This window comes from Methanohalobium sp., from assembly GCF_018609725.1.
In the GTDB taxonomy this organism is placed as follows: Archaea; Halobacteriota; Methanosarcinia; order Methanosarcinales; family Methanosarcinaceae; genus Methanohalobium.
The window spans coordinates 1-47255 of record NZ_JAHENT010000022.1; the positions used below are offsets into that span (position 1 = coordinate 1).

Sequence of the window (47255 nt, forward strand, 5' to 3'; positions counted from 1 at the left end):
AAGTTCAACGAGGCCTGCAACTATGCTTCTGAAGCTGCATGGCACAACAAGAAATTTGGTAAAACCGGGATTCAGAAATTGACTTATTATGACATCAGGCAGGAATTTGGTCTGTCTGCCCAATTGACTGTCAGGGCAATCGCTAAAGTAGCTGAAAGCTACAGCAACGACAGAAAAACCATACACAAATTCGATAGAAGAGGTGCAGTGGTCTACGACCAGAGGGTACTGTCGTTCAAGGAAATGATACTGTGTCCATACTTACTCTGGATGGTCGTGAAAAAACCAGTATATCTTACGGTGATTACAGACCTTTTGACATAAGTAAAATCCGAGGTCAGGCAGACCTGATTTACGAAGATAATAATTTTTACCTGATGCTTGTGATGGAAGTAGCTGAAAACGAAGTCAGGTACAACGATGATGTTCTGGGTGTAGATCTTGATGTAGTTAATATAACAACCACCTCTGATGGAGAAGTCTATAAAGATTCAAAAGCTGATAAGGTTAGAGAACGATACACCAGTCTGAAGTCGAGATTACAATCCAAAGGCACGTGGTTAGCCAAGAAGCACCTCAAGAAATTATCCAGGAAAGAACGCCGGTTCAAACGCGACCTGAACCACCGGGTTGCCAAACAGCTGGTCAAACGCGCTAAAGACACGTCCCGGGCTATAGCACTTGAGAACCTCAACGGTTTTCGTCCGGAAGCCACGGTTACTAAAGCGCAGAGAGATAGGTTGGGTAAATGGGCGTTCTCTGAACTGACCGAGTTCATCTTATACAAAGCTAAACTTGAAGGAGTGCCTGTAGTCATCATCAATCCGATGTATACATCTCAACAATGTTCTGAGTGCGGATATATCAACAAGAACAACCGTCAGAAACAGGCTAACTTCAGGTGTAAAAGCTGCGGTCATCAAGACAACGCCGACTACAATGCTTCGAAGAACATTGCACACAGGGGAGCTGTCAGACTTCCTAATGTCCTCCGCTTAGCTTCTATTAGTTAAGAGATGGAAGGACAAGCTAACAGCTTCAGCGGTTAGTAGCTGACGTTAAATGAGTCATTTACAGGGATAAATTTGATATAATAACGAATATTATTGTTTTCAAAGGTTCAGATAACTGTTATATTAAAATCTGAATGTTTTTGTAAGGGGAATATTATATAAAGGAGTAAAATCTTAGAATTATAATATAGGTTTTGTATAAACCAAAGAATTAATATCGACTATAATACAATTACTTTGTATATTATAGAACTAAACCACATGAGTGTTACTCTATGACAGATAAAAGACGAAGGCGAAATTGGTTTGAAGAGTTCTTTGGGTCAGAATCATTTGAAAACATAGAAGATATGATCGAGCATATGATTGATAAACTGGGTGTAAATATGGATGACCCATCAGAACAGCCATATGTCTATGGATTTTCTATCACTCGAAAACCAGGTGAAGACCCGGAAATCCGCAGTTTTGGTAATTTCTCTACTGAAGATTTTAATGAAGATTACACTGAATATGAAAATGAAACCACTGATGTAAAACCGGTAAGCATTGATGAAAGAAAACCACTTATTGATGTCATGGAATCTGATGACCATGTATACGTGGTTGCGGAAATGCCAGGGGTTGAAAAAGAGGACATTAACCTTCACTCAACTGAATGGACAGTTGAAATTACAGCAACAAAAGGTGAATCCAATTATTCAGAAACAGTTGAATTTCCTGTAAAGGTTGATCCAAATAGTGCCAGTGCTACATTCAAAAATGGTGTCCTTGAGATTATATTTGATAAAACAGACACCGATCAGAAAGTATCTATTGATATTAACTGATTAATATACAGTGGGCGTAGTTATCTATAGCCCACCTATCTTTTAGATAAATATATTATTGATATTTCTTTTTAAATAAACCTATTTTTAGCTATTTTTTAACTTTTTAATGATAGAATTATCGTGTATATCTATATATTAATTCTTAATTAAAAACAGTTATATATTTGAAAATGTATCTGGATGTGCATGAATTCATTTACGGTAATCGCGCTTGCAATCTTTTTGCCCTTTTTATCTGCAGCAACAGTCCCTTTAGCACAAAAAATCCTGAGACATAGGGTGGGATGGTTCGCATCAGCAATGGCGTTTGTAAGCTTTTTGCTGATTGCATATGTAGCTCCTGTTGTAATTCATGGTGATACATTCACAGGCGCGGTTTCCTGGCTGCCTTCTGTAGGAGTAGAATTCAGTGTCTATATAGATGGATTAAGTCTTTTGATTGGATTGATAGCATCAGGAATAGGCATAATCATAATGTCATATTCCAATGGGTATATGTCCCATAAAGAAGACCTTTCAAGATACTATCAATACCTTCTTTTGTTTATGGGTTCCATGATAGGAATGGTTTTTTCTGCCAATACCATCCAGCTTTTTATTTTCTGGGAACTTACAAGTATCACATCTTTTTTGTTGATAGGATACTGGAGGCACAGGCCTCTATCTATATATGGTGCAACAAAGTCACTGGTTATTACTGCTGCCGGTGGACTTGTGATGTTTATCGGTTTTTTAATACTACATTCAATCACCGGTACTTTTGACATCCCAACTATTCTTCATGATTCATCAATGATAGAAAACATAAAAAACCATGATTTATTCCTTGTGACTCTAATTTTTATATTTATAGGAGCTGCTGCCAAATCGGCACAGGGTCCTTTTTATATCTGGCTGCCAAACGCTATGGAAGCACCTACGCCAGTAAGTGCTTTTCTTCACTCGGCTACAATGGTTAAGGCGGGTGTATTCCTCATTGCTCGTATCCATCCGATATTTTCTGGAACTGAAGCATGGTTTATACTGGTTTCAGGTACTGGTATGGCTACTATGGTGCTTGCAGGTTTTCTGGCATTTCGACAAAACGACATTAAAGGGATACTTGCATTTTCTACCATTAGCCAGCTCGCTTACCTTGTAACCATGTATGGTTATACGACCTATCATGAACCTGGTATAGGAGTAGCTGCAGCGACATTTCATCTGTTAAATCATGCTACATTTAAAGCCTGCCTGTTTCTTGTAGCAGGTATAGTAGCACATGAGGCTGCAACAAGAGACATCCGAAAACTGGGAGGTTTAAGACATGAAATGCCGTTAACCTTTATTGTTGCTTCTATCGGAGCACTGGCAATGGCGGGTATTCCTCCATTGAATGGGTTTTTGAGCAAGGAAATGTTTTATGAATCTTCTGTAGAAATGGGTGCAGCACTTGGATTCCCTTTCGGTATAATCGTTCCTGCAATTGCGGTTATAGGTGGGGTGTTGACATTTGCCTATTCTATAAAACTGATAGATGGGATATTTCTTGGAAAACGTAAGGATGAATTCCTTCCTCATCATATCCATGAAGCACCCTATGTGATGTTGATACCGGCGGGTTTGCTTTCAGTTCTTGTTATCTTGTTCGGACTGGTTCCTTCAATACCGGTGCATAATATAATAGAACCAGTAACCTCGGGAATACTCCTTGAAACAGTGCATCTACATGTAACCCACTGGCATGGATTTACTCCTGCTTTTATGATGACAATAATCACTTTTGTACTCGGTTTGCTTATATACACAAAATACGATTCACTTGCATCATGGCAAGATAGGTTAAATGCATCGTATCCTTGGATAAGTGTCAATTATTACTATGATGCGATAGTAAATAATGCAAGGACGAATGCTTACAGGGTATCCTCATTTGTACAACCGGGTTTTGTCAAAACATACATCAATGCGCTTTTAATTTTAACGATAGTCCTGATTATGATTCCTATGATAGCTCTCTCAGGAGACTTGATACCTCAGACCCTGAGTTTTGATATAAATCCTTATGAAGCATTGCTGATGTTGTTAATGGTGGTTGCGGCAATTGCAGCGACGGTTTTGCCAAAATATATCCCTGCAATAATAGCACTATCTTCTCTGGGTTATATGGTAAGCCTTCTATTTATCTATCTAAAGGCACCAGACTTGGCATTAACCCAGATACTTGTAGAAACATTGACTACTATTATATTCCTGCTTGTGATTGTAAGGATACCGCAAACATTCAGGGAAAAGCTTTCTAAAGCAAACCTGACAAGAGACGTTTTTATTTCAGGATTAGTATCAGTAGGGGTGTTTATTGTACTGATAAATGCTACACAGGGAATAGTGCCTCCATTTGAATCACTGTCACATTATTTCATTGAAAAAAGCGTTTCACTTACCGGAGGACACAATTTGGTTAACGTGATACTGGTTGATTTCAGGGGTTATGATACACTGGGTGAAATATCGGTACTTTGCCTGGCAGCACTTGGTGTTTATAATTTGATTCATAGCAGAGGTGAAAGATGAATGACAACACTGATCACTAAAACCATATCTAAAGCCAGTGTACCCTTGATTATATTATTCTCGATATCTCTCCTTATTGCAGGACATAACAGTCCAGGTGGAGGTTTCATCGGGGGCGTTATGTTTGCAGCATCTCTATCTCTGCTTTATGTTGTTTTTGGCCTTGATTATATCAAATCCGTTTTAAATCCAGATTGGGGAAAATGGTTTGGATTTGGTTTGCTGCTTTCGGTATTAACAGCTTTTGGAGCAATATTTTTTGGTTATAACTTTTTCAGGAGTTCTATAAAGTTTATACATCTTCCTTTTATTGGTGAAATCGAGCTTGTATCATCCACACTGTTTGATATAGGTGTATATTTTGTTGTAATCGGGTCATTGCTGTATATTTTCAGAAAAGTAGGTGATGATAAATGAATAACGTTTTTCTTTCACTCACCATTGCTATACTTTTTGGTTTGGGAACTTTTTTAATCTTAAGAAAGGATGTCATAAAAGTAATAATTGGTCTTAGTATAATCTCTCATGCAGTTAACGTTCTTATTGTATCCTCTGGAGTGTTTAATGGAGATAATGCACCTATAATAAATGGACATGTGTCTGATAGTTCATCAAACATTATTTTTAACGATGTATTGGATAATGGTGTACTGGCACCAGTTGTTGCAAATACAGAAGAGGTTGCGTATGTAGACCCACTGGTACAGGCACTTGTGTTAACAGCTATTGTTATTGGTTTTTCAATAACTGCATTTATATTAATACTTGCTTATCGAATCTATGAAGAATACGGTACCACTGATATAAATGAACTCAAGAGGTTATGGGGATGAATATAGCGGCAATTACAGACCATCTACCAATTTTGATGGTGGCAATACCGATACTGTTTTCAGCGCTCATGATGTTTCTGCGATCAGCACCATCTGTACAAAAAGTAATTAATCTGACAGTATCATTTGGGTTGCTTATTTTAAGTATTCTGCTTTTAATTAATGTGTTAAACAACGGTATAGTTGTATACGAAATTGGTGAATGGGGTAAATATGGTATAGTACTTGTGGCCGACCTTTTAAGTGCTGGTATGGTGCTTTTAAGCAGTGGTATATCATTCCTGGCTTTGTTATATTCAATGGATTATATGGAAGAAGAGTCGCTGGGTTCAACCTATCATTCACTCTTTAATTTACTTGTTGCAGGTATTAACGGGACTTTCCTTACAGGAGATATATTCAATCTTTTTGTGTTCTTTGAAATACTTCTCCTCTCGTCCTGTGGTCTTGTTGTAGCATATGGTAAAGGAGGATTTACCAAAAGTGACCACAAAATGGAAGCGACTTTCAAATACCTTGTTTTGAATATGATCAGTTCATTCATCATGTTAGTAGCCATAGCTTCATTGTATGCAACAGTGGGTACACTGAACATGGCAGATATGGCTGCAAAAATAAATGTAATGAGTGAAACCGGTAATCTTCCATGGCATATATTTCCTGCAGCTTTGCTTTTTATAGTTGTATTTGGTAATAAAGCGGCTATATTCCCTCTACATTACTGGCTTCCAGATGTACACCCCTCGGCACCTTCGCCCATAAGTGCAATGCTTAGTGGTGTGCTTATAAAAGTTGGTGCTTATGGAGTACTCCGGATATTTTTCCTGATATTTGACGGAACGCTTTATATGTTCCAGCCGATAATCATTTTCTTGGCGCTTGTTACGATAATTCTTGGATCAATCTCTGCTGTAGGTCAGAATGATATCAAACGTTTGCTTGCTTATTCCAGTATCAGTCAAATTGGATATGTATTCCTTGGGATTGGTATGGGAACTGTAACTACAATAGCAGCTTCTTTGGTGTATCTTGTAAACCATGCAGTTGCAAAATCAATGCTTTTTATGGCTTCCGGGAGCATTATCCATGAAGCTGGTACAAGGGATATGAGAAAAATGGGAGGAATGGTGAATAGTGCACCGTTTTTAAGTGGAATGTTTCTAATAGGGGCAATGTCGGTTGCAGGAATTCCTCCAATGGGTGGATTTATTGCCAAATTTGTACTGTTTGATTCTGGTATAACCAGTAAGTATTATATTCCGATACTAATCGCACTGGTATTTGCAGTATTTACAGTATTTTATATGATAAGAGCATGGCAGAGAATTTTCTGGGGAGAGGTGAGAAGTGAAAAATATGATGAATATCATTCTCACGGATTATCATGGAAGATGTCAGTACCTATACTGGTCTTGTCAGTTGTAGTAGTTGTATTCGGGGTATATGCAGAACCCCTTTTATCAATCGCACAATCAACCGCCAGTCAGATAATAGACCCACAGGCATATATTGATGCAGTTTTGATGAGGGAAATACGATGAAGCAATATATTGTTTATTCCATTCCTCTTGCGATTTTATGGTGTTTTGTAAACGGAGATATAAGTATAGTGAATTTTACGTTCGGACTGGTTATGAGCCCTGTTGTTATAAAACCCTTTAAATCCCTTTATAATTTTGAAGCAGAGGTAAGTATTAGAAATGATATTCGACGAATCCCCAAACAATTGAGATATTTGGCAGTACTTGCTATTGAAATAACCAAAGCCAATATCATGGTGGCAAAAATAGTTCTCCGGCCAAGAATCAATATAAATCCCGGGATTATAACAGTACCAATAAGAGCAAAAACCGATGTTGGAATTACTGCAATCGCAAATACTATTTCCCTGACACCGGGAACGCTTACAATTGATGTGGCGGATGATAAATCGGTATTGTATGTACACTTGATTGATATACATGACCGAGAAGAAATACGTGCATCCATAAGAGATGATTTGGAAGAATATGTACTGGAGGCATTAGAATAAATACGATACTATTTGATTTTGTACTGACATTTTTGGTATTTTCGATAATACCCTGTGTTTATAGAATTATAAAAGGACCTACTATACCCGACCGAGTAGTGGCACTTGATGCAATGACACTGGTTATAGTAGCTACACTGGGTGTTTATTCCTTTATACAGGAATCGGTGTTTTTTATGGATGTAGCACTTGTACTGTCAATAATTGCTTTTGTGGGCACTGTGACAATATCCAAATATCTTGATGAAGGGGTGGTATTTTGATAGGAATCGGTTTTGTTCTTGACATTTTAAGTAATATATTCCTCATTGTCGGTTTGTTTTTTGTATTTCTCGGTATGCTTGGACTTATACGTTTACCTGATGTCTATAACCGGCTACACACTACTACAAAAATAGGTACACTTGGTGCTTTTGGTGTTATGTTGAGTATATTGCTAAAGGTTGGATTCAGTGCCATGGGCCTTAAGGCGATAACTATTGGTTTGTTCCTGTTGTTAACCGCACCAGTTGCAGCACACATGATAGCCCGTGCAGCTCACAGGCATGGCGTAGATCTTTGTGATGAATCTATTATTGATGAATATTGTGATTCCTACGATAAATAAAAATTATATCGATAATCGAAAGTTATAAGTAACAATTTTTAATACTTTTTCCTGATACAGGTTATAGATTGTAGTAAGGTGACAGTTGGTATGCTGGAGACCCAGTATATTTTGAGTATGGTAATGCTTCCTCTGCTGACATTGATGATATGGGCTGGTTATTATGTTTTTGTTCCAGATAATTTCAGAGGGTCGCATGTAAGCTCGAGGATGCATGAACTTCTTATAGCTACTCTCATGTATATCTTTCCGTTAGGCTTTATATACTTGCTGGTTGATATACAGGATGCAATTGCCAATATGTTTGGTATGGGTTCCTATCTTAATTACGCCGAATATCTGATAATGATAGAAGGTAACATAGTTAGCTATTTTCAAAATATTACTACACCTTTGCTGACCTATGTTAATAGTGTAATCTATTTGTTCGGATTTCCCTTTCTACTGGTATTTACTTTTTTTATACTGGTTTATACCCGTAAATTCAAGGCTCTTCAAGAATATACAATCGCCTTCGTTCTTGTTTATATAATAGCATATCCTTTTTTCGTGTTTTTTCCAGTAGAAGTAACAGGATATACACTTCATAGTGTAGACCCTCTTTTGTATAACTTAAGTCCCATAATAGTTGAGGGTATTAAACTCAGTGACCCTGGGCTTGATAACTGTCTGCCCAGTTTGCATACAGCATTGTCTATAACAGCAATGCTAATTGTGGTATTTAGAACAAATTTTATACGTTTTAAGATGTTTTCCATAGGAATTACTACCTCGATATTGTTTACTATATTATATCTTGGAATACACTGGATAACGGATATGTTTACAGGTATTGTACTTGCGCTTGCTGCTTACTTTATTACTACCAAATACCGTGAAACCATAACTAAATTGTCTGCAGGGATAATGTTATTTATTAAAAACAGGATTGGTATGGTGGATAAATCAATTACAGTTTTGTGTATAAACTGTTTATGTGAAATCACTGTCAACCCGTCAACATCCAGTTCTGTAGGTTCTGTCCAGTGTCCTCATTGTGATACAATCCAGGAATATCATCTGCTTACCCATCTATTGGAACAACAGGTAAAAGCAAAATTCAATACAAAATCCCGGCTATAAAACTTTTAGAAAAATAATTGTATATAGTGGATAATAATGAAATCCAGAGAATTTAGTATAATACCTGTCAGGATGGGTAATTCAAACGCCTATTTAGTTATTGGGGCTGATATAACGTTTCTTGTTGATGCCGGTGTTCATGGTCATATTCATAATCTAGAAACAACTCTTTTTAACAATGGGCTTGACTTTCAGGATATCGACTTTATTATTATAACACATTCACATTATGACCATGTGGGTAATCTTGGTGAGATAAAAAAGAGAAGCTTTGCAAGAATTCTTGCACATGTAAATGAATCTGAGTTCTTAAAAGAAGGATATATGCCGATACCTAAAGGGACGTCACCATTTTCAAATGTAATATCATGGATGGCGAACAGCTTTTCATCCAGCAGAATACGGTATAACCCAGTGACACCGGACATCCTTGTGGGTGGAAATTGTGAGCTTTTAACGGGAGGAGAAGTAAAAATACTTACTGCACCGGGGCATACATCAGGTTCGATATGTGTTATTGTAAATAATATATACGCAATTGTTGGAGATACACTTTTTAATATATTTAAAAATTGTTTCTATCCTCTATTTGTTGATGATGAAAAAACACTGATAAAAACATGGGACAAACTCCTGTGTACAGGATGCGAAACATTTTATCCGGGACATGGCAAACCGGTGCTATTAGAAGAGTTCCATGAATGCTTTTGTAAAATAAGTAAACATCATTATAGGTATTAATCTTTAAATTAAATATCGGAACTTTTATATTGTCTTAATTTTTATTTTTTGTACCATGTTGGACAAGATTATTGATTATATTGGTAATGTGCTGGAAATCGCTTTATATGGAGCTGTACTGGCGTTTATTTTGATTATAATTTACACGGCTGTTACTGCAATGGGTTTTGTTTGATTTAATGGCTATAACACCTTTAACTTGTACAGTAGAACCCTTCTTTAAGTTAGGTGTATTGGATACATTATTTGATATCAGATTTATCGATACAATAGGCATATATTTTTGAATTTAAACTTTAATATCCATGGTGTATTAAGATTGTGGGCTTATCCAATTATCTGTAAATGAAGCTATAAAATGGTTGTATATTATGCGGGAAGATTATATAGAAACTGGGTACAAACCAAAACTCGATGAGCTGGTTTGTGAATATTATATGGAACCAGCGGATGGTGTAAGTTTTGAAAAGGCATGTAACCACATGGCTGGCGAAAGTTCAATAGATACATGGAGTGATATATCCACGTTAAGTCCTGAAAGAGCACAGGAATTAAAACCTCATGTTTTTTTTATTGATAAAGAAAGGGGAACTGTAAAGGTAGCGTACAAGCAGGACCTTTTTGAAATCGATTCAGTTCCCCAGATTCTCAGTGCCATTGCCGGCAACATAATGAGTATGAAACTTGTGAAAAACCTGCGTCTTGAGGATATAGAATTTCCAAAAGATGTTCTTAACAGTTTCAGGGGTCCCAAATACGGGCTTGATGGATTACGTGATTTGTTCGGTGTTTATGACAGACCGCTTATTGGAACAATTGTAAAACCAAAAGTAGGATTATCCTCTGAAAAACATGCAGATGTAGCCTATAAATCCTTTGTAGGCGGATGTGATGTTGTAAAGGATGATGAGAATCTTACAAACCAGAAATTCAATGCTTTTGATAAAAGGGCGGAAATAACACTGGATGCTAAAGAAAAAGCAGAAAAGGAAACAGAGGAGCGAAAAATGTATCTTTGCAATATAACCGCTCCCACATGTGAAGAAATGCTTCGAAGAGCAGAGGTTATCAACGACCTTGGTGGTAAATATGTCATGATTGATATAATTACAGCAGGATGGACTGCCCTGCAGTCTCTTCGAGAAGCAACCGAAGATATGGATCTTGCCATCCATGCCCATCGATGTATGCATTCTGTAATGACAAGAAACCCCAGACATGGAGTGAATATGGTTGCACTTGCAAAGCTCACACGCCTTATTGGACATGACCAACTGCATATCGGTACAGTGGTTGGTAAAATGCATGGAGATAAGGATGAAGTACTGTCTTTAAGAGATGAGTGTGTACTTGATTATATACCTACAAATGACCAGCTCCACATACTGGAACAGGATTGGGGTAATATAAAACCAATGATGCCGGTAGCATCAGGTGGTCTTGAACCGGGAATGGTTCCTGACCTGTATAATATGTTTGGCAAAGATGTAATCATGCAGTTTGGGGCAGGTATCCATGCTCATCCAATGGGTACTGAAGCGGGAGCGACAGCCTGCCGACAATCAGTAGAAGCGGCTCTTGAAAATTTTACACTGGAAGAATATGCCAGCAATCATAAAGAACTGCAATCCGCTCTTGAAAAATGGGGATAAAATAGTTTAAAATAATAGTATAATATAAGTTCTGTAATCATATGGTTAGAAAAACAGAAATATTAAGAATAAACAGCAGTAATTTCAGTGAATCCATTTCCAAAGCGGCTGAAATCCTCAAAAACAGAGGAACAGTCGCTTTTCCCACTGAAACAGTTTATGGTCTCGGTGCCAATGCACTGGATTCTATTTCAGTGCATAAAATATTTAGTGCAAAGGGTCGACCTCCGGATAATCCTCTAATTGTCCATATAGCATCTAAAGAACAGGTCAGGGATATTTCAGAGGACATACCTGATAATACTTTTTTACTGATGGATGCTTTTTGGCCAGGACCTCTGACATTAATCCTGAAACGGAAAAACTTTGTTCCAGATGTTACAACTGGAGGGCTGAATACTGTAGCAATACGTATGCCTGATAATGCAACAGCTATAGAACTGATAAAAAAAGCAGGTGTCCCTATTGCTGCACCGAGTGCCAATATTTCTGGAAAACCGAGCCCTACAACTGCAGAACATGTGATATCTGATTTATACGGTAAAATCGATGCAATTGTCGATGGCGGAGCAGTAGATATTGGAGTTGAATCCACAGTGGTGGATATGACATCTAATAAACCAATCCTGCTTCGACCGGGTGGTATTGGTGTTGAAGATTTAAAGAAATATATACCTGATATAGAAACCGGCTACAATAGTGAAAAACTGACAGATAAAAAAGTAAAATCACCGGGTATGAAATATATCCATTATTCACCATCCTCAAAAGTTGTTCTGGTCGAGGGTTTCTACAGGGTATCAGATAAAATCAATCAGGTTATATCTGATTATCATAAAAATGGTTTATATGTTGGGCTACTGGTGACCAATGAAACTGCTGACCAAATTACTGATAAAAATGTTAATATATTTCTGCTTGGAAACAGAGATAATATAAAAAAAGTTGCAAATAATTTGTTTAAAGGATTGAGAACACTGGATAACCTAAATCTGGATGTGATTATTGTAGACGGGTCAATAAAACATGAAGGTATAGGGTCAGCGGTAATCAATAGATTACAGAAAGCGGCTAACGAGATAATAGTTCTGGAAGAAGGTGAGTACATTGAAACCTGAAAAAAAGGAGCAAATGGTTAAAAAACAAAAAAGTTCAGAAATTATAAGAAGGAACAAAAAAATAAATCTGATAAATATAGGTGTAATAAGCATCGGTTTAATCCTTATGTTACTGGATTACAGAAACATGGCTGAACATTTTATATGGCTTGGATTTATAATATTTTTATATACTGCTGGGACTACTTTTATAGCAAGGAGAGAAGCCAGAAAATAAAAAAACAATATTCATTTTTTATTTTTCTGTTTCATAACCTGCATTGTTCCATGCAGTCATACTTCCAACCACGTTGTAGACATTATCAAATCCATTCTTTTTAAGAATACTTGTTGCCAGGCTGGCTCTGCGGCCTACATTACATATTACAGCAATAGGTTTGCCATCAGGCACTTCATCAATTCGGTTTTCAAGTTCTCCGACATATATGTGAACGGCATTTTTTATATGTCCGTTATTCCATTCATCATTACGCCTTACATCAAGCACATTTAGATTGTTGTTTTTAATCTCTTCTCTAAGTTTGTGGACCTCCATTAACCCTGATTTTTCAATTTTAAAACTTTCATTGTACCATGATTCTATTCCACCTCTTAGATAACCAGCGATGTTATCAAATCCCAGTCTCAAAAGATAGCGCAAAATAGTGTCAAGGTGTTTTTTTTCTTCCATAACCAGTAATATAGGTTTTTTATACGACAATACCCATCCTGCATAAACGGGAACTCCATCAAGCCAGATATTATACGAATCCTTTATATGGCATCCGGCAAAAGACACGGGTTCTCTGGTGTCCAGTATCAGAGCACCGTTATTTAGTTGTTTTCTAAATTCCTGAGGTGGAAGGGAAGGAGGATATTTTGAATCCAAAAGTGGTGCTCCTTTGAGGTTGTATTCTTCCATTTTTTTAAAATACGGTGGAATAAAATGCTTTTCAGATGTCTTTAATTTCACAAATTCATCCCTGTTTTTCACCTGCAGAGAAGAATTCTGTAACCTTTCTATGCCAACAGTGCTTTCTTCCCTTTCACTGATAAACCCACCACATACAGATCCAGACCCGTGAGCAGGACAGAGGATTACATGGTCGCCAAGTGGAACAATCTTTTCAAAAATACTTTCATACATGTTATCCGCTAACCGAGGAGCATCATCAGGTCCATATAGGTCGGTTCTTCCGGTATCTCCCACGAATAAGGTATCGCCAGTAAAGACCATTATATTTTCTTTTCCGGTATAAGTATCAGATAAAAGATATGACACGCTTTCATCGGTATGCCCTGGTGTATGGATGGCGGTTAGTTTAAGTGACCCAAAATAAAATTCACTCCCATCTTCTACAGCATTTCCGTATTTAAAATCCAGATATTTGCCGTGATAGGTTTCTGCCCCAGTTAGGTTTGCCAGTTCAACAGAACCGATAACATAATCTTCATTCCTATGAGTCTCAAAAATATACTTGATATTCATATCCTGTTCAAACGCAATATCGGTATATATCCGACAATCTCTTCTGGGGTCTATAACAATTGCTTCATTCTCTGAACCTATAAAATAGGAAAGATGCGCCAATCCTTCTGATTTTATTTTCTTGAAATACATTTACACTCCCCTTGAGTGGAATTAGATGATTTGTTTGAGGTTGTTTGTAAGGTATGTGATATGGTTTTTTTCTTCAGATGCCAGTTCATGGAGCAATTTCCTTGTATTTTTATCACTCATGATTTCAGCCATTCTTTTGTAGAAATCAAATGAGAGATACTCTTTTTCAATAGCAGTTTCCAATACATCAATCTCATCTTTGAATTTCTCATCACTTTTTAACAGTTCTTTACTTAATTTTATTCCACCTTCCATGTACTCAAAATCAAGTTCTTTTTTTAAAACTTCCAATTCTGGAATATCCTCTTCTTCAACAGTATTTGCATACCACCTATACAATCTGTTTATGTGTGCGTTTTCAAACTGTGAAAGTTTATCCAGTGTTTGCCTAATGTTGCTGGACATCTCATTATTTTTGGCTCTTGAATAGAAATCCTGTGCTCCTTTTTCCAGTTTGAGAGCTGTAAGTAGTATATCTTTAATTTGTTCGTTACCGGTTATAAACTCTGGTTTTTCTTCAGGATACCCTGATAGAGTTTTATAATTCCATTCAATAATTCCGCCATCCATTGTATAGACGTTTTGAAAACCAAGGTTACATAGATATGTAGCAGCTCCCAGACTCCTACGACCGGCACGACAATAGGTAATGATGTTTTTATTTTTATCGAGTTCATCATATCTTGCATCCAGCTCATCAAGTGGAATGAGTTTCGACCCCGGAATATGGCTCTGTTCATATTCTTCAGGCTGTCTTACATCAACCAGTATATTGTTCCCTTCTCTGTCATTATCAAGTATCTGTTTCAATTTTTCAGGTGATATCTTTGTTACATCCTCTGTACTGCAGCTTATACTCATAGTTTTACCTTCTGACAGCAAAAATCATGTTATCCATAATTGGATTTTTATCTCCGCAATTCCCTATAAACTCCCATTAAAATGACAGTTTTATAACTCATATTTTTTGTGTTTTAAAAACTTGGATATATTAGATAATTATATAAAAGTCTGACACATATATTTAACGTAGCTAATCCGATATTCACCAGATAATTAATACTGTTCTTCAGTTTCCTTTTTTAAATAAAAAAGTTAATTGGATGTATTCAAATAGCTGAATACATGCTAAATAATGATGTCAAAAAATAAAATACTGGAAACATAAATTCAATTCTAAAAAATGGTATAAAAAACCAGTTCAAGTTTGATGTTTGGTAAAAGCTATCACAATATGGGTCATTTGTTTTTTATACTAATGTGGATTTGTTGTCAGTATATAATCTGTAAAAACTGATTTTTATGTGTAATAAGGTGAGTTCAAGATGGCAGATATAGACAAATTAAAACACTGCAAGAAACCCTTGGGTTATGAAGGTAGAGAGGTTGCCAGAGAGATGAATGAACGCCATTTTGACCTCTGGAAATGGGGACTTGAACATATATCTATCAACCCTGATTATTTTGTACTTGATGTGGGATGTGGAGGAGGAAAAGCTATACAGGTACTGGCTGACCTTTGTCCTTATGGTGAAGTACATGGTATTGATTATTCTGAAGAAATGGTCAGTATGGCACAGGAAGTTAATAATGAACTTGTGAAAAATAACCGTGTTGAAATAAAATATGGTACAGTATCATCCATACCTTATCATGATAACACTTTTGACCTTGTAACAGCATTTGAAACATATTATTTCTGGCCTGATCTGGAAAATGATTTAAAGGAAATTTATCGAGTTCTGAAAACTGGAGGTGTTCTCCTTATAGTTAATGAAGTTTATAAAAACGGAAATTTTGATGAGCGTAATATGGAATATGTCAATAAATTGGATATGCATTATCATACTCCAAAAGAACACAAGGAGATACTTGTAAAAACAGGTTTTACATCTGTAGAAACATATACCAAGCCTGAAAACAATTGGATAACTATAATTGCAAAAAAACAATAATACAAATTGGAATAGATTTAGACTCTATTATATAATCACATTAATCCGGGACAAAGGTTCAACATGACAGAATTTGTGGCAAGCGAATCAATGATGGAATATTTCAACAACCTTGAAAATAAATTGAATCATGAAATACAAATAGCGGGTAAAGCACGCTCTCATGGCAAAGACCCAAGCTCTAACGTTGAAATACCAGTTGCCAAAGACCTTGCTGACAGAGTTGAAAATCTTATAGGGGTATCCGGAGTAGCAGAACGCATACGTGAGCTTGAGAATGAAAAATCAAGGGAAGAAGCTGCACTGTCTCTTGGTAAAGAAGTGGCAGAAGGTTATGTTGGCAATTTTGAATCAAAAAAGGATTCAGTAGAATCTGCAATCCGTGTAGCGGTTGCCATGCTTACAGAAGGTGTGGTTGCTGCACCTATTGAAGGTATTGATAGTGTCAATCTGGCAAAAAATGACGATGGAACTGAATATATAAGCATTTTTTATGCAGGTCCTGTCCGGAGTGCAGGAGGAACAGCACAGGCTCTTTCTGTTCTTGTAGGGGATTATGTTCGCAGAGGACTGAATATCGACCGATATAAACCCCGTAAAGAAGAGGTTGAGAGATATGTTGAAGAAATCACACTCTATCGCCGGGTTGCTGGGCTTCAATATATGCCTTCAGAAGAAGAGATACGTTTAATTGTGGAAAATTGTCCCATATGTCTTGACGGAGAACCGACTGAGCAGGCGGAAGTAGAAGGCTATAGAGACCTTGAGAGAGTAGGAACCAACCGTATTCGTGGGGGAGTGGGGCTTGTACTTGCAGAAGGAATCGCACTTAAAGCTCCCAAGATACAAAAATATGTGAAAAAATATGATATCGATGGGTGGGAATGGCTTGATACCCTGATGTCAGGTGAAAAAAGTGAAAATAAGGATGATGGTGGCGGTACAGAAGAAAGCAGTGAAACTAAAAAAAGTGATAAAAAGCCAAAACCCAAAGATAAATATCTCCGAGACCTTATAGCTGGAAGACCTGTTTTTTCACATCCATCCCGTCCGGGAGGGTTCCGTTTAAGGTATGGAAGGTCGCGAAATACCTCATTCGCTTCTGCAGGGATTAACCCTGCAAGTATGGTAATCATGGATAAATTCATTGTGGCTGGAACCCAGTTAAAGGTGGAAATACCCGGAAAAGCTATGGGTATGGCACCGGTGGATTTTATCGAAGGACCTACTGTACGGCTAAAATCGGGAGATGTTCTCCGAATCGATGATGTGAATGAAGCCTATGAATTATCTCCACAGGTTGAGCATATCATAGATATTGGTGAAATGCTGATAAATTACGGGGATTTTTTGGAAAACAATCATCCGCTTGTTCCTTCTCCCTATTGTTTTGAATGGTGGATTCAGGAATACAGAAATACGGTTTCTGATACACGTACTGATGAAGAACTTGAAGACCTTACACAGAATGAAGCCCTCAGTATATGTGACCAGTATAATGTACCACTACATCCGAAATTCACCTATCTCTGGCATGATATAACACCTCGGGAATTTGAAAATCTTGCCAGATTTGTATCAGAACATGGAAATCTATCCGATGATAATAGTGTGCTGCAAATTCCTTATGATGATGCGGATGATAATGGAATCAAAGTAATACTTGAAAAACTGCTTTTGTTCCACAAAGTAAGAGATGGTATGATTCTAATATCTAAACCCCTCCCATTTATCCGTTGTCTGGGTCTGGATTCACACTTGGAGTTAAAATGGAATGATATAGACTTTGGTGATGAGGATGCACAGAATGCTATAAATGATGTAAGCGGTTTGGTCGTAAGGGATCGTTCACTTACACGGGTGGGTGCAAGGATGGGACGACCAGAGAAGTCAAACCGAAGAAAAATGTCACCTGTTCCTAATGTATTATTTCCAATAGGTGAATCAGGTGGGAATACCCGTCAACTCGATGATGCCAGCAATTATAAAGCTACAATGAATAGTAAAGTAGGTGAGATTAAAGTTGAAATCGGAACGCGGGAATGTCAATCCTGTGGGATAGAAACCTATGAATGCAGATGTTATTGCGGTGAATTTACTGTTCCCATAAAGTCCTGTCCTTGGTGTGATATAAAAGCAAATGATGGAGTTTGTCCTAAATGCGGGGCAAAAGCAAATTCAGTAAAAACAAAAAATATAGATTTTAAAAGTATTTACCAGAAAGCCTTTGAAAATCTTGGAGAACGTGATAATTTTGAATCATTCAAGGGTGTCAAAAGGCTAATGTCCAAAAATATGACTCCAGAACCCATTGAAAAGGGAGTCCTGCGAGCTAAATATAACCTCTATACTTTCAAGGATGCAACAGTAAGGTATGATATGTCTGATATTCCTTTAACCCATATACGTCCGGATGAATTAGGTGTTACAGCGTCCCAGTTACGTGAACTTGGATATACTGAAGATATATATGGAAAATCTTTTACTGAAGATGACCAGATTGTATGTTTGAAGGTACAGGATTTGGTTGTTCCCTATGATGCTGCTGATTATCTCCTAAAAACCGCCCAGTATATAGATGATTTACTTGTAAAATATTACGGACTTGAACCCTATTATAATGCAAAATCAATCGATGATATTGTAGGGGTGCTTTTGATGGGGCTTGCCCCTCATACATCTGCAGGTGTTCTTGGAAGGCTTGTTGGGTTTACCAAAGCATCAGTGGGATTTGCTCATCCTTTCTTCCATGCAGCTAAACGACGGAACTGTGATGGTGATGAAGACTGTGTAATGCTTCTTATGGATGGACTTATTAATTTCTCTCCAGAGTACCTTCCGGATAAACGAGGAGGTAAAATGGACGCACCACTTGTTTTAACAACTCGAATAGATCCCAATGAAGTGGATAAAGAAGCTCATAATATTGATGTATGCCCCAGATATCCGTTAGAATTCTATGAATCAACATTGGATTTCACTAATCCCAAAGATTTTGAAGATACTATGGATATAGTTAATAACAGATTGGGTACACCGCAGCAGTATGATAATTTCCTGTATACTCATGATACAACAGATATTGCAGCAGGTCCAAAGATAAGTGCCTACAAAACCTTTGGTAGTATGCTTGAAAAAGTAGACTCTCAACTGGAACTTGCTGATAAGATACGTGCAGTAGATGCATCGGATGTTGCCGAAAGAGTACTTATGTCACATTTTTTGCCAGACCTAATTGGAAACCTTAGAGCTTTCTCCCGTCAGGGAACCAGATGTGTGAAATGTGGTGAAAAATTCAGACGTCCGCCATTGTCCGGTAACTGTATTAGGTGTGGAGGAAAAGTTATCCTTACAGTTCATGAAGGAGCGGTCAAAAAATATCTTGATATATCCAGCAAGGTAGCCAATGATTACAATGTTTCAGAATATACAAAACAGCGAATTGAAATTATAGGATATGAAATCAAGTCATTGTTTGAAAATGATAAATCAAAACAGATAGGGTTATCGGATTTCATGTAATTATAATCCGATAGCATTAATATGATTAACCAGTTCTGTAAGATTTTCCAGTTCTAATTCCAGCACTTCATCAGGAGTCATGCTGATAGACATTTCACCATCGACTGTCAGGCAATCAGGTCCTCTTCTAACAAGTCTATCCACCCCATCATTTGATAAAACCTTTTTAACTTCTGGGTCATGCATGAAAGCTCTGCCGGGTATTAATACTGTTTCTTTTATCTGGGAAAGGTCAAGATTTTGCAGGTCATTTATTGTCATAAGACATCCTATGTCCTTATCAACATTGACAACGTTAACTTTCCCTCCCAAATTATCAAAAATTTCCTGCAAACGTGGGGCAGCAACATTGCTTGTAATAACAGTGGCTTCTTTTTTAACTTCTGGAAGTTTTGACATAAATTTTTCATTGTTTCTGATTGCAAACGGTGAGCCGATATAAGGGTCTTCAAGCGGAGTTCCTGTGATTCTTAGATTGTGTTTTGATTCAGCATTTCTGACAATCTCTTTAAACTCATCGATATTGTGGGTGGTAATACCATCCAGTATGGGATGATTTTCAAGGATTAATCCTTCTTTGCTACTGTTTGCAAACCTCATGATTATTGCACCATCTGCACCCATTTCTTCAAGGTCACTTAATGTTTTATCAAGCACTTCGCCGTCATTTATTCCTGGTATAAGTACAAGTGCAGTATAAACCTCACAATTTTTACAGAATTTTTCAAGTACTTCCAGTGATACTTCTGGTTCAGGGTCTTTCATGTATTCATTTCTTAGTTTTGGGTCTGTTGCAAAAACAGTAAATGTAACTTCATTTACGCCTTTATCAATGAAAAAATCTGCATCATCCTTATTGTTGAACCCCTTTCCGCTGGTATATCCAAGATGGATGGGTTTTTCAAATTTTGAAAGAGAATTAACAAGCTCTTTAAGTTCAGGATAGCAGCTAACATCCCCACCGCCACTAATTGTAATCTTATCGGTATAAGGATTGAAGTACAGGTTCTGGGATACCTCCTGTAGTACAATTTGTACTGGTTTAAAGCCGGGATAAGATTCTTTAACACTGCGTATACAGTAATCACATCCTTTCTTAAAAGGAAAACAATGTTTACATCCAAAAACTGGGATATTTTCGTCTTTAACCTTGTTAAAATAACAATATTTACAAAAACCATTACAATCAATGCCTGGGTTTCCACCAATATCAGCAACAATTCCCATATTATCTGTGGTTACTCAATTAGAAGTTTTATTTAAGCTTTGTTAGTATAATTTAATATATTTTTGTGTTTTTCAAATATTATTTAAAAATCTGGATTTTGTTAGCTTTGTTATTTTCAGGGGTATAAAAAATCATTAAAAATCAATATAATTGTTTAATTTTAAATTTTGGTTTTCTTTTATAATGGTGTAATATATAAATATGAGGATTATAGTCTTAATTAATGGGTTGTTGTTAATTTAAAATCGGGAGTTTATAATTATCAATTGTGTTAATATATAAAAAATCGTCCCGATAAATGCAAAAGCTTTAAACCTAATTGGTTTATAGACAAGTAGTGAAATAACTTCAGGATTATTGTACAACATGAGCAATAATCCCAAGTGATTGTTCAACAACCGATGTTGTGCATTCAAATCCTGAGATAGTTATTTCCAAAAACCAAAATGGAGGTAGAATCGTGGCTGATAATATAGATCTCTACAATGACAGAGGAAAATTGTTAGAAAGCAATGTTGACTTAATGGACATTGCACCAACAAAGAACGATGCAATCAAGAAAATTATCGACGATACCAAGAAATCAGTAGCAATCAATCTTAATGGTATTCAAAAAGCACTTTCAACAGGTAAAATGGGCGGAAAAGGCCGACATATACCTGGATATGAACTCGATTATGACCTTGTCGGAAATGCAGATAGCATCCGTGATTCCGTAGAGGAACTTGTAAGAGTAGACCCAAATGACGATACCAATGTTGAATCACTTTATGGTGGTAAACAGCTACTTATCCAAGTACCAGATGAAAGGCTTCAGGCAGGAGCTGACTATGCATCAGCAACTACAGTAGGTGCAGCAGCAACTGTACAGTCCATTATAGATAACTTCAACACTGATATGTTCGTGGCACCTATCGTAAAAGCAGCTGTATGGGGTAGTTATCCACAAACAGTTGACCTTTCAGGAGGAAACATAGCATCTATTCTCAAGATACCTCAGCAGAATGAAGGTCTTGGCTACTCCTTGAGAAACATTATGACAAACCACATTGTAGCAATTACCAACAAGAAAGCAATGAATGCTGCATGTCTTTCATCCATCTATGAACAGGTAGCCATGTATGAAATGGGTAACGCAGTAGGAGAATTTGAAAGACAGCAGTTACTTGGACTTGCTTATCAGGGACTTAACGCAAACAACCTTGTCTATGATATTGTAAAAGATAACGGTAAAGATGGTACAGTAGGAACTGTTATTGATTCAACTGTCAACAGGGCACTTGAAGACAATGTAATATCTGTTGATAAAACAGCACCATCAGGATATTCATTCTACAAAGCAAACGATGTACCAATGTGGAATGCATATTCAGCTGCAGGTCAACTCGCTGCTTCAATGGTAAACTGTGCTGCAGGTAGGAGCCCACAGAACGTATCTTCAACCTTGCTCTACTTCAACGACATAATTGAAAAAGAAACAGGACTACCCGGATGTGACTATGGTAGAGTACAGGGTACTTCAGTCGGTTTCTCATTCTTTAGTCACTCCATCTATGGAGGAGGAGGACCTGGTATCTTCAATGGTAACCACATTGTAACCAGACACTCAAGAGGATTCGCGATACCATGTGTTGCAGCATCAGCATCACTTGATGCAGGTACCCAGATGTTCACACCTGAAGCAACTTCCTCACTTATAGGAGATGTATTTGGTTCAATAGAAACATTCAGAGAACCAATTGATGCAGTAGCAAAAGCACTTTAATCAAATCTTTAGGTTTACACAGGAAGTAATATAATGGTTGAAACCGCTTCAGAGCCAGATGAAGAATATTTGCAAATAGAATTATTCCCCACAAGATTGTTAAAACCAGAAACGACTCAAAATCTCTTGGAAGAATTGAGTGAAGTGGACGGAATTATAAGAGCGTTTATTCATGGACCACGTCTTCCCCTGTCGGTACCTTCAGGACCAGCAACAGGTCAGGATGTAGAGCACCCTCACAGAAAGGTTATACAGATAGGCGATACAGCGATTGAATTATCTATAAGTGTAGGAAGGATACGTCTGGAAATCACAGATAAGGATGTTGAAAAAGAGATAGAGTCTATAGCTGAAAGGGTATTGCCCTGTAAATACGAACTCAGAGAAGGGTATTTCATACCCAAAGAATCGACAGTGACCGATTATGCCAAGCGGGGACCCAATGCTGACCCGAAAAGGCGTGGCTTGTCTGATCCCAAAGCGAGTGAAGAAAGCCAGGTTTTTGTGCTGAACAAACCTGAAAACGAAGATGAGGAATGATTGGTATGCCTATATTCGGTCGGGAAACACAAGTAGTAGATTGCAGACACGGGATGGGACAGTGTAAAGGTGGAGGTCTTGCCCAGGAAGGAACACTTTCTGAAGCTGCCCGTCCTGATGTAATAGCAGTTGCAATGGGTCCCGGCAGAAGGCATATCACAAAACCCGTCTGTGAACTAACCTACGGGATGCGTCAGGCTGGTATACAGGTCAGTGTACTGGTGCTGAGCGGAGGTACTGGTCAGCCGGAATCTGGTCTGATATCCGGTAGCTTTGGAATTGAACCCGAGGAAACAGACCAAATTGCAAGGCATAAACTTGCAGTTATCCATGTAGGTAATGTGGCTCAACATATAATAAAAAAAATAAGAACAATCCTTGAAAATGTGGAAATACCTGCAATTGTTGTAAGTCAGGCTCTGGTAGATTTTGAAGACCTGGCAGAAGCGGGAATAAAAACCAGATATGTTAAACCTAAAGATGAAGATATTCTCTCAAAAGGGACGGTTATGGAAATTGTAACAGGAGTTACACGAGGAGAAGCCAGTTCCAGAGATAAATTAAATGAACTTGTTAAAGATGTTAAAAACACATTAAAATCCATTGAATAAAAGGAGTGATAATATGGCAGAAATTGAGAAACAGTATTATCCAGGTAAAACATCTGTTGCAAACAACAGATCTAAACACATGTCAAATGATCTCGAAAAACTTCGAGAAATATCAGATGAAGACCTGACCCTAATATTAGGACATCGTTCACCTGGAAGTGATTACCCAAGCACCCATCCACCACTGGAAGAAATGGGAGAACCAGAGTGTTCAATCAGGGAAATCGTAGAACCAACAGAAGGTGCAAAAGCTGGAGACCGTATAAGGTATGCTCAGTGGGTAGATTCAATGTACAATGCACCTGCTACACCATACTTCAGAACCTACCATTCAGCAATTAATTTCAGAGCGGTAGACCCAGGTACACTTTCCGGTCGTCAGCTGGTTGAAGCCCGTGAAAGAGATATGGAAAAAATAACAAAAGTACAGCTTGAAACCGAAATGACCTGTCCAGGTCTTGCAGGACTTAGAGGAGCAACTGTGCACGGGCACTCACTACGTCTCCAAGAAGATGGTGTAATGTTCGATATGCTTGACAGACGCAGACTCGAAAACGGCACCATTGTTATGGACAAAGACCAGCAGGCAAGACCGATTGATAAGAAGGTTGACCTTGGTAAACCAATGTCTGAAGATGAGGCAGCCAAAAGGACTACCATATACAGAGCAGACAATGTACCATTCAGAGAAGATGATGAAGTAGTTGAATGGGTACACAGAATATGGGAACAGAGAACTGAATATGGATTCCAGCCAAAATAAACGAGGTGATATAAATGGTGGATAAAGACAAAGAAAGAAGGTTTAAGAAAGATTTAGAAAGAAAGTTCACCCAGGAATTCGGAGATAACAAACAGAGTGGCGGTGAAATAACAGACAAAAAGACAGAGTACCAAAGAATGGGTGTTGCTCAGAGCCCCAGAAAGATGGAAATGATGAAAGCAGGTCAGGAACTATCCAAAAAGAGAGGTCTTGTAGGATACAACCCTGATCTTCATGCAGGCGGAGTTCAGCTTGGTCAGAGGGCACTGACACCATCATACCTGTCTGGTACAGACATGCTCACCGAAATGGATGACCTTCACTATGTCAACAACGCCGCAATGCAGCAGATGTGGGACGACATTAGAAGAAACTGTATTGTAGGTATGGACAGTGCTCACGAAACACTGGAAAAAAGACTCGGTATTGAAGTAACACCTGAAACTATCAACCACTACCTCGAAGTCTTAAACCATGCAATTCCTGGAGGTGCAGTCGTTCAGGAACATATGGTTGAAACCCATCCAGGGCTCACCGAAGATTGTTATGTAAAACTATTCACCGGTGACGACGACCTTGCTGATGAAATTGATGACCAGTTCCTTATTGACATAGATAAAGAATTCCCAGAAGACCAGGCACAGCAACTCAAAGAATCCATCGGTAAGACTACCTGGCAGGTTGCACACATACCAACAGTTGTAAGCAGGACAACAGACGGTGGTCAGACACGTAGATGGATGGCAATGCAGCTTGGTATGTCTTTCATTAATGCATACCACATGTGTGCAGGTGAAGCAGCAGTAGCTGACCTTTCATACGCTGCAAAACACGCATCTGTTATCAACATGGGAGAAATGCTCCCGGCAAGAAGGGCCCGTGCTGAAAATGAACCAGGTGGTATTCCATTCGGACACATGGCTGATATCATCCAGACCAGTCGTGCATATCCAGATGACCCGGCAAAGACAGCACTGGAAGTTGTCGGTGCAGGATGTATGCTCTATGACCAGATCTGGCTTGGATCATACATGTCTGGTGGTGTAGGTTTCACCCAGTATGCAACAGCAGCATACACCAACAACATTCTGGATGACAACCTCTACTACGATATTGAATACATAAACGACAAATACAACAATGCTGCAAAACCGGGAGCTGACAACAAAGCACCAGCAACCATGGATGTTGTTAAGGATATCGCAACAGAATCCACTCTCTATGGACTTGAGAACTACGACAGATATCCAACTGCACTTGAAGACCACTTCGGTGGTTCACAGAGAGCAACAGTACTCTCAGCAGCAGCAGGTTCAGCAACTTCCATTGCAACCGGTAACTCCAATGCAGGTCTTTCCGCATGGTATCTTAGCATGTACCTGCATAAAGAGGCACACGGACGTCTCGGATTCTTTGGATACGACCTCCAGGATCAGTGTGGAGCAGCAAACGTATTCTCCTACCAGTCCGACGAAGGTCTGCCACTTGAACTCCGTGGTCCAAACTATCCAAACTACGCAATGAACGTAGGACATCAGGGAGGATATGCAGCAATCACATCCGGTGCACATGCAGGACGTGGTGACGCATTTGCAACAAACCCACTGATTAAGATTGCATTTGCTGATGACCTTCTCCCATTCGACTTCAAAGAACCAAGAAGAGAATTCGGTAGAGGTGCACTCAGAGAGTTCAAACCTGCTGGTGAAAGGTCACTAATCATACCGGCAGAATAAACAAAAACTTTAAGGTAGACGTTTTAAAACGTCTATCTCTTTCTTTTTTACCTCAAAAATAAAAATGGCTGATTAACAGACAAATGGGGACAGAGCTTTCTTATTATTCTTCAACAACTTTTATATTTGCCCCGATTTTTCGCATATCTTCAAAGAAATTTGGATATGATATAAATACTGACTCAGCTGTGTCAACAGTAGTATCACCTGCAATCAATCCTGCAATAGTTAATGCCATGACAATTCTATGGTCGTGCCAACCATAAACATTGGCTTTTTTTAGGTTGCCTCCATTAACTGTAAGTCTATCTTTTTCTTCTTTGACTTTAATGCCCATTTTTTGGAGTTCATTTGCCATAGCATGTATCCTATCAGTTTCTTTGTAGCGGACATGTTCTGCATTTCTTATAACCGTGGTTCCTTTGGCAACAGCACCAAGAACAGCAATTGTTGGAAACAGGTCAGGAGATGCCCCTAGGTCAACAGTTATTCCATTCAGGTAGCCTCCATTCACAGTAACATCACCTTTATCTTTGTCCCAGTGAATGTTTGCTCCCATTTGTTTCAGTATATCGATAATTTTCACATCACCCTGTTTGGATGGGAACAGGTTTTTAACTGTAACCTTGGAACCTGTCATAGCAGTTGCTGCCAGTAGATACGATGCGGATGAAAAATCGCCCGGAACAGTGTACTCCTTGAGGTCATAGCTTTGTTTTGCAGGAATTATAAATTTGGTATTGTGGTTTTTGTCAACAAAAATCTCGCATCCAGCTTTTTCTATAATTTCAGTGGTTATGTCAACATATGGTTTTGATTTTAGTTCTCCTTTTATTGAAAGTGTAGTACTATTGTTTGTAAGAGGACAGGCGATTAAAAGAGCAGATACAAACTGGGAACTAATAGAACCGTCAATTTTTGTGATAGCGCCTTTGAGTCCACCTTTGACGACAAGAGGTGCACGTCCGTTATTCCTTGTTGAGAATACATCTACACCAAGATTTTGCAACACTTCAAGCAATGGGCTATTAGGTCTTGTACGTACTGAACGGTCACCTGTTAAAACAGTAACACCATTTGTAAGACTGGCTAATGCTGTCATGAAACGAAGTGTTGTACCAGAATTTTCAACATCAATCACATCCTCAGGAACATGCGGTGCACCATCAATACCATTAATCTCCAGTTTATTGTTCTTTTTTTCGATATTGGCACCAAACATTTCACATGCTCTTATAGTTGCTTCTGTATCAGCAGAAAGTAGAGGTCTATGGATTGTTGATTGATATGACATTGACCCGATAGTTATTGCTCTATGAGTGTAACTTTTGGATGGAGGTGCATACAGTTCACCATGCAATTTTGAATTATCGACTCCTACTTTCATTAATAAACCCCTTTTATGATATCTTCTATTTTATCCCAGTCATGCTCATATATATGCGCAGAAACACTTATAGTGGTTATTTTTCCGGTGGACACTCCGGATTTCTCGGCTACATATCTGAGTAAACCTGATAATCCGTAAAGGTTTGCTGGATATGCCCCTGCAAAATCATGGCTTCGAAATAATGTAGTTAAATGTAGTTTACTATTCCGGATTTTAAAATCATCTATTATCATACAGGGAACTTCATCCACTTCAGTATCTATAGGAGGCACCCATGTCACAGCAGTTGCTCTTCTTGTGGACGAACTTTCTGTCAATTTGTCAATAACATAGGAAATCTGGTCAATTTGATCATTCCAGTTTCTAAGACGCTGTCCATAGGTATATTCAAAATTCTGGGAATTATCTCCGCTAATAAGCTGTTTTGAATATTCATCCAGACGTTCTCTATTCCAGGAAAAATCTTCTGGGATTTGTTTGGTATACGGGTCATCAATAGTTATCATCAGATTCATATATTCCAAAATCTGACTTTTTCTTTCATCAGTTATCACACTGCCCTGATTCCAGATAGTATTAATACCCCTGTACCATGCATCACTTATTGTGCGAGCCTTTATGACCCTCCCTATAGATGTATCTACAGTCATTGTTGTCTCCTCGAATCCAGCCAGACTATGAACCATTCTTCTGTCTTTATATAAAAAACTCTCACCTTTTTTCAGTATTTCTGTCATAGATAATTATTTAATCTTAACTTTTTATATATCCAGAAAGGATAGAAAACAGTTGTATGTATAATCATCGCAGATATAATCGATTATAATATAATAGGCGACAATATGCAAATCTTTGAGATAGAACTGGATTCAGAAGATTTTCTGGCCTCATTAAAAGATCCCGGTACAGTATATCTGCACAGTCTTCCGTTATCTCGACTTGTAGACAGAATATTGGCAGCATCTACGTTTCAGAAACAAGGCGAAAAAAATGGATATTCAGGACTAGGGTGGTAATAAATTTGAAAGCCGCTTTTTTAATTTTAAAAACAGATAAAAAATCATCTGGACTTATTTAACCAGATGAGTAACAATGTATTAATACATTGATTTAAGACGCTTGATTCTTTCCTCTGTAACTGGGTGGGTTCTGAACAGACTGGCTAAAGTTTTACCTTTAAGCGGGTTGACAATAAACATATGTGCAGTGTTCTCAGAAGCTTTTACTTCATCTTTTCTTGGTTTATAGCTTGCAGCACCCTGTTCCAATTTTGATAATGCATTTGCAAGTGCCCATGGTTTATGGGTGATTTTTGCACCTTCGGCATCTGCTGCAAATTCACGGGAACGGGATATTGCCAGTTGGATTATAGTGGCTGCAATTGGAGCAAGGATAGCAAGTGCAAGATAGCCTATAATATTGTTACCACCTTCATCATCTCTGCCAAAACCTCCGAATATCGCAGCCCACTGAGCCATATAAGCAAGCATTGTAATGGCACCGGCAATAGTGGCTGCTATAGTACTTACAAGTGTATCACGGTGTTTTACATGTGCCATTTCATGGGCAAATACGCCTTCAAGTTCTTCAGGTGTCAACAGGTTCATTATACCGGTAGTTGCAGCAACTGCTGAATTTTCCGGATTTCTCCCGGTTGCAAATGCGTTGGGCATGGAAGTTTCTACAACGTATACTTTTGGCATCGGAAGATTAGCTTTTGTTGCAAGATTTTTAACGATACTGTACAGTTGAGGATATTCGGATTCGTTTACTTCCTTTGCACGGTACATTTTAAGAACAATTTTGTCGCTGTACCAGTAACTCGCAAAATTCATTATAACGGCTATTAGAAATGCAAATATGAGGCCACCACGTCCACCGATTGCTCCTCCAATTACTATAAGGAGTCCGGTTAGGGATGCCAGTAGCAGTGTGGTTTTAAATGTTTCTTTTCTCATGTTTACCCCATAGGTTTTAAGTTTACATGTTAATATTTTTTTGATTAAAATTTATTATTGAAAAGTTGTGTCTGTGTCAAGTAGTAAACACTTTCAATATGTTAAACTAGCGTATTCTTATTAAAAGTTGTGCTACATGATGTTATTCATTTAAGTTAATTAGAATTAAAAATACTGGTTTAACTCTAATATAAATTGCTTTTTCAAATATATATACCTTATGTACAATAAGTTTATTGTTTTGTAAAAAATAAGAGTTTAGATTTTTTTTACTACCGGCGTTTTTGGAAGGTTGTTTTTCGCTGTAGTTTTCGTTATTATTAATATCCTTGTCCATGTCGGGACTGGTTTTCTTAATTGTGTTTTCAGTGGTGTTTTTGCTTTTTGCAAAATCAGGTATGTTCTTTTTAATCATATCGGCTTTTTCAGGATTTTTATCCTGCAGGTTTTCAAGAGCTTTTTTCTGCCCTCTTACAGATACATTCATGGCATGTTTTATGGCGCCTTTTGCAGGTTCGGGTACTTTGTCATGTACATTTTTTAAGACGGTTAGGTGTTTTGAAGTAGCGTTTGCAACTTTTTCTTCAAGTGCTGTTACATTCATATTTTCAGTATTTGCTTTTTTTATCAATTCCTGTGTATTATTCATTTCATTTGCATATTCTCTAACTCGTTCATTTACCAGTTTTTCTTTACTGGCATTTCCTTTTATTGAATTGATTCTGTTATTTGCAAATTCAAAATCTTATTTTTGCAGCTTTTACAGGATTGGTATCGCCCATTGATTTCAAAGATTTTTCTCTATCTCTTGAAGACGCTTTCAGTGAATCGTTTATTGCTTCCTGTGCAGGTTTTGGCAAATCATTTCTTACCCTTTCAAGTATTAGTTGATGTTTGGTTGTTGTATTTGCAATTATCCCCTGAATATCTCCTCTCTGAGCTGAATCGGAAATAGAGTTTCCAGTTTTGATAGTATTTTCTATCTGTTTTTCATATTCATTTGACATTTCCTCGGAAAGCTGGTGGTTCCCTTTCTCAGCCATTGCTTTTGCTTCTGCAAGCCTTTCTTCAGCAATGCTCAATCCATATCAGGATTTTTCTTCATTCCCTGAGTTAAATACACCCTGTATTGATTCCATTGCTTTATCCAATCCATATAATGGACTGTCAGGTGTTATACCCGGGTCGGGTAATTTTTCTTCCTGTGCAGTTGCACCTATGCTGAACATTATAATCATTATGCTGGTAGCAACCAGTGCTTTTACATATGTTCCTTTCATCGATATCATCTTCAAGGTTTTTAAATTCCTTCAAATGTTATGTTTTCGTCAATGTCCATGCTTTCTATCAATCTGTCAGGTTCTTTTGTTTCATTTTCCAGTGATTCTATTTCTGTATCTGTCAGGTTGGCATTGTTTTTGGCAAGTATTGAACTTGTATTGTCAGTAGTTGTTTGTTGATTTCGCTGTCTGGAGATGAATCTGAATTGATGCATCCTGAAAGCATAATGCTTGGAATGAGCAATATTAATACAATGAGATGGTATGTCCTGCTCATGTTTATTCATCCCTCATTGTTGTACTTACACTGGTGTTGTTACTGGTGGTATTTTCGATGTCCTCGTCCAAATCAGCTTCTAATTTTTTTGAACTGTTGTCGATGTCAAAATCACCTTCTGAAAAAACAATACTTCCCACGCCATCAGCATTAAGTTCGATATTTTCGCCGTTGACCATCACGTTAAGGCTTGAGCCTGATACGTTTATATTACCGCTCAAACCATGATATACCAAAGCTCGGTTGTCTTCCAGACCTTCAGGCTTATTTTCGTTCCTGTTAACTTTAGAATAATTACCGGTAATGTTTACTTTTGCATCACCTGAAAAGTCTTTAATTACCATTTTTGCATCTGTAGTAGATATATTGATGTCAAGACTTCCTGATAAAACCGCAGTACCATTACCTGAAGCATTAATATCTTCTTTATCATCAAGTTTTATGGAATCGTTTCTGTAATCCTTTATTTGTTTAAAAATTTCTTTTAATATGTTATTTCCTTCTTTAAGCTCGCGGATTGCTTTTTGAAGCTTTAATTTTGCTTCTTTTATGCTTTTTTTATTAGTTGTTTTACTGTATATCTTTCCAGCATCATTCTGATATTCTTTTATATTACTGATTTTTTCTTTATATCCATTAAGCAGTTCTTCTACATCGCTAACGTTTTTACCTTCTGATTCCAGTTGTTTAATTTCTTTTTCAATCCGTAATGATATGGATTTTGATTTTTCAAGGTGTTCGTTAATACGCTCATTGACTGTTTTTATTGCTATAGAATTTGAATTTGTCTGAGCATCTCTCCATATTTCACGAGTCTCATCGGATGTTTCTGAAATTCTTTCTCTGGTTTCTGCGGATTTTAGTTCAGTTCTTTTTTGTTTTAACTCGTTTATATACTCGTTTAAATCTTCAAGACTTTTATTTGTAAAATTTGCATCTGATGAATTAATATTGGTCTTTTTATTTTCAAGATGTTTTATCATATAAGCCAGAGTGCTGTTTAGGTAGTTTTTAGTGGCATTTATCACTTTTTTAGAATTTGGATTCAATTTATTACCGGAAACTTTTTTGTTTATAGCATGAAAGTTAGATTTTGCTTTTGCATAATTGTTTCTTGCATTTTCAAGCTGTTTTTTCTTTTCTTCAACCCTTTCCTGCTTTCTTTCAATTTTTTCTTCACTTTCTTCTAATTTCTCTTCCTGCTTTTCTTTTTCACTTTCATTTAGTGATTTGTTCTTTGTTATTTCTGGTCTTTTGTCATCTGTATCTCTTACTCTATCTTCTGAAGCGGATACAGTTACTGGTATAGTACTTATAATTAGTAGTATAACTGTTAAGCATGAAAGGATTTTCTTTGTATTCAATTTCATCTTTTACACCTCCATTATTACAATACAACCACTGATTTTTTGAAAATTTAAATATACTTTAGTCTATGAAATATATAGGTCAGTTTAAATCTTAATCAAAGTTTTATAAACACTTCATTCCCTTTAAAAAACTTTATGAACCTTTGGATAAGTTTATGATAAAATATATATGAAAAAATGTTAAACATAATGATGTGTGCCTTAAAAATATATTTAAACTAATATCCTGCATAATATTGGTACTGCTTTTAATCATCCCAGTTAATGCAGAAACAACTGCAACTGTGTATGGTGAAATTTACAACTGGAAAACGTTTGAACCCGTTGAAAATGCAATTGTTACTGTAAACTCTACTCCAAAGCAGTCGATTGTGGCAGAGTATGGAGTATATACATTTAGTTTATCTCCTGGTGATTATCAAATAACAGCAAAATCCTATCAAAACGGCACAATTGCTTATAGGACACAGGAAAATATAACCATTAAAAGTGGAGGCAATTATTCTCTGGATTTGTTGCTCACACCGGTATATGATACAAATCTTCTTAATGATACTGAATCATCACAGATTTCAGAAAGTTTTGAAAATGATTCAAAGCTTATTGATGGTAAAGAAGATGATAACCATCTGATAATATATCTGGTACCTGTAATTGTTTTTTCACTAGCTGCTTTATTTTTTATAGTCTTTAAAAGATTTTATAGTGGACAAAATGATACTGTAAATGAACTACAACCATTTGCAGATTTTCAAGATCCAGAACAATTATTAATGGATGAGGACTCATTGCCTGATGATTTACAAAAAGTATTTGATGTTGTAAAAAAAAGTGGAGGTCGAATTACTCAAAAAGACCTCCGGAATAGATTGAAATACTCAGAAGCAAAAATAAGTCTTATGATATCTGATCTTGAAGAAAGGGGATATGTTGAAAAATTTAAAAAGGGTCGTGGTAATGTAGTACGAATTGTTGATGAATTGAATGATAACAATGAATGAAAAGCGAAAAAATATTAGTTATGAAATTATCTTTATCATAGTTAAAACCAAGAGGGTATAAATGAGAGTTTCAATGGATATTGAATTACAGGATAGACCTGGTCAATTGCTCCAGGCACTACAGCCCATATCGGATTTAAAGGGGAATCTCATATCTGTGGTTCATCATCATGAAAAAGAAAAAAATCGCCGCAGTAAGATTCCTGTACAATGTGTAATTGATATCGACCCAGAAAAACTTGATGAACTAAAATCACAACTTAAAGATCGAGGAATAGGTGTAGCAAAAGTTGGAGAACAGCGTTTTGTTGAGCGTGGTGCAGTAGTTCTGATAGGGCATATTGTACATAATGACATTCAAGATACCATAGATACAGTAGACAGAACAGGTTATGCTGAAGTAGTGGATTTGACATTATCCATGCCCAAAATAGACCAGACATCTTCGGCTTTTTTAAAAATTGATGCAGTAGGTAAAGAAGAATTGAATGATTCAATTTCCCTGCTGAAAGAGGTCGCTAAAGAAAAAGACCTGCTTGTAGTAGAGCCTATTGAAACTTAATTTACATAAAGGTTAGTGATGCAATGAAAACGATACGTGCATCTATCAGCGGATTTGGAGCAGTCGGACAGGGAGTAGCAGAAGTATTGTTGAAAAAGCAAGATTACCTAAAAAACGTCGGTCTTGATATCAAAGTTATAGCAATTTCTGATTCCAAGGGTTCTGAAATTAATACTGATGGTATTGATTTATCTTCTGCTTTAGCTCGCAAACTTGAAAAGGGTACAGTTGCACTGGAAGACAAGTCCAGTCTTGAAATTATAGAATCAGTTGACCATGACCTTGTAATTGAGACTACTTCTACAGATATTAATACAGGTGGTATTGGTCTTAAAAATATGTTGTCAGCTTTCAACAGTGGCAAAGATGTTGTAACATCAAACAAAGGACCACTGGCATTGAAATACAATGAGCTAATGGAAGCGTCCAGAAATTCAGGTTCAAATTTCAGATTCGAGGCAACTGTTGGAGGTGCGATGCCAATAATCAATCTTATAAAAGATGTACTTGCAGGTAATGATGTAATCAGTGTAGAAGGCATCTTGAATGGAACCTGTAACTATATTCTGACCCGTATGATGGAGGAAAATGCACCTTATGAACAGATGCTTGCAGAATCCCAGGAACTCGGGATTGCGGAAACCGACCCCAGTTATGATGTGGATGGTATAGATTCTGCATGCAAACTGGTAATACTGGCAAACTCGGTATTTGGTATGTGTTTCTCTTATAAAGACGTAGATGTCACGGGCATCACAAAGATAACACCAGAATCCCTTTTACTTGCACAGAACAACGGTTATGTAATCAAACTTATCGGTGAAGTAAAGGACGACCTGATAAGAGTAGCTCCAAGACTGGTGCCTGAAGACAGTCCACTGGCAGTAGGAGGCACTTTGAATGTAGCATCCATCCAGACCGACCTTTCTGGTACGGTTACTGTAACAGGCAGAGGAGCAGGTTCTATCGAGACAGCCAGTGCGGTTTTAAGTGATATAGTTTCCATTTATAGGGATTAAATATTAATCAGCCATAAATTTATATCACCAAATCCATAAAAAATTTAGTATTAATATGACAAGTTTTAAAAAATTCGCAGATGCCTGCAAGAATATAGAAAAAATCACCAGTTCCCTTGAGATGACAGACCAGGTAGCAGATTTACTGGCTAAAGTGGATACGGATGAGTTACCTGTGGTGACACATTTTATAATGGGTCAGATATTTCCTTCGTGGAGTTCTCAGGAACTTGGTATCGGTGAAAGTCTTCTCTATACAGCACTTTCCAAAGCATCTGGTTTATCAGTTGATGATATTGAAAACATTGTCCGTGATACAGGTGATATAGGAGAAACCGCATTAAGGGCACTGTCAAAATTGTCCAGTAACCAGGTTACTTTTTCGTCCTTTGTTGAAGAACCGATACCTCAGCTTACAATACTTGAGGTGTCAGATCGGCTCAAACGTATAGCCAATGTATCTGGTAAAGGTTCACAGAACCAGAAAGTAAAAAACCTTCAATATCTATTCAATGCATCTTCTCCTGAAGAAGCAAGGTATCTTTCAAGACTCGCAGTCGAAGAGTTAAGGATAGGAGTTGGAGAGGGTATAGTTCGTGATGCAATGTCGAAGGCTTTCAATGTCCCAGTAGAAAAACTGGAACGCAGTTTTATGCTGACAAATGATCTGGGTGCAGTGGCAGTAGCTGCTCATCAGGGAGGTGAAGAGGAAGTTTCAAAACTTGATATACAGGTAAACCGTCCTGTTAGGATGATGCTTGCACAGGTCACGCCAAGCATTGAAACTGCGTTTAATGAGATGGGTAATGCAGCAATCGAGTGGAAATTCGATGGAGCAAGAGTACAGATACACAAGGACAAGGACGAGGTAAATATCTTCTCAAGGAAACTTGAAAACGTTACCAATTCTCTTCCTGATATTGTTGAATCTGTCAAGAACCAGTTGAATGCTGATACTGCAATTATTGATGGTGAAGCTGTGGCAATAGACGAAGATGGACGTCCACGTGCTTTTCAGGATATTTTGAGGCGTTTTAGAAGAAAATATGACGTGTTGTCTACATCCAAAGAAATTCCTATTATTTTGAATATGTTTGACCTGATTTATCTTGATGGTGAAAGTTATATCGATCTTCCGCTTAAATATAGAAGAGAGACACTTGGAAACATTGTTGAAAATACTAAATCAATTAAAGTGGATAAACAAGTCCTAACCAGTGATGTTGAAGAGGCTAACAGGGTATACAATAATGCACTATCAGCAGGTCATGAAGGTATCATGATTAAGAACCCTGAATCGCCGTATTCACCCGGTAAGCGTGGGAAAAACTGGCTAAAGAAAAAACCCATGATGGAGACACTTGACCTTGTTGTTATAGGAGGAGAATGGGGATATGGAAGAAGAGCCAACCTTATCGGTTCATATGCTATCGCTTGCTATGACAGGGATAGGGGTCAATATTTGCCTATTGGGAAAGTGGCAACAGGTATTACCGATGAAAAACTGGAAGAACTTACCAGTCTTTTCTCAGATTTGATAGTTAGTGAAAAAGGGCGAAAAATAGAGTTTAAACCTGAAATAGTTTTTGAAATAGGATTTGAAGAAATCCAGAAAAGCACCAATTACGAATCAGGTTATGCACTCCGATTTCCAAGACTTGTAAATGTTAGGGATGATAAATCACCTGAAGAGTCAGACACAATAGAACGTATAGAAAATATATACCTGAAACAAAGAAGCAGGAACCATAATAAATCTTCCTGAATTATTTTCTATTTGGTTTTTCATTTTATATCTATTGTTTAAAATCAAACCAGTAAATCCTCTATTCCGTAATTCTTGGCTATTTGTATAGCTTTTTCTTGTTCATCCAATCCAAGTTTTCGGTTAATCTCTGGATATTCACAAGACTTGTAAAAGGGAGTATACTGGAACATAAGATTGAATCTAACATGTGTTATGTTTTCAACTGTCCATTCAATTACGGGTTTTGTACAGCATTCAAGATGTCCGGGTAATACAAGATGTCGGATTATTATATCAGAATGTTGATACGCTTCTTTAAAGTTTCTTTTAACAACTTCAGTGTAATTGTTTATGTTTGAATATTTCTTTGCACATCTATTATTACCGTATCGAAAATCTGCAAGAAACACATCTATAATACCTTCCAGCAATTCACTGGCTTCTTCAGAATGATACATGTTGGAGTTCCATATAACAGGAAGATTTTCTGATATGTTGTTGATGGTTTTTAAAACAGTATGAAGATGAGGTGTAGGAGTTACAAAATTTACATTCTTTGAACCTTCTCTGTGTCTTGCATCGATGATTTTTGCAAGGTGGAGGGGTTTGATTCTAATTCCACTCTCGGGTCTGGTTGAGATATCCCAGTTCTGACAGTATACACAGGAAAACACACATCCTGTAAAAAAGATAGTATGAGAGGGCACAATTTCTGGCTCTTCTCCCCGATGTAAAAATTCGGATGCACATCTTGAGACAGAACCAATTCGGCAGTATCCAAGTTCTTTGTTTTTACGGTTTACTCTGCATCTCCATCCGCAATAGGTACATTTTTCAATAATCCTGTCTGCAATTTCGGATTTTAGGTCCATAAGTGATGGATGAACCGATGGACGATCTGTAAAATTTTGGATGTCCTGTATTGTTCTGTTATACAGTTGCCAGTAATTATCCATCGCCTTTGAATGTATGGCCCATAAATTATCAATGGATGTATCAGAATCAAATTCAACTGGAACTTTTTGTGCTATCCTGAAACCTGCTGGAAAATTGTTACTTTCTACTTTGAAGTAATGATTCAAAAATTTCGGAATTTCCATATTGTAATTTATCCGATGACATTCATATCAGTAATTCTTATTGATGGAGTTACTAACCCACCAACACTGCGGATATCATATCCTGCACCAGTAATGTTTTTCAACAAATCAAAAACGTTGCCTGATATCATAAGTGAACTTATGGGTTTATCAAGTTCTCCATTTTTGATTGTAAACGCGTTTCTGGCTTCAACTGAAAAGTCACCTGAAATCGAATTGGCAGTATGTGCCCCGATTACGGTGTTAATATATACACCTTCATCAGTTTCAGAAATCACATCACTTTGTGGATAATCTATAATAAAATTCCTTAGGCCTATACTGGGTGTACCTGTATAGGATTGCCTTATGGCATTACCAGTACTTTCTACATTATCTTTACCTGCACGGTAACTATCATAGAGATATGATTTAAATACACCTTTGTCAATAACTGTGTTTTTCTGGGATGGCATACCTTCATCATCTGTCAGAGCGGTCTCAATACCTCCATCAAGGGTGCCATCATCAACAATAGAAAAGTCAGGTGTAGCGATTTCTTCATTTATTTTTCCTTTAAGGCTTGAACGACCTTTATGTACATTATCGGCATCGATTGCAGATGCTAAAGTATTTTCCAGAATATCTGCAAATGCGAACGGGTGCAAGATTACATCTGTTTTGTGAGGTTCGATATTGATACCATTTCGAGATTTTTGAGCAAGCTCTGCTGCATTTTTACCTATTTCATAAAAGTCTAAATCAAGGTTTCGTGATATTTTGAAATCATATGCAGTGGCTTTATCATCGGTTGTTGTAATAACATCTATAAATCCTGATACCCCGGTTCCTTCCTCTTCGGTTTCAATGCCGTTGCTGTTCATTATCAGTCTTTTATCGTGAAAACGTGAAAAAGATCCTGAAGTAGCCATAACATCAGATGTTGATGTGACACCTTCAATCATCTGAGTTGTCAGGTCAATACAGTCTTCAAGTTCCAGTTGCACCAGTTTATCATCGAAGGTGTTACGGATTGTGGGGTATTGTGTGTTTGACGGCAATGAAACCCATTCAGGGTCTTTTTCTCTTACTCTTGCAGATGAAATAGCTATATTAACGGTATCTTCAAGACGATTATACAAATTTGTACTTGCAAATCCAACAGCACCATTTATTATAGCGCGAATACCGATACCTTTTGTATAATTCTCATTTGAACTATCTACTATATTTTTACGAACATCTGCAGATGTTGAATGATTGTCCAGAACGTAGACTTCAGATTCTTCGGCACCCTTATCTTCTGCAAGTTTAAGAGCTTTATTTGCCATTTCATACATTTGGTTGTTTATGTTAGGCTCCTCCTACCAGTGCATTTGAAACTAATATATGAGGTGAACCATCACTTACCGGCATCAATTGTCCTTTCTTCCCGCATCTTCCAGAATTCATTTCGAGGTCGTTTCCAACCATTGTAACGTTTTTCAGTATTTCAAGAGTATTACCAGAAAGTGAAACATCACGAAGTAAAGAACTTATTTCACCATTTTCAATAAGGTATCCTTTTTCAGCGTTGAACTGGAATATACCTTCACCGGGGTTGACCTGTCCGCCCCGGGACCCGATAAGATATATGCCGTCGCCTATCTCTTCAAGCATTTCTTCAAATTTCGATTCACCGTTGTCGATATAGGTATTACTCATCCTGACAACCGGTTCTGAATATCCCTGTGCTCTACTATTCCCGGGTGTTCCCCCGAGTTTTGCGGCGGTTTCTCTGGAGTGAAGATAGGAATTGAGTACACCATCTTTTATAATTTCTGTTTTTGAAGATTGGACTCCTTCAGCATCAAAGGGGTAATATCCGTATTTATGAAGTGTCGGGTCATCTATAACATCGACGAGTGAGGATGCAATTTGTTCACCAATACGGTTTTCAAAGACAGAATTACCTTCAAGTACAAGGTCTGCCTCTGAAGCATGACCTACCGCTTCATGAACAAATACACCTGCCAGTTCAGGATTTAGTATGACTGGCATATTACCGCCTTTTGGTTTTTTTGCACTGAGAAGGTCAACAGCAGTTTGCCCTGCTGATTCACCAAGCGCCAATGCATCATTTTCATCGAATAATTCAAACCCACTAACATCAAATCTGCTCTCTCTTCCAACCTGATACTCTCCGTTTCCAGATGCAACAGCACTGACGGCAAAACCAGTTCTTGTCAGTTCATGTTCACAATCCAGACCTTCAGAATTGGTATACTCGTATTTAACAATGGATTCGGTATATATTGCAGTAGTATTACTGACACCTTCTATATTTGCACTTTCATCAATATCTTTAAGGAATTGTACTTTTTCTTCAATGGGTATATCCCTTGGGTTTTTTTTGACATTTGGTGTGTTTTTAACCACCGGCTCTGGTGAAGACTTTAGGTTAATTTTTTCTTTCGGGGTTTTATTGTTCATTGTCTTTGCAAGTTTTGCAGCAGAATCAATGGTTTTATCAAGATCAAAATTTCCGTCGACGGATGTTAAACCCCAAGAACCGCCACAGAGGGCTCTTACACCTGCACCTCTTGAGAAATCAACAGAAATGTCTTCAACTTTACCGTTATCAAGGAAAATTGAAGTGGTAGTTCCTTCTACCACTCTTGCATCATAAAAATCCACATCAAGCATTTTTACTTCCTGTCCCGGATTTTTTCATATTCTCAATAGATGCTGGAACTACTTCAGGCATGTCAAAGTTCCATTTTACATTGCTTACCTTTTTGAGTTTGTCAACGATGTTTTTCTTTTCATTTCCTACCAGACTGTGTTCAATAACTTCAGTAATTGTTGATACAGGGATTATTTCTACCTGATCCTTATACTGGTCTTCGATAAGAACATCAGCTTCATTGGCTTTTGGAATTATGATTTTTTGTATTCCTGCCTGAGCAGCAGCTTCAATCTTGTAGGTAACACCTCCGACAGGCAGTACATCTCCCCTTACTGAGAGTGAACCTGTCATTGCAACTGTCTGATTAACAGGTATCTGTTCGATTGCAGATATTACAGCGGTTGCCACTGAAATAGATGCACTGTCACCTTCAACACCTTCGTAAGTACCCACAAATTGGATGTGTATATCTCTGTTTGCAATATCTTTTCCGGTGATGTTTTTGATAACTGCGGATACGTTCTGTACAGCTTCTTTGGCGATATCCTTGAGCATGCCGGTGGCTATGACACGTCCTTCTGAATTCGAGAGCGAAGGTGTAACTTCTGCAATGATAGGAAGTACGACTCCTGAGTCACCTCCCATGACAGCAAGTCCGTTGACTCTTCCGACTTGTTCGCCCTCTTTGGAAAACAGCTGGTACTGTTTCTTTTGTTCAAGGTAATTATCTGCTACCTGTTGTTCAATGGAACGAGCCATTCTTTTGGCAGATATTACATGTTCTTCAGTTGCGTATTCAGAACCTTCGGCTTTTGCAATATCTCCTGCCACTCTAATAAGACCGCCAAGATCTCTGAGTTTTAGAGTAAGGTGTCCTTTTCGACCTGCTCTCCTTCTGGATTCTCGAATGATTTCATCTACAGCAGATTTATTGAAGTGCGGAATATGTCCATCACGCTTGACTTCTTGTGCTACAAACCTCACAAGGTCTTTTCTGTTCTCAGGTGTATCCTCCATTGTGTCACGCATGTAGAGTTCATATCCATATCCTTTTAAACGTGACCTTAGTGCAGGATGCATATTTTCAACAGCATCGAGGTTACCTGCAGCAACCATTATGAAATCACATGGTACAGGGTCGGATTTTACAAGTGCTCCTGAACTGCGTTCGGATTGACCGGTAATCGGATATTCTTTCTCCTGTAATGCAGTAAGCATATTCTGCTGAGTTTCGATATTTAGTGTATTGATTTCATCAATGAACAATACTCCTTTGTGGGATTTATGAATATCTCCACTTTCAACCCTATCGTGAGCGGGTGTTTCCATTCCTCCTGACTGGAAGGGGTCGTGCCTTACATCTCCAAGGAGTGCACCTGCATGTGTTCCTGTTGCATCAATGTATGGAGCATGTTCCTTTTCATAGTTTGAAATTATAAGTTTTGGAACCATTAGGTCGTCTTTTGGCATGAACTGACGAGTCAAAACCAGAATCAAGATAGCAGCAATGATACCCCACAGTAGTTGTCCTACATAGAAGGAATACATGACAATACCAAAGATAAGAAGCAACATCAGCATATTGCGTGACTGGCTTCTTTTACGGGCTTCCATTTTATGAGCCTGTACAATTTCTCTTCCTTTCCCTGCAGGTACTTCCCGTACTTTAGGATTATTTGGGTCTTCGGTGTTGGGATATACCATTACGTCTTTTAATTCTTCTTTTGGCAGAAGTTCAGCCATTGCTTTTGCAAGCAATGATTTACCAGTACCGGGACTACCAATCATCATGACATGGCGTCGCTGTTCAGCAGCTTTTTTCACCACCTCTACAGCATGGTTCTGCCCGATAACCTGGTCTATTAATTGTTCTGGTACATTAACGGATTCAGTTGTATCAAAATCAGCATCATAAACTTCGGCATTTTCGTTGGCAGTATTTTCATTCTCGTTATCCATGGTTAACTCACATAGTTGATAATGTTAAATTATGATTGACTGATTAACTTTATACCTGCTACGTTTATATTATTTATGCACAGGTTTATGTAATCTTTGTCTTTTACTTTTTATCTTAAAAAGGAAATTATTCTTACCTTATATTGAATCTATAAAACTGGTTTTTAGGTAATTATTTATACTATATACTATACATAATATTGATAAAGCTTTTGGTAACTGGTTTAATAGATAGTATTGAAAAAAAGATATTAAACTGTAATACATTCAATAAGATGGTTATGAAATCTATAATACTGGCAATATTTATAATTCTTCTGTCATGTGCAACTTTTGGATATCCAGCATTTGCCCAGCCCGTTGACAATAAACATCAGTATATTGACATAGAACAGATGGTAATTGAATTTGATGATAATGATGCACAAGCCAGAATAAACTATGAACTGGATTTATTTGCACAGATGTATGTTTTTGTCCTGGGTAGCCGCAACCTTGAACCTACATTTGATGATATGTTCAGTGAATTTGAAGATTTTAGGATTGTTGAAATCGGAAAAAATCACGCAAGTTTGATGTTGAGCAATGTTTCAAGACAAAGTAGTGAATATTATCTCCATGATTCCCGTAATCTTGGTACCAATGTTGACAGGTTAATTATTATCTATCCAGAAGGTACAAGTAAAATCCTTGAAAAAACAAACAGCACTCCGAATACTTTCTATACCGGAAAATAAATCTATTAAAAACGTAAAATTATAATAGAATGAATAACTCCCAAAGCTTGGAATATCTTTTTAAATAAAACAATATATTGGTTTTTTCAATGGGAAACTATAACTTAAAATGTTTACAGTGCGGACGAAGTTATCTTGGAGATTATAGACTAAAATGTGATGATGACGATTCTTTTGTTCAGGCTGAATACCAATCAAAGGAACTGGATTTAAAAAATGCACCTGGAATTGGGAAATATAACGAATGGTTGCCAGTACAGGATCTGTTAATGACAGAAGCTGCACCAATAACCTACAAAAGTGAAGAACTGGCAAATGAATTAGAATTATCCAATCTGTACATTAGTTTTAGTGGGTACTGGCCTGAACGCAATGCACTGATAAAAACATGCAGTTTCAAAGAACTGGAAGCACACCCAACAATACAACGTTTGATTGAATCAGACCATTCATCACTTGTACTTGCATCAGCGGGCAATACGGGTCGTGCTTTTGCACATGTATCGGCTTTGAATGGTGTCGATGTCTATATAGTAGTACCACCAAACGGTATGTCACGGATGTGGATTCCGGAAGAACCATCTGATTCTATTCATTTGATAAAAATGGATGAAGGAAATGATTACACTGATGCAATCCATCTGGCAGACAGGATAGCCAAAGTTCCGGGAATAATGCCAGAGGGGGGAGCAAGAAATATAGCCAGACGTGATGGCATGGGTACTGTCATGCTGGATGCAGCAGTAACTATCAAACAGATTCCTGACCATTATTTCCAGGCAATAGGAAGTGGAACAGGGGCAATAGCGGCATGGGAGGCAGCGCTTCGCCTGCGTGAAGATGGTCGGTTTGGTGACCACATTTCAAAACTCCATCTAAGCCAGAATCTTCCGTTTGCACCAATGGTTAATGCATGGAATGCATGTCAGCGTAAAATTATACCGGAAATCGATATGCCGGAACCCAAAAAAAGTATCAGTGACATTTTTGCTGATGTACTTTCAAACAGGGCACCTCCATATTCTGTAAAGGGAGGAGTGTTTGATGCACTTGAAGATACTGATGGTCTGATGTATGGAATTACCAATAATGAAGCAAAAGAAGCAAAAGCACTGTTTGAGTCTCTTGAAGGTATAGATATACTTCCGCCGTCAGCAGTTGCAGTGGCGTCGCTTATTAAATCAATAGACGCTGAAAATGTGGATAAGGATGATGTAATACTTCTTAATATAGCAGGTGGTGGTGTTGAACGGCTAAAAGAGGATTATACACTTTCAAATATTGAGCCTGTAGCCAGTGCAAAGAATCCGGAAATACCGCTGGAGGATGTTCTTGATAAATAAAAGGTGGTATGTTTGTCTACATCAAACAAATCCGATGACCCAGAAAATATTGTTATCCAGATGATGCTGGATAATGGAATCGATTATCTGGCTACTCTGCCATGTGATCGAATAAAAAATTTATTGCCGCTTGTATCCAAAAATTTTGTAGAAATTCCACTTACAAGAGAAGAGAACGGAGTAGGCATTTGTGCCGGACTGTACATGGCGGGCGCAAAACCCATGATGGCAATCCAGAGTAGTGGTCTTGGGAATATGATTAATGCACTGGAATCACTCAATATTGCCTGTGACATACCACTCCCTGTGCTTTCCAGTTGGAGAGGTGTTTATAAAGAAGGTATCGAAGCCCAAAAACCGCTTGGCAAATCATTACCTTCAATTCTGGAAGGGGCAGGAATCGAATATACTATTATAGATGAGACTGAAAAATTATATTTGGTTGACCGGGCTATTTCTGATTCATTTAAAAACCGCCGCCCACATATAATTCTGATGTCACCCAGAGTATGGGAACCCTCTACATGCTTGGCATGGACTGAACAGGATTCGGAAAACCTTAAAGAACGTTCCTATGAAATGACTTTTAAAACCAATATATCTAATCCCGAAATGATACGATATGATGCTATTTCCGCTATTTCACCATTGCTTGATGATGAAGCACTGGTAGCTAATATCGGAGTGCCCTGCAAAGAGCTGTATTCTGTTAATGACAGAGACCTCAATTATTATATGCTTGGTTCACTGGGTCTTGCATCATCAATAGGTATGGGCATTGCGTTAAAATCGGAAAGAGATGTGGTAGTTCTTGATGGGGATGGGAGCATCCTCATGAATCCAAATGCATTAATTGAAATAGCTCGTGCGAAACCATCAAACCTAATAGTTGTAGCTCTTGATAACGGAACTTATGGTTCTACCGGTTCACAGGAAACTTTAACTGCAAAATTCCTTGACCTTGAACTGTTTGCACGTGCATCAGGGTTTACTAATACTATCAAAGTACATACAAAAGATGAGCTTGAGGGTGCATTTTTAAAAGCCAAAAATTCAGGTGAACTGGCGTTTATACATGTGATTTTGAAATCTGGAAATGTATCATGCGAAAATGTACCACTAAGTCCAGTAGAAGTTACTGATAGGTTTATAGAAGCGTTAAAATAAAAAATTATAAGTTTATAAATTCAACTGGTTCTGAAATTTTGAATTTTCCAGATATGATTTTTGTTTTAAGCTCATCTGCAGCTTTTAATGCACGCAACCGGTCTGACTGGCGGACAACAACAGGAACTTTTTTTTCAGTTTCAGCAGTGCAGTAATCGATATTGCCAAGTGTAGCATTGAAAGCATTTCCTGCACAGTTTGTGGTACACAGTCCACAATTAAAACACAATTTTGGATTGTGAACTGCTGATTCGCCTCTTTTATGAGTTACTGCACCCGTAGGACAGGTTCGTTCAACTTCACAGACCTTACAATCAATGCATTCACTTGGTTGATAGGTGACCTCATCATCAACATTGCTCCATACATCTGCATAATTCGTTTTGCATAATGGTAGACGTCCGCTAACATCAACAACTTTAAGTTCAATATCGCTGTTGATTTTTATTATATTGTCCAGAATATTCTGATTTATAACAGGTATAGGTACAGCCCATGTATTTATTATTTCAGGACCTGCAGATGTAACAAATCCTCCCATATATTCAGGAACCATCTCATGCATATCTGAAAAGCCGCTAAGATTTGGTTTTCCTGGACTACTGCGGGTACCAAGCCCGGAAACGTATCCATAATTCCCATTTATCATAACCCTTGTTCCAATTCCTATAGTCTGCAAATCTGGATCGTTTTCTATTGGGTTTAGTTCCCCACAACCACAGAAAGTAGCTTCACTTAATTTTCCTCCAAATTCAGCGGCGTGGAATATGGATGGGACTGACTCGTTTACAGGATTGACAAAAGCTAGATAATTCCTAAATGCATGCCTGGTTCCGAACAATTTGGCGTGCTGCATATCTTTTATGTTGGTATGGGTGCTGAACCAGTGACCATCAATTGTTTCAATTTCTACATTTATAGGTTTACCTTCTACAATTTCTCTGAAAAGATGTCCTCCTCCGTAATCAGGGTTGGTTTTACTGTGGGCAGTTCCATGTACAATCAAATCCAGCACACCCAGCCTTTCATTGGGACACGGACCTACCTGTGCAGGTACATTATTCAACCAAACGCGTGATGCTTTGATGAATGAATTCGGTTCAGCAACTTTAAATGAAAAAACGGCGTATGTTCCGCTCATTATACCTCTGGTTGCGGTGGTGACAACATCAACATCTTCAAAATTGATGTTTTCACCTGAGCGGACACGATTACATATTTCATCAGCAGTTAATACAACGGCTTTTCCATCATCGATTTTTCTCTGTATTTCCTGGTAAGTTTTTTCTTTTTCTGACATATTTTTCAACCGGATATATTATTATGTGTTGTGAGTTTTATATAATATCAATTATGGTTTCACACTTGTGAAGCAAGTATTAAAGTGTTTGGTTGTTAACGAATGACTTAAATTTTGGATTGTTTCATCATGGTTACAAATATATAATAATAAAATATTTTGATATTTTTAATT

Annotated in this window: 42 protein-coding genes and 2 pseudogenes; 29 read left to right on the top strand and 15 right to left on the bottom strand. The window is 37.7% G+C overall.

Translation table 11 applies throughout. The annotated features are described in order from the left end of the window. The 14 genes and pseudogenes from QZ276_RS01005 to QZ276_RS01070 all read left to right on the top strand — a co-directional run. A pseudogene (locus QZ276_RS01005) lies at positions 1-1013 on the top strand (RNA-guided endonuclease InsQ/TnpB family protein); the annotation flags it as partial. 275 nt (positions 1014-1288) lie between these two features. Next, the gene (gene hsp20 / locus QZ276_RS01010) at positions 1289-1843 is read left to right on the top strand and encodes an archaeal heat shock protein Hsp20 (RefSeq protein WP_292484469.1); all 555 of its coding nucleotides are present in this window, start codon (positions 1289-1291) and stop codon (positions 1841-1843) included. A 189-nt stretch (positions 1844-2032) separates the two neighbouring features. Further along, a complete protein-coding gene (gene mbhE / locus QZ276_RS01015) occupies positions 2033-4399 on the top strand; it encodes a hydrogen gas-evolving membrane-bound hydrogenase subunit E (protein WP_292484471.1) in 2367 nt (788 codons plus the stop codon). Then, positions 4400-4816: a monovalent cation/H+ antiporter subunit B gene (locus QZ276_RS01020; RefSeq protein WP_292484473.1), complete on the top strand. Its 417-nt coding sequence runs from the start codon at positions 4400-4402 to the stop codon at positions 4814-4816. Beyond that, positions 4813-5232, top strand: a complete 420-nt coding sequence (locus QZ276_RS01025) for an NADH-quinone oxidoreductase subunit K (RefSeq protein ID WP_292484475.1) — start codon at positions 4813-4815, stop codon at positions 5230-5232. The genes QZ276_RS01020 and QZ276_RS01025 overlap by 4 nt, the downstream gene beginning before the upstream one ends. Next, complete coding sequence (locus QZ276_RS01030) at positions 5229-6773, top strand: NADH-quinone oxidoreductase subunit M (RefSeq protein WP_292484477.1); 1545 nt, start codon at positions 5229-5231, stop codon at positions 6771-6773. The genes QZ276_RS01025 and QZ276_RS01030 overlap by 4 nt, the downstream gene beginning before the upstream one ends. Continuing rightward, entirely contained in the window at positions 6770-7264 is a 495-nt protein-coding gene (locus QZ276_RS01035) for a Na+/H+ antiporter subunit E (protein WP_292484479.1), read from the top strand. Before QZ276_RS01030 ends, QZ276_RS01035 begins: the two co-directional genes overlap by 4 nt. Positions 7265-7296: 32 nt before the next feature. Then, positions 7297-7527 (top strand): cation:proton antiporter, encoded by a 231-nt coding sequence (locus QZ276_RS01040; RefSeq protein ID WP_292484481.1) that lies wholly within the window; start codon positions 7297-7299, stop codon positions 7525-7527. Further along, entirely contained in the window at positions 7524-7871 is a 348-nt protein-coding gene (gene mnhG, locus QZ276_RS01045; protein ID WP_292484483.1) for a monovalent cation/H(+) antiporter subunit G, read from the top strand. Before QZ276_RS01040 ends, mnhG begins: the two co-directional genes overlap by 4 nt. Before the next feature lie 90 nt (positions 7872-7961). Then, positions 7962-8993: a phosphatase PAP2 family protein gene (locus QZ276_RS01050; RefSeq protein ID WP_292484485.1), complete on the top strand. Its 1032-nt coding sequence runs from the start codon at positions 7962-7964 to the stop codon at positions 8991-8993. Between the two features lie 36 nt (positions 8994-9029). After that, a complete protein-coding gene (locus QZ276_RS01055; protein ID WP_292484487.1) occupies positions 9030-9734 on the top strand; it encodes an MBL fold metallo-hydrolase in 705 nt (234 codons plus the stop codon). A gap of 371 nt (positions 9735-10105) precedes the next feature. Continuing rightward, on the top strand, positions 10106-11386 hold the full coding sequence (gene rbcL / locus QZ276_RS01060) for a type III ribulose-bisphosphate carboxylase (RefSeq protein ID WP_292484489.1): 1281 nt from the start codon (positions 10106-10108) through the stop codon (positions 11384-11386). A 41-nt stretch (positions 11387-11427) separates the two neighbouring features. Next, positions 11428-12504, top strand: a complete 1077-nt coding sequence (locus QZ276_RS01065) for an L-threonylcarbamoyladenylate synthase (protein ID WP_292484490.1) — start codon at positions 11428-11430, stop codon at positions 12502-12504. Further along, entirely contained in the window at positions 12494-12721 is a 228-nt protein-coding gene (locus QZ276_RS01070) for a hypothetical protein (protein WP_292484492.1), read from the top strand. The genes QZ276_RS01065 and QZ276_RS01070 overlap by 11 nt, the downstream gene beginning before the upstream one ends. An 18-nt stretch (positions 12722-12739) precedes the next feature. Here QZ276_RS01070 and QZ276_RS01075 read toward each other — a convergent pair whose 3' ends face one another. Then, positions 12740-14104: a rhodanese-like domain-containing protein gene (locus tag QZ276_RS01075; protein ID WP_292484494.1), complete on the bottom strand. Its 1365-nt coding sequence runs from the start codon at positions 14102-14104 to the stop codon at positions 12740-12742. 21 nt (positions 14105-14125) lie between these two features. Then, on the bottom strand, positions 14126-14965 hold the full coding sequence (locus tag QZ276_RS01080; RefSeq protein WP_292484496.1) for a rhodanese-like domain-containing protein: 840 nt from the start codon (positions 14963-14965) through the stop codon (positions 14126-14128). A gap of 464 nt (positions 14966-15429) precedes the next feature. Between QZ276_RS01080 and QZ276_RS01085 the strand changes: the two genes are divergently transcribed. Together QZ276_RS01085 and QZ276_RS01090 are read left to right on the top strand one after the other, a co-directional pair. Continuing rightward, entirely contained in the window at positions 15430-16059 is a 630-nt protein-coding gene (locus tag QZ276_RS01085; protein ID WP_292484498.1) for a class I SAM-dependent methyltransferase, read from the top strand. A 63-nt stretch (positions 16060-16122) separates the two neighbouring features. Next, a complete protein-coding gene (locus tag QZ276_RS01090) occupies positions 16123-19581 on the top strand; it encodes a DNA polymerase II large subunit (RefSeq protein ID WP_292484500.1) in 3459 nt (1152 codons plus the stop codon). Here QZ276_RS01090 and mmp10 read toward each other — a convergent pair whose 3' ends face one another. After that, positions 19582-20808, bottom strand: coding sequence for a methyl coenzyme M reductase-arginine methyltransferase Mmp10 (mmp10, locus tag QZ276_RS01095; protein ID WP_292484502.1), 1227 nt, complete (start codon positions 20806-20808; stop codon positions 19582-19584). A 461-nt stretch (positions 20809-21269) separates the two neighbouring features. On the opposite strand from mmp10, the gene mcrB reads away from it, so the two are divergent. From mcrB to mcrA, 5 genes are read left to right on the top strand one after another with little or no spacing between them, the layout of a single operon-like run. Next, positions 21270-22574 (top strand): coenzyme-B sulfoethylthiotransferase subunit beta, encoded by a 1305-nt coding sequence (gene mcrB, locus QZ276_RS01100; RefSeq protein WP_292484504.1) that lies wholly within the window; start codon positions 21270-21272, stop codon positions 22572-22574. Positions 22575-22607: 33 nt separating this feature from the next. After that, on the top strand, positions 22608-23114 hold the full coding sequence (gene mcrD, locus QZ276_RS01105; protein WP_292484506.1) for a methyl-coenzyme M reductase operon protein D: 507 nt from the start codon (positions 22608-22610) through the stop codon (positions 23112-23114). 5 nt (positions 23115-23119) lie between these two features. Next, on the top strand, positions 23120-23725 hold the full coding sequence (mcrC, locus tag QZ276_RS01110; RefSeq protein WP_292484547.1) for a methyl-coenzyme M reductase I operon protein C: 606 nt from the start codon (positions 23120-23122) through the stop codon (positions 23723-23725). A gap of 13 nt (positions 23726-23738) precedes the next feature. After that, positions 23739-24488: a coenzyme-B sulfoethylthiotransferase subunit gamma gene (mcrG, locus tag QZ276_RS01115; RefSeq protein ID WP_292484508.1), complete on the top strand. Its 750-nt coding sequence runs from the start codon at positions 23739-23741 to the stop codon at positions 24486-24488. A gap of 14 nt (positions 24489-24502) precedes the next feature. Further along, a complete protein-coding gene (gene mcrA / locus QZ276_RS01120) occupies positions 24503-26224 on the top strand; it encodes a coenzyme-B sulfoethylthiotransferase subunit alpha (protein ID WP_292484510.1) in 1722 nt (573 codons plus the stop codon). 103 nt (positions 26225-26327) lie between these two features. Here mcrA and aroA read toward each other — a convergent pair whose 3' ends face one another. Beyond that, on the bottom strand, positions 26328-27611 hold the full coding sequence (gene aroA, locus QZ276_RS01125; protein ID WP_292484512.1) for a 3-phosphoshikimate 1-carboxyvinyltransferase: 1284 nt from the start codon (positions 27609-27611) through the stop codon (positions 26328-26330). After that, entirely contained in the window at positions 27611-28264 is a 654-nt protein-coding gene (locus QZ276_RS01130; RefSeq protein ID WP_292484549.1) for a thymidylate synthase, read from the bottom strand. The genes aroA and QZ276_RS01130 overlap by 1 nt, the downstream gene beginning before the upstream one ends. 192 nt (positions 28265-28456) lie before the next feature. Between QZ276_RS01130 and QZ276_RS01135 the strand changes: the two genes are divergently transcribed. Beyond that, complete coding sequence (locus QZ276_RS01135) at positions 28457-28630, top strand: hypothetical protein (protein WP_292484514.1); 174 nt, start codon at positions 28457-28459, stop codon at positions 28628-28630. 81 nt (positions 28631-28711) lie between these two features. Here QZ276_RS01135 and htpX read toward each other — a convergent pair whose 3' ends face one another. The 5 genes and pseudogenes from htpX to QZ276_RS01160 all read right to left on the bottom strand — a co-directional run bounded on the left by htpX (position 28712) and on the right by QZ276_RS01160 (position 32499). Further along, positions 28712-29572, bottom strand: a complete 861-nt coding sequence (gene htpX, locus QZ276_RS01140; RefSeq protein WP_292484516.1) for a zinc metalloprotease HtpX — start codon at positions 29570-29572, stop codon at positions 28712-28714. A gap of 142 nt (positions 29573-29714) precedes the next feature. Continuing rightward, the gene (locus QZ276_RS01145; protein WP_292484519.1) at positions 29715-30221 is read right to left on the bottom strand and encodes a hypothetical protein; all 507 of its coding nucleotides are present in this window, start codon (positions 30219-30221) and stop codon (positions 29715-29717) included. Positions 30222-30309: 88 nt separating this feature from the next. Then, positions 30310-30861, bottom strand: a pseudogene (locus tag QZ276_RS01150) (DUF5667 domain-containing protein). Between the two features lie 11 nt (positions 30862-30872). Further along, positions 30873-31139, bottom strand: coding sequence for a hypothetical protein (locus QZ276_RS01155; protein WP_292484521.1), 267 nt, complete (start codon positions 31137-31139; stop codon positions 30873-30875). Beyond that, complete coding sequence (locus QZ276_RS01160; protein WP_292484522.1) at positions 31132-32499, bottom strand: hypothetical protein; 1368 nt, start codon at positions 32497-32499, stop codon at positions 31132-31134. Before QZ276_RS01160 ends, QZ276_RS01155 begins: the two co-directional genes overlap by 8 nt. A 236-nt stretch (positions 32500-32735) precedes the next feature. Here QZ276_RS01160 and QZ276_RS01165 point away from each other — a divergent pair, with 236 nt between their 5' ends. The 4 genes from QZ276_RS01165 (at position 32736) to QZ276_RS01180 (ending at position 36846) form a co-directional block, all read left to right on the top strand. After that, positions 32736-33500 (top strand): hypothetical protein, encoded by a 765-nt coding sequence (locus QZ276_RS01165; RefSeq protein ID WP_292484524.1) that lies wholly within the window; start codon positions 32736-32738, stop codon positions 33498-33500. Positions 33501-33561: 61 nt separating this feature from the next. Continuing rightward, positions 33562-34062, top strand: coding sequence for an amino acid-binding protein (locus tag QZ276_RS01170; RefSeq protein WP_292484526.1), 501 nt, complete (start codon positions 33562-33564; stop codon positions 34060-34062). 23 nt (positions 34063-34085) lie between these two features. Then, on the top strand, positions 34086-35081 hold the full coding sequence (locus tag QZ276_RS01175) for a homoserine dehydrogenase (protein WP_292484528.1): 996 nt from the start codon (positions 34086-34088) through the stop codon (positions 35079-35081). A gap of 55 nt (positions 35082-35136) precedes the next feature. Further along, positions 35137-36846 carry an ATP-dependent DNA ligase gene (locus tag QZ276_RS01180; protein WP_292484529.1) on the top strand — a complete coding sequence of 570 codons (1710 nt, stop codon included), beginning with the start codon at positions 35137-35139 and terminating at the stop codon, positions 36844-36846. 44 nt (positions 36847-36890) lie between these two features. Here QZ276_RS01180 and QZ276_RS01185 read toward each other — a convergent pair whose 3' ends face one another. Genes QZ276_RS01185 through lonB form a run of 4 tightly spaced genes read right to left on the bottom strand, consistent with a single transcriptional unit; the run spans position 36891 to position 42534 of the window. Beyond that, positions 36891-37928, bottom strand: coding sequence for a radical SAM protein (locus QZ276_RS01185; RefSeq protein WP_292484531.1), 1038 nt, complete (start codon positions 37926-37928; stop codon positions 36891-36893). An 8-nt stretch (positions 37929-37936) separates the two neighbouring features. Next, positions 37937-39247: a TldD/PmbA family protein gene (locus tag QZ276_RS01190; RefSeq protein WP_292484533.1), complete on the bottom strand. Its 1311-nt coding sequence runs from the start codon at positions 39245-39247 to the stop codon at positions 37937-37939. A 13-nt stretch (positions 39248-39260) separates the two neighbouring features. Beyond that, positions 39261-40592: a TldD/PmbA family protein gene (locus QZ276_RS01195; protein ID WP_292484535.1), complete on the bottom strand. Its 1332-nt coding sequence runs from the start codon at positions 40590-40592 to the stop codon at positions 39261-39263. Beyond that, positions 40585-42534, bottom strand: a complete 1950-nt coding sequence (gene lonB, locus QZ276_RS01200; RefSeq protein WP_292484537.1) for an ATP-dependent protease LonB — start codon at positions 42532-42534, stop codon at positions 40585-40587. The genes QZ276_RS01195 and lonB overlap by 8 nt, the downstream gene beginning before the upstream one ends. Positions 42535-42815: 281 nt before the next feature. On the opposite strand from lonB, the gene QZ276_RS01205 reads away from it, so the two are divergent. From QZ276_RS01205 to comE, 3 genes are all read left to right on the top strand, one after another. Then, positions 42816-43271: a hypothetical protein gene (locus QZ276_RS01205; protein ID WP_292484539.1), complete on the top strand. Its 456-nt coding sequence runs from the start codon at positions 42816-42818 to the stop codon at positions 43269-43271. Positions 43272-43360: 89 nt separating this feature from the next. Continuing rightward, a complete protein-coding gene (locus QZ276_RS01210) occupies positions 43361-44614 on the top strand; it encodes a cysteate synthase (protein ID WP_292484541.1) in 1254 nt (417 codons plus the stop codon). 3 nt (positions 44615-44617) lie between these two features. Beyond that, positions 44618-45781 carry a sulfopyruvate decarboxylase subunit beta gene (gene comE, locus QZ276_RS01215; protein WP_342765692.1) on the top strand — a complete coding sequence of 388 codons (1164 nt, stop codon included), beginning with the start codon at positions 44618-44620 and terminating at the stop codon, positions 45779-45781. 4 nt (positions 45782-45785) lie between these two features. Here comE and QZ276_RS01220 read toward each other — a convergent pair whose 3' ends face one another. After that, positions 45786-47081 carry a methanogenesis marker 16 metalloprotein gene (locus QZ276_RS01220; RefSeq protein WP_292484544.1) on the bottom strand — a complete coding sequence of 432 codons (1296 nt, stop codon included), beginning with the start codon at positions 47079-47081 and terminating at the stop codon, positions 45786-45788. Between the last annotated feature and the right edge of the window lie 174 nt (positions 47082-47255).

Excerpts from the sequence above, each read along its gene's own strand:
- mbhE (WP_292484471.1), top strand. The coding sequence starts at position 2,033 with ATGAATTCATTTACGGTAATCGCGCTTGCAATCTTTTTGCCCTTTTTA.
- QZ276_RS01085 (WP_292484498.1), top strand. The coding sequence starts at position 15,430 with ATGGCAGATATAGACAAATTAAAACACTGCAAGAAACCCTTGGGTTAT.
- QZ276_RS01065 (WP_292484490.1), top strand. The coding sequence starts at position 11,428 with ATGGTTAGAAAAACAGAAATATTAAGAATAAACAGCAGTAATTTCAGT.
- QZ276_RS01080 (WP_292484496.1), bottom strand. The coding sequence starts at position 14,965 with ATGAGTATAAGCTGCAGTACAGAGGATGTAACAAAGATATCACCTGAA.
- mcrG (WP_292484508.1), top strand. The coding sequence starts at position 23,739 with ATGGCAGAAATTGAGAAACAGTATTATCCAGGTAAAACATCTGTTGCA.
- lonB (WP_292484537.1), bottom strand. The coding sequence starts at position 42,534 with ATGGATAACGAGAATGAAAATACTGCCAACGAAAATGCCGAAGTTTAT.
- mcrA (WP_292484510.1), top strand. The coding sequence starts at position 24,503 with ATGGTGGATAAAGACAAAGAAAGAAGGTTTAAGAAAGATTTAGAAAGA.
- QZ276_RS01185 (WP_292484531.1), bottom strand. The coding sequence starts at position 37,928 with ATGGAAATTCCGAAATTTTTGAATCATTACTTCAAAGTAGAAAGTAAC.
- QZ276_RS01160 (WP_292484522.1), bottom strand. The coding sequence starts at position 32,499 with ATGAAATTGAATACAAAGAAAATCCTTTCATGCTTAACAGTTATACTA.
- QZ276_RS01035 (WP_292484479.1), top strand. The coding sequence starts at position 6,770 with ATGAAGCAATATATTGTTTATTCCATTCCTCTTGCGATTTTATGGTGT.
- QZ276_RS01020 (WP_292484473.1), top strand. The coding sequence starts at position 4,400 with ATGACAACACTGATCACTAAAACCATATCTAAAGCCAGTGTACCCTTG.
- QZ276_RS01220 (WP_292484544.1), bottom strand. The coding sequence starts at position 47,081 with ATGTCAGAAAAAGAAAAAACTTACCAGGAAATACAGAGAAAAATCGAT.
- QZ276_RS01135 (WP_292484514.1), top strand. The coding sequence starts at position 28,457 with ATGCAAATCTTTGAGATAGAACTGGATTCAGAAGATTTTCTGGCCTCA.
- hsp20 (WP_292484469.1), top strand. The coding sequence starts at position 1,289 with ATGACAGATAAAAGACGAAGGCGAAATTGGTTTGAAGAGTTCTTTGGG.
- mmp10 (WP_292484502.1), bottom strand. The coding sequence starts at position 20,808 with ATGGGAATTGTTGCTGATATTGGTGGAAACCCAGGCATTGATTGTAAT.
- QZ276_RS01090 (WP_292484500.1), top strand. The coding sequence starts at position 16,123 with ATGACAGAATTTGTGGCAAGCGAATCAATGATGGAATATTTCAACAAC.
- aroA (WP_292484512.1), bottom strand. The coding sequence starts at position 27,611 with ATGAAAGTAGGAGTCGATAATTCAAAATTGCATGGTGAACTGTATGCA.
- QZ276_RS01055 (WP_292484487.1), top strand. The coding sequence starts at position 9,030 with ATGAAATCCAGAGAATTTAGTATAATACCTGTCAGGATGGGTAATTCA.
- QZ276_RS01145 (WP_292484519.1), bottom strand. The coding sequence starts at position 30,221 with ATGAATAATACACAGGAATTGATAAAAAAAGCAAATACTGAAAATATG.
- QZ276_RS01030 (WP_292484477.1), top strand. The coding sequence starts at position 5,229 with ATGAATATAGCGGCAATTACAGACCATCTACCAATTTTGATGGTGGCA.
- htpX (WP_292484516.1), bottom strand. The coding sequence starts at position 29,572 with ATGAGAAAAGAAACATTTAAAACCACACTGCTACTGGCATCCCTAACC.
- QZ276_RS01195 (WP_292484535.1), bottom strand. The coding sequence starts at position 40,592 with ATGCTTGATGTGGATTTTTATGATGCAAGAGTGGTAGAAGGAACTACC.
- QZ276_RS01025 (WP_292484475.1), top strand. The coding sequence starts at position 4,813 with ATGAATAACGTTTTTCTTTCACTCACCATTGCTATACTTTTTGGTTTG.
- QZ276_RS01155 (WP_292484521.1), bottom strand. The coding sequence starts at position 31,139 with ATGAATAAACATGAGCAGGACATACCATCTCATTGTATTAATATTGCT.
- mcrC (WP_292484547.1), top strand. The coding sequence starts at position 23,120 with ATGCCTATATTCGGTCGGGAAACACAAGTAGTAGATTGCAGACACGGG.
- QZ276_RS01130 (WP_292484549.1), bottom strand. The coding sequence starts at position 28,264 with ATGACTGTAGATACATCTATAGGGAGGGTCATAAAGGCTCGCACAATA.
- QZ276_RS01210 (WP_292484541.1), top strand. The coding sequence starts at position 43,361 with ATGGGAAACTATAACTTAAAATGTTTACAGTGCGGACGAAGTTATCTT.
- QZ276_RS01180 (WP_292484529.1), top strand. The coding sequence starts at position 35,137 with ATGACAAGTTTTAAAAAATTCGCAGATGCCTGCAAGAATATAGAAAAA.
- rbcL (WP_292484489.1), top strand. The coding sequence starts at position 10,106 with ATGCGGGAAGATTATATAGAAACTGGGTACAAACCAAAACTCGATGAG.
- QZ276_RS01050 (WP_292484485.1), top strand. The coding sequence starts at position 7,962 with ATGCTGGAGACCCAGTATATTTTGAGTATGGTAATGCTTCCTCTGCTG.
- QZ276_RS01175 (WP_292484528.1), top strand. The coding sequence starts at position 34,086 with ATGAAAACGATACGTGCATCTATCAGCGGATTTGGAGCAGTCGGACAG.
- QZ276_RS01190 (WP_292484533.1), bottom strand. The coding sequence starts at position 39,247 with ATGTATGAAATGGCAAATAAAGCTCTTAAACTTGCAGAAGATAAGGGT.
- QZ276_RS01205 (WP_292484539.1), top strand. The coding sequence starts at position 42,816 with ATGAAATCTATAATACTGGCAATATTTATAATTCTTCTGTCATGTGCA.
- QZ276_RS01075 (WP_292484494.1), bottom strand. The coding sequence starts at position 14,104 with ATGTATTTCAAGAAAATAAAATCAGAAGGATTGGCGCATCTTTCCTAT.
- mcrD (WP_292484506.1), top strand. The coding sequence starts at position 22,608 with ATGGTTGAAACCGCTTCAGAGCCAGATGAAGAATATTTGCAAATAGAA.
- QZ276_RS01170 (WP_292484526.1), top strand. The coding sequence starts at position 33,562 with ATGAGAGTTTCAATGGATATTGAATTACAGGATAGACCTGGTCAATTG.